We start from the raw sequence: 48,111 nt of genomic DNA, 5'->3' as shown, positions 1-48,111 counted from the left end.
CCGATGCCTATAAGAGCTACATTTCCTATGAGCCTAAAGGTATTGTACTGGCTATTATGCCCTGGAACTTTCCTTACTGGCATGTTTCAGCAAGCCCGTATTCCCGGCGAGAACGTTGGGAATGGCAAAGCGAAACACCTGCCAGTAAGGAAAGTTCCAGGGCATAATAGCCAGTACAATACCTTTAGGCTCATAGGAAATGTAGCTCTTATAGGCATCGGAATCTATTGGTTTAGGTTGCAGCATCTCTTCAATGTGCGTGGCATAGTATTCTGCTGTGGTGGCACATTTCAGTACTTCGGCCTTCGCTTCTTTCAGCGTCTTGCCCATTTCCTGTGTGATCAGGCTGGCATGTTCGTCTGCATTGTCTTCCAGCTGCCGGGCTACCTGCATCATCCAATCCCGGCGCTGTTCCAATGTTGTCTGCAGCAACTGCCGGTATGCCCATTCGCCAGCGAGTAACTTCGTTTCTATTTCTTCCTTCGTATGCGGTGCATATGTTGCAATGACCTTCTGCGTGAACGGATTAATACTTGTAAACATGGATTTTCAGCTTTTAATGTCAGTATCACAAATTTACCTATTTCCACATTAAAGCACCTTTCCTGTGGCTGCGGGTGAATCGCTATCTTTGCACCGCAAAAACAGCAGGATTTATGGCTTTAAGCAGATGGAACATTCTAATTATGGCATTGTGCACCGGCCTGATCGTTGCGAACATCTACTACAGCCAGCCTTTGCTGGTATTGATGAGCAACGAGTTTGGCGTATCGGAGAGCAATGCGGGGCAGGTAACTTTTTTTACACAGGTTGGATATGCACTCGGACTGCTTTTCTGTGTACCGTTGGGCGACAAACTGGAGCGTAAAGGACAAATTGTGGCAATGACACTCACTGCAGTGTGCGCGCTGACAGCAGCAGGATTTTCTCAGAATATCACCATGCTGAAGATCACAGGGTTGCTGATCGGGTTCACTTCCGTGGTGCCGCAGCTGATATTGCCGCTGGCAGCGCATCTTACAGATGCCGCCAACCGCGGGAAAGTGATAGGCACTATTATGAGCGGTCTGCTGATAGGTATTCTCCTTTCACGTACACTCAGCGGAATCATTGGCCATCACTTTGGATGGCGTGCTATGTTCTGGATTGCGGCAGTAATTAGTGCATTGCTGGCCGTGATCATGATCGTATCATTCCCACAGAGCAGGCCCACTTTCAACGGTACCTACGGCGACCTGATGAAGTCGTTGCTGACACTCACAAAGGAGCAGCCATTGCTGCGCGAGGCATCCGCTATCAATGCATGTTGCTTCGGGATGTTTGGCATGTTCTGGACCACCGTGGTGTTTCTGTTGTCAGATGCGCCTTTTCATTATACCAGTGAGCAGATTGGCTTCATGGGATTGGCTGCAGCTGCAGGTGCATTGGGAGCGCCGCTGGTAGGGCGTATTGCTGATAAGAAGAATCCCCGTATAGCCATTGGGTATGGCATCCTCTTCTTACTGGTGGGGTACCTGTTATTCTATCTTTTCCAGACGAGCATCATCGGTATTATCATTGGCATTGTGGCTATAGATCTAGGTTTACAGGGTATCCACGTTTCTAACCAGACTCGTATCTATGCCTTGCTGCCGGAAGCGCGCAACCGCCTCAATACTGTATTTATGACCACCAGTTTTATCGGCACTTCTCTTGGCTCCGGAATCGGGCTCTGGGTGTGGTCTGTCGGGAAATGGAATGCCGTGTGTATAGCCGGTACTGCGCTGATCCTCATTGCGCTGGTCATCTACCTGGCTACCTACAAACGTAAATAGAAATTGGCAGTGCCATAAAGGGAAGCCCCCGTTCAACATGGTGTCGAACGGGGGCTTCCCTTTTATTTTCGTATAGCCGCGCTATTCTACGCGGGTAATCTTCAGCGTGTTGGTAGGCAGGTGAAGGTTTACAGGCGTGCTGCCGGTATTTACGGCTACATCACCCACTTTCACAAAACCTCTTTCTTTCAGGATGTTGATCTGATCGAATACGATATCATCGAGGCTTTCCTCTTCTTCGTAGTAGAAGGCGCGTACACCCCAGCTGAGGCTCAACTGGTTTACCAGTGTTCTTTCTTTGGTAAATACATACAGCGGAGAACGAGGACGGTAGCTGCTCAGCATAAAGCCGGTGTAACCGCTCTGTGTCATACCGATCAGTGCATCTGCATCCAGGTCTTCAGCGATCTTACAGGCATTGTAACACAGTGCATCGCTGAGGAAGGTAGGAGAGTGGCGCTGAGGGATCAGGTTACGGTTGTAGATGATCGCTTCTTTTTCCACTTCCTGGATAATCTTGTTCATCGTCTGGATTACCAGCTCAGGGAACTGACCTGTAGCGGTTTCGCCACTGAGCATCACTGCATCAGCGCCTTCCAGTACCGCGTTGGCCACGTCAGTGATCTCACTGCGGTTAGGACGGGTACGGTCCATCATGCTTTCCATCATCTGCGTAGCTACAATAACGGGCTTAGCACGGTGGATACATTTGCGGATAATATCTTTTTGAATCATCGGGATCTGCTCTACCGGCAGTTCCACGCCGAGGTCGCCACGTGCGATCATTACGCCGTCGCTTTCCCAGATGATTTCTTTCAGGTTCTGAATAGCTTCCGGCTTCTCGATCTTAGAGATCACCTTCATCTTGGATTGACGTGCTTCCAGACGTTTACGCAGATCGATCAGATCTTTTACGCTTCTTACAAATGAAAGTGCCACCCAGTCACACTCGTGGTCAATGATAAACTCCAGGTCAACAATATCTTTTTCAGTCAGCGCAGGTAATGATACTTTGGTATCAGGCAGGTTGAAGCCTTTTTTGGAAGACAATATGCCGGGTAAGGTTACTTCGGCTTTAATTTCTTCGTTGGCAGTGATCTCTTTTACAACGGTTTCTATCTTACCATCATCCAGCAGAATCTTCTGGCCGGGTTTCAGGTCTTTATACAGATCGGGATAGGAAACATAGATTTTTTCCATGTTGCCCACTACTTTCTGGTTCACGAAAGTCAGGATGTCGCCTGCCTTTAGGGGAAGTGCATTATTCTCGATTTCGCCTACGCGCAATTTAGGACCTTGCAGATCGGCCAGAATGGCCACATTGTAAGGTTCTGTTTTGTTAATCTGACGGATATATTCAATGATCCGCAGTTTATCCTCGTGCGAGCCATGTGAAAAATTCAGTCGGAACACGTTAACGCCGGCTTTTACCAATGCCAGTAATTTCTCATAGGTATCACAGGCGGGGCCTACGGTAGCAACAATTTTCGTTTTATGCGAAGAGTGTTCTCTGCCCGCAGCATTATCCATTTGCTTGTGATAGTATTTCGAAAGGTCCTTTGTACTCATAAGTCTTATTTTTTAACTCGCAAGAATTTTAACAATCTTTAACCATTCGGGGTTAATCTCCTGTTTTGCTTTTACTGCTTTATCCAGAGGTGTGTAGTGGATCTGGTCGTTCACGATGCCGATCATAACATTGTGTGTACCATTGAGGAGGGCGTCTACAGCGGCATAGCCCATACGGCTGGCCAGGATGCGATCCATACAGGTGGGAGAACCACCTCTTTGAATATGTCCGAGAATACAAACGCGTGTATCCAGTTGCGGGCAACTTTCTTTCACCATGCGTGCCACTTCATCGGCGCCACCGGTATTGTCACCTTCGGCTACTACGATGAGGTTCACCAGTTTCCTGCGGCGTTCGTTGGCTTGCAGGTCTTCAATAATATCGATTATTTCTGTTTTATGTTCGGGGAGCATAATATGCTCTGCTCCTGTGGCAATACCGCTGTGTAAGGCGATGTAGCCCGCATCGCGGCCCATCACTTCAATCACAAACAGACGGTCATGTGCATCGGCAGTATCTCTGATTTTATCTATCGCTTCCACAGCTGTATTCACCGCTGTATCAAAACCAATAGTATAATCGGTACCTGCAATGTCCTTGTCGATAGTACCAGGCAAGCCTATACAAGGAATATCAAATTCCTGGCTGAACTTCTGCGCTCCATTGAATGAACCGTCTCCGCCTATCACGATCAGGCCATCAATGTTATGCTTCTTCAGATTCTCATAAGCCTTTTTTCGCCCTTCATATTCATAGAACTCCTTGCACCGGGCTGTCTTCAAGATAGTACCTCCCCTTTGAATGATGTTGGCCACTGATTTGGACTCCATCGGAAAGATCTCATTTTTCAACATTCCCCTATAGCCGTACATTACGCCGAACACATTCAGCTGATGATAAATGCCCGTTCTTACTACTGCACGAACGGCTGCGTTCATGCCCGGAGCGTCTCCTCCGGATGTAAGGACTGCAATGTTGTTCAATTTTTTCATATAAATTGCTAAAAAAATATCTTAAAGGCGCACGAAAATAACATTTTGCAATTGTTTTCTAACAGTTATCTTAAGAAATAACCTAAATTTTTAATTTTAATCAAACAAAGTAGTATAATTTTTTAAAAAATATAGGCATGTTGAAAAAGACTAATAAGAATTGGTTGATTCTAAGCATGAGTATTATGACGACACAGGCCATGGGACAAGCTCCTTCCATCATTTATCCGGACACAAAAAAAGTTGATACTGTAGATGATTATCACGGTACAAAAATAGCAGATCCCTACCGCTGGCTCGAAAATGATCATAGCGAAGAAACAAGTCAATGGGTAAAAGCAGAAAATAAAATTACAGAAGCCTATCTTTCTTCTATTCCTTTCCGGCAGGATATTAAAAAGAGATTGGAAGAATTATGGAACTATCCTAAAAATTCTGCTCCTGTAAAACGTGGTAAATATTATTACTTCACACGTAACGATGGGTTACAGAACCAGGCCGTATTATACCGCTCAGAAAAACCAGGCGGCCCCGCGGAGGTGTTTATTGATCCCAATAAGCTGTCTGCTGCCGGCACCACGGCGTTGGGTAATATCTCCTTCTCAAAGGATGGAAAGCATGCCGCTTACTCCATCAACAAAGCTGGCTCCGACTGGCAGGAAATCTTTGTAATGGATGTAACCAGCAAACAGTTGCTGGCCGACAAACTGGAGTGGGTTAAATTCAGCGGCATGGCCTGGAAGGGAAATGGTTTCTACTACAGTCGCTATGATAAGCCCGCAGAGGAAAGGAAGTTGTCGGGGAAAAATGAATTCCAGAAAGTATATTATCATAAACTGGGAGATCCGCAGGAAAAAGATGAACTGATCTATGTAGATAAAGTATATCCTTTACGCAGCGCCGGCGCAGAAGTAACAGAAGATGAAAGATTCCTTATCATCGCCGTTTCTGAAGGAACCTCCGGCAGAGAATTGCTGTACCGCGATCTGCAGAACCCCGCACAAAAAGAACTGGCAGTACTCGTAAAAGGTTTCGATTACGAACCTGATCTGGTAGACAGTTACAACGGTAAACTGCTGGTACGCACCAATCACAGTGCGCCCAATTATAAGGTAGTGCTCATAGACCCCGCACATCCTGAAGAAGCCGCCTGGAAAACCATTGTACCTGAAAAGCAGGAAGTGCTGGAAGGTGTTGGTACCGGCGGTGGTCAGCTGTTCCTGTCCTATCTTAAAGATGCATCTACCCGCATTTATCAGTATGATTATAACGGTAAGCTGCAACATGAAGTGAAACTGCCGGGAATAGGCACAGCTGCCGGTTTCGGGTCGAAGAAAGAAGATAAGGAATTCTTCTACAGCTACACTTCTTTCGTAACTCCGCCTACTATTTATAAATATGATATTACCACTGGTAAGTCTTCCCTCGTCAACAAAGCAGAGGTGAAATTCAACCCGGATGAATATGAAACCAAACAGGTGTTCTTTAACAGTAAGGATGGTACTAAAGTGCCCATCTTCCTGTCTGCACGCAAGGGAATCAAGCTGGATGGCAGCAACCCCGTATTATTATATGGTTATGGCGGCTTCAATATTCCAATGACACCAGGCTTCACTGTTTCCAATCTGTACTTTATGGAACAAGGCGGTATCTATGCAGTAGTGGGACTTCGCGGTGGTAGTGAATATGGAGAAGCGTGGCACAAAGGCGGCATGAAAGAGCATAAGCAGAATGTGTTTGATGACTTCATCGGCGCTGCGGAATACCTTATCAAAGCCAATTATACCAATCCGTCTAAACTGGCTATCCGCGGTGGTTCTAACGGAGGCCTGCTGATAGGCGCCTGTATGGCGCAACGCCCCGAATTGTTCAAAGTAGCGTTGCCGGCAGTAGGCGTGATGGACATGCTCCGCTTCCAGAAATTCACCATCGGTTGGGCCTGGGCGGTTGAATATGGCAGCAGCGATAACGCAGACCAGTTCAAATACCTCGTGAAATATTCACCACTGCACAACCTGAAACCCGGTACTTCCTACCCGGCCACACTGATCACTACCGCTGATCATGACGACCGCGTAGTACCCGCACATTCATTCAAGTTCGCAGCTACACTGCAGGCATGTAATGCCGGACCCAATCCAACCCTGATCAGGATTGAAACACAGGCAGGACACGGCGCTGGCAAACCAACGTCCAAGATGATTGATGAAGCAACAGATATCTGGGCCTTCACGATGTATAATCTGGGAATGAGGAAATAATTTATGCTTTAAGGATTTAGCTTTCCGTGCAACACAAAAAATGTTTTATCAAGCACGAAAAGCTAAATCCTGAAGGCTAAAAGCTGTTTATTTTCCTTACCTTTAAAGACAGCGTACTAATATGGCAATATGAAGGTACTTATAACAGGCAGTAACGGACTTTTGGGACAACATCTGATCCCGGTTTTCGCCCGGCAGGGAAATTATGAAGTGATAGCTACCGGCCGGGGGGCCAATCGTTATCCGCATCCCGATAATTACATTTATGAGGCGGCTAACCTGCGCACCGCTGCAAGCGTTCAGCAGCTCATCGATAAACATCAGCCCGACATTATCGTACACAGCGGTGCCATGTCGCAGGTGGATGAATGCGAAAAGAACAAGGATGCCTGCTGGGATACCAACGTAGGCGCTACGCGGTACCTCGTTCAGGCTGCAGAAAAGTGTAATGCCTTCTTTATGTTCCTGTCCACAGACTTCGTGTTTGACGGACTTAGCGGGCCATACGCAGAAGATGCGCCAGTGAACCCTATCTGCTATTACGGTACCAGCAAAGTCGCAGCAGAAAGACTTGTACACAACAGCAAGCTGCAATGGGCCATCATCCGCACAGTACTCGTATATGGTATATCCTCTGACCCGCATCGCAGCAATATGATCACATGGGTAAGGAACAACTTGCAGCAGGGTAAAAAAATAAAAGTGGTAGATGACCAATGGCGCACACCTACCCTGTGTCAGGACCTCGCAGAAGGATGCAGATTGATAGCAGATAAAAAAGCCACCGGCTACTTCAATATCAGCGGTAATGAGATCCTCACTCCATATGATATGGCTATCAAAACCGCAGAATATTTCAACCTCGATACCGCACTTGTAGAAAAGATCAGCGCTAAAAGTCTTGCACAGCCTGCTCCACGTCCCGCCAAAACAGGACTCATTATCACCAAAGCGGAAACTGAGCTGGGATACCGCCCACATAGTTTTGCAGAAGGATTGGAGATTGTGGCCGCCGAACTCTGACCGTTGATTAGCGAGTAACTGTCTGAACTGTGATTTATGTGATTTGATTGATGATTCTGATTAAGAATTATAAAAAAAGGACCCGTTAAGATATTATTCTTAACGGGTCCTTTTTTACAGAAAAATTATCAACTTAATCTTCGCTCATCAGAATCATCAATCAAATCACATAAATCACAGTTCAGACAATCACTGTTCAAGGTAAGCCTTGTTCGTCTTAAATTCTTTCCGCTTCTCCTCCAATACCCTTGCCGTATCAGCAGGCAGTGATTTCACGGGTATAGCTACTTTGTACTGATCATTACGTTTATACATTACTACGTTCTGCTTCCAGCCATTTCTGCGGGCAGTCTGTTTTACGGCCCTGAGGCTATCTTCATAGGTATCTATAACAACATAGTAAGACAGGCTGTCATTAACAGGAGCAGGCGGTGGAGCAACGGTTGCAGTTGCGCCCTGTGCGCTATCCGGTGATGCCTGATGGTGATGATGTATTGTATCCGCAGTGATCTCTGTAGATTCGGCCGGAGACGAACCGGATGATGTTGATCTGTTGCTGATATACCACCATGTACCCAGGCCACCGATGATGATAACGGCGCCTGCAACGGCCCACCACCATTTAAAGATGCTTTCCTCTGTAACTGCTTCCAGCGTTGCTTCTTCCTCCCTGGTCATAATGGGCTCTGTGCTCGTGTGCAGAGAAGGAGCAGTGGACGGCGTATCATCAGCTGGCGGGGACTCCTGTCTGAGGGGCGTCTCCCGATGTATCGGAGTAATAGTCAGTGCATCCTGGTTTACCGGCAGTGTTTCCGGCAGGAAATTAATGTTGCCGGCGAAGTCACCCTGTAACTGACCAATACCAGGCAGCTCTATGGGGTTGCCGGAACGCAGGGCAGCTTTCAGCTCTTCGGTGTATCTCTCCAGTTTGCGTTGTGCTACAGCAGGTACAAGATTCTCTTTCAGGGCAATCCATTCCAGGCAGGAGCCATCATCCTGCCACGACTGGCTAAAGATAACCTGGTCGCGCGGAGGAGTAAGCGTTTGGGCATCACTGTTATATTGTGCAGGAAAATGCTGAACCGTAAAGGTTCCCAACTGAGGTACAACGCATACCCTTTGCCTGAACAGTACTTCCTGGATGTATTGCTGTAGTATCACAGTACTAATTTAAAACTTTATCATTACACCACCCACAATATTAAATCCGTAAGTCGGATACAGGTACCAACGCTGGTAATGTGTATTGAATACGTTGTTGGCATTGAGCCATACGTTGAAGTTGCGGCCTATGTCGTAAGATGCGCCTGCATTGAGATCCCAGGCGGCACTGGTTTTCCCGAAGTCCTTGTTGGGGAGCTGGTAGTAGCTACCGCTAAGTGCATACAGGTTGGCGTTCAGGTGCAGTTTCTTTGCAAAAGTGTACTGCATGAACAAATCGCCCTGGAAAGGAGGCAGATGCCAGGGTTTCACCTCTGTTTGCTGCTTGTTATAGTTATACCAGTCGAAAGATACTCTTGCCTGGAATTTTTCTTCCTCTATATAACCCACTTCCGCATGAAGCTGGAAAGCACGTAGTTGCTCCTCATTACGGGTTCTGAATACCTTGGTGTCGGCGCTGTCATTCACAAACAGCGGCATGTTGTACCAGGTGATAGATGCAAACTTGGTGTTATAGTTGAAATGGCTGCCCAGTGTACCTTTAATACCCGTATATTTCTCTTCCACGCGGGTGTTGAGTATCCCCGGTACCAGACCAGCAAGGAACGGATTTTTATTGGCGAGGTTACGGTAAGAGTTCTTTTCAAAATAAGAGATCCAGCCGCTGCTCAGGATGAGTTTTTTGCGTACGAGATGTGATTCGTTCACGATGTCGGGTAGCAGGTAAAACTTACTGTTGGTCCATGTGGGATTTACGCCGGCATGCAGCACAAAACCCGGTTTGATGATGTCTACAGCAGGATGGATAGCCACTACGTTGTTATTGATGGAGCGGTTGTTATCTTCCTTGTAGGTAGAGAGGTCAAATACGCCCTCTGCTTTGATATAAATGTCTTCAAACACCTGTCTGCGTACCGGAATTTTGGCGACGAAAGTGTTTTCTGTGCGTTTGTAGGAATCATTGAACAGGATGAACTTCACTTGTGGCTGGAACTGAAATGCCCAGTCGTTCTGTGGTCTGTTCTGCATGCCTACCTGCGCGGTAAACTGGTTGAAGGTCTGTGCAATATCTTTCTTATCGTATTTCAGCACATCATGATTGTAGCCGTAATAGTGTACGGTATTACGATCATATGCGAGGCTGGCATTGAATTGCATATTCTGCAACAGGTAAGCGCCGGAGGCCAGCACATTCAGGTTGCTGTAGTCCTGGTCAGGAATGTCTTTTCCTTTTGATCCGGTGTAGTTTACAAACAGGCCGTAGTTGTAGTTTTCATGCCTGCCGCTGCCAAATCCGGCTTGTACATAAGGTGTTTTATAGTTGCCGTAACCAAGTTTGATGAAATTGTTCTGCAACACTTCCAGCGAGTCGCGGCCCAGTGCCAGCGGTTTCAGCGGCGCGGCCTGATACATGAAGTTCAGGTTGAGCGCCGGTACTTCGTATTTAAGTACAGGCCTGCTGGAATCTGCTCCCGGCAACGAGGCCGTGAGGTTGAGCTTATAGGCATCGCGCAGTTTAGGCTGATTAGTGGAAATGATGTCGATGGTTTCCTCTTTCAGCTTTTCCTGTGCTGTAGCCGGTTGCAGCCATAAAAGACCGGTGATGCCTATGGCTGCCGTTGCAAAAGCGCGTTTGCTGTTTATTGTGTGAATGTTCATGCGAGCGTAATCTTAATTTTCTGAATCCTCCTCCAGGTCCGAATCCACGGTATATAAATTATTTTTTGTTCTTCTTACCGGCAGCTTTCTCAGCAGCTTCAGCTTTCGCCAGTTTGTCCTTCGCTTCCTGTTTCAGTTCTGCGATGGAGCAATTGGCGGCGATGCTCTGGAAAGTGGCTTTGGCGTTGAAATAATCCTGCTGGCGTGCATATACATCGCCGAGAAGGATATACGCTTTGGCTACCCAGTATTCGTAAGAAGGCGTGTTCTTGATCACGTCGAAGCCGGCTTTCTCTGCGGCAGCCAGATCGTCTTGCTGTAGGTAGCTGTCGGCTATATCATAACGGGCTTCTGCGCCTGTTTCGGATTTGTTGAGGGAGGCCACTGTTTTGAACTCGGCAATGGCATTGGCATATTGTTTTGCCTGCTTCTGTGCTTTACCCAGGTAGAAGTGACCAATGATCTGGTCATCTGTACTGATATTGGCGGTAGCCAGTAACATTTCGGCGTAGTTGCCCACTTCATCCCAGTGCTTCAGCTGGAAATTGCTGCGCAACAGCCCCCTGGTGGCTGTCAGGCTGTTTTCCTTGCTGGTGGCAAGGTCCTGCAATTGGAGGTAGTAGGTGCGCGACTTCTCGTAATTCTTTACCTGATAGTAATTGATATTCGCGGCCTGGAGGGCAGATCTCTCTGCATACAGGCTGTTGTTGCGCGATAATACAAACTCATATGCAGGTAAAGCATTCGTATAGTCTTTGCTGTTATAAGAGCACTCTGCTTTGTAGAAGTACGCCGGCAGGATGAATTGTCCGTTCGGGTATTTCTGGATGTAGCTGTTGAAGCCGGTGATGGCGCCAGCACAGTCATTGGCTGTGAACCTGGATTCAGCTGCTGCGTAAGACAGGGAATCTTCTGCGGAGGCAGTCACCGTGCGGCCGCTGGCTTTGAGGAAGGCGAGATAGTCATCGGTCTTACCCTGATTCACATAAATAGATCTTACACTTTGCAGTGCTTCCGTGCTTTCTGGCGAACCGGGGAACTTCTCCACCACCTGGCGGTAGTAGGAAAGCGCTTTGCTGTCGTTGTCCTTGTTGAACCAGCAGAGGCCCAGCTTGAGCAGTGCCCTTGGGGCGTTAGGGCCATTCGGTTGTTTTTTCAGCACGTTTTCCAGGTAAGGAATGGCTTCAGTATATTTTTCACTCGCCAGATAGGTGTTGGCTATCTCCATATCAGTTTCATTACCGAATCCGGATGCCGGGAATTTGTTGCCCAGCTGCTGCAGCAACGCGAGCTTCTCGCTTTGCTTGCCCTGGAGGCCAAGTATGATGGCTTTCTGGTAAGTGGCGTAGTCAGAGCCTGCTGCGTTACTGTTGATGATACGGTCGTACAGTGCCACCGCTTTGGGGAACTGGCGCACCATGTAGTAGCAGTCGGCGCTGCGGAGTGTTGCATCGGTAGCGAGGCGTTCTGCATTCGGGCCGCTCGTTTTCTGAGCCGCTTCGAAGTATGGCAGCGCTTCTGCGTATTTATCCTGTTTGAGCAGGCTGTAACCAAGGTTGTAGCTGGCTGTCTGCGCATTAGCTTCTCCTGAAACCGGTGGCGTATCTTTCAGATAGGCGTTCAGGTTGGTGATGGATTTATCTGTTTTGTTCTGGCGCAGGGCTATCTCTGCTTTCCAGAAGTGAGCCAGTTGTTTGATCTTAGGATCGTATGGATGATTAATGGCGATGTCCAGTAAGCGGTCCGCTTCTGCGAGCTGCTGGTCGTTGATCAACTCAGTGGCACGGCCATAGGCTACTTTCTGGTATGCTTTCAGAACGGTCGGGTTCTTGTCGGGAATCAGCTCAATAGTGGCAAGTCCGTCTCTGTAGTTGTTGGTGTTCATGAACAGGTTTACCAGTATCTCACGTGCCTCTTTATTGTAAGCAGATTGTGGGTATGTTTTCACAAACTGAGTAAGCTCGGAGAGTGCGGCATCCTGATAACCCAGTTCATAGGAGAGCTTGCCGTAGTTAAAGCGGGAGATCTCCTGCTGTTCGGCGTTGGAGCTGTTACGGGCACAGAAGGCGAAAGCATTGCGGGCATTGGCTTTCTGGCCGGTGCGCAGGTAGCAGTCGCCGAGCAGATACATGGAGTTCTGTCCCAGTGAATCCTGTGCGCTGCTCAGCTGTTTGAAACCGCTGATAGCTTTGTTGTAATTGCCGGTTTGATAGTAAGAGTAGGAGAGCTGATAAATATCTTCATTTCTTACTTCATCGGCATTGTCCTGAAACTCTTGCAGATAGGGCAATGCCTTTTTGTAATCTTTCCTTTCGAAATAAGCCTTCCCCAGCAACTGTTTCAGCTCAGCTTCATAATACTGGCCTCCCTGGCGGATCAGCGGTTCACTATAGGAAATGAGCTGGTCGGTTTTGCCCTGGAAGTAGTAGATCTCAGCAATGTAATAAGGCACTACGTTGCTGTATTTAGGCTCGTTGATTACGCGCTGGAAACTGGTGAGCGCATCGTTGTACTGATGATTGTAGTACGCGATAAAGCCATAGTAATAGTTGGCCGGAACATAGTATTTACCAGGTATCTCGCGGATAGAAGCGAAGAGCGGCAATGCTTTTTTAAAGTCTTTGACGTTGAAATAGCAGTAAGCCAGTTCAAACTTTGCTTCGGCAATCTCTGTGTTGGAAAGGTTGTCAATATTGGCTTTCTCATACAGCGGAATCGCTTCCTTGAACTTGTTCCGGTGGAAATAATATTTTGCAAGCTGATAGCTGACGAGTTGTTCGCGTGCGTTATTGTTGAATATTTTCAGATATTCCAGCGCGGTTTTTTCTGCATTGTCCTGTTGCAGTTTGAGAGCACAAATGGTATAGTAATAATAGGCATCTGCCTTTACAAGATCGCGGTTCGTTTCGTGGAAATAATCGATATTATCAATTGTTTGCCTGAAAAGCTGCATGGATACACTGTATTTCTCCTGCTGGAAATATTGCTGGGCATCTTTGAATGCTTTTTCCGGCTCTGTGTAAATGCGAGTCTGCTGCGCCTGTGCGGCAGGCAGGGCTGCCATGCCTGCGCCGGCAAAGGTCAGCGCGGATACGTACAGATGGCCCGGAATGACAAATTTTCTTATTAACTGCATGCTTTAGCTGTTATATCTTTATTTATGCGTTTAAAACGAATCCACAACTGAAATATTTTCCAGTCTGTATGCACGGTTAGCCTATCAGGCAAATATAAAAGTTATATCTTTTCTTTCCTGATCGGGTTTCCAACAATGTGGATAACTCCGGAAACATGACAAAAGCTATTACAGTATATTCGCCAAATCTTTTTAAAAAGAGCGTTAAAACCTTTTCCTACTATGAGAAAACTGTTCACAGTCGGCTACACCAATGGTGCTGTCTCCTTCTCAATGCTGGTGCTCCGCCTGGTGTTTGGTGGCCTTATTCTGCTGCATGGCTGGCCCAAGTTGATCAATTTTGCTGCCAAAATGAATTCTTTCCCTGATCCGCTAGGTGTCGGACATAAGATTTCACTGGGAATGACAGTATTTGCAGAAGTATTTTGCGCCATCTTCATCATGATAGGGTTAATGACAAGACTAGCCACTGTACCGCTGATCATCTGTATGTGCGTGATCCTGTTCATGGTACATGCAAAGGATACGGCAGCGCTCAATTTCGATAAAATAGAACTGCCGGTAATGTATCTCACAGGATTCATTGTATTGCTCTTCACAGGCCCCGGAAAGGTGTCGATCGATGGCGTGCTGGGCAAATAATTTTATTTAGGAATTTATTTATGTGATTATTTGTTTGTTTGGCTGCCGGAGCCATATTTTTCAAAAAGAAAAATAAGCATATAACCACATAAAAAATATAAGGGAAACATGTTTATCAGCACAACAACAATCAGGGTACGCTATGGAGAAACAGACCAGATGGGCTATCTCTATTACGGCAACTATGCTCTTTATTACGAAGTAGGGAGAGCGGAAGCTATCAGGGAACTCGGATTCACCTATAAAGAACTGGAAGAACAGGGTGTAATGATGCCGGTAGCCGAACTCAATGTAAAGTACTACCGCCCGGCTTATTACGATAACCTGATAACGGTAAAGACTATACTGAAAGAAATGCCTAAATCTTCCAGAATTCAATTCCATTCAGAACTTTATAACGAAAAAGGAGAACTGCTCAACGTAGGTGTTACCACGCTGGTGTTTATTGGCGTAGACACCCGTCAAAAGGCAGGTCTGCCGGATGCGCTGAAGGAGAGACTTGAACCGTTTTTTGTTTAGGAATTAATTTATGTAGTTATTTGTAAAAAGAGACCTTTTTCGGAAGAAAATGAACAAATAACCATATAAGAAAATAAAAATTATCTACCGTGGCTAAGGTAACAACCAGTATTATCACCATCGGTGATGAACTGCTGATAGGACAGACAATAGATACAAATTCAGCCTGGATGGCCCAGCAGCTGAATGCTATGGGCATATGGGTACATCGTCGTGTAGCCATTGGAGATAGAAAGGAAGATATCCTGGAAACAATGGCCAAAGAAGCCGCCGTTTCTGACATCGTGCTGATAACCGGAGGTCTTGGGCCGACGGCTGATGATATCACCAAACCCACCCTGTGCGAATATTTCCAGACAAAACTGGTGCAGCATGAACCTACCCTGCAATGGGTGCTGCATATTTTTGAAAGTCGCGGCCTGCCGCTGCTCCAGCGTAATATAGACCAGGCAATGGTGCCGGAAGCATGCACCGTTATCAGAAATGAACGCGGCACCGCACCAGGTATGTGGTTTGAAAAAGATGGAAAGATATACGTTTCCATGCCAGGTGTACCGCATGAAATGAAAGGTATCATGGAAAGTTATGTGCTGCCGCAACTGGCCGCACATTTTAATACGCCGGCGGTATTGCACCACACCCTGATCACCTCCGGAATGGGAGAGTCTTTCGTCGCAGAAAGGCTCACTGCTTTTGAAGCCGGGCTGCCACCGCATATCAGGCTGGCATACCTGCCCAGCTATAGCCTGCTCAAGCTGCGCCTCACAGCATTCGGCGCCGATAAGGTAACTACCGCCGCAGAGCTGACCATCTACTTCAACGAGATGAAGCTGCTGCTGGAAGATATCACAGTCGCCGACCAGGATATCGCCATTGGTGAAGTACTCGGACGTATTTTACTGGAGAAAGGCAAAACAGTAGGTACCGCTGAAAGCTGTACCGGTGGCCAGATTGCAGCCTGGATCACCGCCGTTCCCGGCAGCTCCGCCTATTATAAAGGCAGCACCATTACCTACTCTAATGAGATGAAAATGAAGCTGCTGGGGGTAAAGCAGGAAACACTGCAAACATACGGCGCTGTAAGCGAGGAAACCGTGAAGGAAATGCTCGCAGGCGCTCTGAATACACTCGAAGTGGATTACGCCATCGCAGTATCCGGTATCATGGGGCCTGACGGTGGTACCAATGAGAAACCGGTAGGCACCGTATGGATGGCCGTAGGCAGCCGTGATGCAATGGTGACAGTAAAACATCACCTGCGTTACGACCGTGAAAGAAATATCCAGATGACAGCCGTTTACGCCATGAATGAACTGCGCAAACTGATACTGCAATAAAGGAATGGGGCGATGTTCAATTGATACAATTCCCTTATTTTTGCGAGGCACTAAAGCTAAATCAATCTTATGGCCATTGTAGAACTGGTAATGCCCAAAATGGGGGAAAGTATTATGGAAGCCACCATTTTGCGCTGGCACAAAAAGGCGGGTGATCACGTAAAAGTGGATGAAACCGTCCTGGAAATTGCTACTGACAAAGTGGACAGTGAAGTACCATCTATTGCAGAAGGAGAGATAACCGAGATCCTTTTCGCTGAAAATGATGTAGTGCCTGTAGGTACTATAATTGCCCGTATCAATACCAGCGCTGAAGCAGCAGCAGCTGCACCTTCACCTGCAACAGCCCCCGTTGCAGCAGAACCTAAATTCACAGCAGCAGCACCGGTTACCGCTACCGCACAACCAGCAGCAGCGCCTGCGGCATCAGGTGGCGCCAGGTTCTACTCCCCACTGGTTCTCACCATCGCACAACAGGAAGGCGTGAGCTTTGCCGAGCTGGAAAAGATCCCAGGCTCCGGCAGCGAAGGCCGCGTTTCCAAAAAAGATATCCTGCAATACATAGCAGACCGCAAAGAAGGCAAAGTGATCGCTGACGTTACGCCAGCGCCGGTCGCTGCACCAGCCGCTTCCGCTGCCCGTCCGCAGCAGGTTACCACCACAGTTGCGTCTCCCGCATACAACGGCAACGTGGAAATTATAGAAATGGACCGCATGCGCAAACTGATTGCCAACCACATGGTGATGAGTAAGCAGACCAGCCCGCATGTTACCAGCTTCGCAGAAGCCGATGTAACCAATATGGTGAAATGGCGCGACCGCGTGAAAGGTGAATTTGAAAAGAGAGAAGGAGAGAAGCTTACCTTCACCCCCCTCTTTATTGAGGCGGTAGTAAGATGTATCAAGCGCTTTCCATTGGTGAACTGCTCTCTTGACGGAGACAAAATCATCATCAAGAAAGATATTAATATTGGTATGGCCACTGCACTGCCAAGCGGAAACCTCATCGTACCGGTGATCAGGAATGCAGATGTGCTCAACCTCGTTGGCCTCAGCAAGCAGGTAAACTCACTTGCTAATGCAGCCCGCCAGAATAAACTGAAACCAGAAGATACCCAGAGCGGTACTTTCACCTTAACGAATGTAGGAACATTCGGAAGCCTGATGGGCACACCTATCATTAATCAGCCGCAGGTAGCCATCCTGGCAGTAGGCGCTATCAAAAAACGCCCGGTAGTCATAGAAACAGAAGATGGCGATGCTATCGCTATCAGGCACATGATGTACCTGTCCCTGTCTTACGATCACCGCATTGTAGACGGTTCCCTGGGTGCCACCTTCCTCAGCGCCGTTGCACAGGAACTGGAAAACTTCGATCCTAAAAGAACATATTAATATATAGGAATTTAATGATTTAGAGATTTTGAAATTTATTAAATGCTGCGAATGTCAACATTGATCATAACATGGCTTTCGCGGCATTTAATAAATCCCGGAAATCGCTGAATTCCAAAATCACTAAATAAAAAGGCGCTCATATGAGCGCCTTTTTAAATTCCTTTGGTCCCGAATAAAGGGATTAACAAGGGATTAATAACGACGGTCGCGGGAACCATATCCTCCACCGCCACGGTTATTACCACCTCCTTTAAAATTATTATTCGGTTGTTTAGGTCTTGCTTCGTTTACCATCAATTGTTTGCCTTCGACTTCGCTGCCGTTCAAACTATCCATAGCCTTTGATCCTTCTTCCTGATTAGGCATTTCCACGAAACCAAAACCGCGTGAACGTCCTGTTTCATGGTCTTTGATAACCTTAGCGGAGGTAACCTCTCCAAATTCGCTGAAAATCTGATGCAGATCCTCATCGGTCAACCTATAATGCAGGTTGGCTACGTAAATGTTCATGATAACTGAAATTAAAAAAATGAAAAATAATGTACTGAAGTTATGAAAATAACGTCAATAAAAAAGAAACCACTTAAAAATATTTATTTCAATCTGCATCAGAACTGTCAAACGCATTGCGAAACCCTTTACTGTAAAGGATTGTGGTATTCCGGTGCATTATTTGGTTAGTTGTTGTAACGATGAAAAACGAGCTATTTTTGCACTTTTTTTCGTAAATTAAAGATGTAATCCATTAAATTTAATTATCATGGGAGCGTTAAGTGAAACATGGTTTGCAGATGGTTATATCGACTTCGAGCTGAAAAAATATACTTTGTTGTCCTATCTGCAGGAAATACACCGCCACTTTAATCAGAACAAACTTTATCCCCAGCTTGCGGATATTATCTTCCACTACAACAACCTGGTGGCATTCCGCGAAAACAAACAGTTCCTTCAGCAACACTTTCCCAAACGCCTGACAGCAGTAAACATGGAAAAACTACAGTTGCTCTATGAACAGCTGGTAGCCGACGATGAACTGATGGAAGAACTGGAATCCATTATTGCTTATGCACTGCAACAAATGAACAGTACCATCAAAGACGGCACCGAGATCTATGAGTTTGTGGAAGACAAACTGAACATCTCTCCTGTTGGACTAGTCCCGCTGGATACCGCAGAAGGGTATTTTTTGTTGTGTGACGGCCGATACAGTGATACACTCGTATACACCTACCGGCTTACTATTTTCGAGCGGCACGATGAAAAATTCAGAGGCATTCACACCGAATACCTGGAGGCCTACACCAAAAGCCTGGCAAATACTTGTGAAGGTATCAAAACCCAGCTGATACGCAAACATACCGGTCTCTTCAATCCAGCCGTGTATCGTGTGGAAACATCATTGGTACTGCCGGTAGATGAAACACTACTGCCGATCGCCAAGAGGAGCCTGGTGAAATACATCGCGCTGAATGCGGCCTGATCAGTTGAGTTGCGGAGCATTACCGCCGCCGTCAAAGCTCACCTCCAGCGTATGATCTTTCAGGAATGGTACATAATACTGCGCCAGGATCTTCCTTATTTTTTCTTTACACTGCTCCGTATAGACCGTATTGCCTTCAAGCTGTCCGCGTGATGTCTGGTAGAGTTTTTTCTGTACTTCCGTATAGGTTTCATCATCCTGGAAAAGGAACAGGCCTTTGCGGTTGGCTGTTTCCATTTTGTCCATCTTCAGTTCATAGCTCAGCAGGTGCGGAGCAGGAAGGCGCACTATGATCTTTTTATCGGTTACCGTTACTTTAAAGTGAGCACTGTCTATATCCACGCCATATTTTGCCTGGTACGGCACATTCACCCACACCGTATTTTCGAAGAACGTTTTTTTCAGATTATCTGTCCATCCGCCGCTATCTTCAATGTTACTGCGTTTGATACTGGCAGTGCCCTGTACATCAAGGCTCGACAACTCAGCTATTTCCCTCACAATAATACTGTTGGAAATGACCTGCTGGCTTACATTGGTACTGCCGAAACGTTTGCCCAGCCAGAAAAGGAGCAGACCGATCAAAACCAGGACAACCGTATAAATTATTTTCTTCATTACGAATAAAGTATTTAGGAAACGGAATCGCGGCGTAAGATAGCAAAAAGGCAACAGGTATGAAACGTATATACGTTGACGTTATTATCTGGACATCGATTCAATCAGCGTTGCGTGCTGTGGATAAGCCGCCTGCAGGGACGCTCTTTCCGCCAGCTCAAAGTCAGCGAAGTCGAAGCCGGGCGCTACTGTGCAGCCTACCAGGGCAAAAGTGCCAGGTGCTTCCACACGGGATGCAAACCAGTTACCAGCCGTGATGATTACCTGAAGGGTTTCTCCATTTTCAATATCACGCCCCAGCTTGTGCGTCTGTAAATCGCCTCCCGGCGCAATCTCATAAATGGTGAGCGTCTGGCCATCATAGAAGTGCCAGATTTCATCCGCTGCAATCCGGTGGAATGCAGAGAACTCACCTTCTTCCAGCAGAAAGTATATACAGGTAGAGGCATTGCGGCTGCCTATCATGCCCGCAGGCAATGTGCTCATATCCAACACCCACTCTGAGCGATAGGTCTCCCTGAAGGCCCCCCCTTCTACATGGGATTGCAATTGTAGTTTTTCGCGCCACCAGGCGGCAGATTGTTGCATCATATTGACCGGTTATAAGGTGAGGTATTAATGTGGCAGATGCTCACAAATAGATTTCAGGGTTGTGTCGCTGCATAAATTTCTCCGGATTGGGAATATCTGTAAATCCAAACTGGCGATATAGCTCATGGGCATCCGAGGTCACCAGCAGCCACCTTCTCAGGCTTTGCAGCTCAGGGTAGGCAGTGATAGTCCGCATCAGAAATTTCGACAACCCCTTGCCACGATATTCATTTACTACAAATACATCAGCGAGATAAGCAAAGGAGGCATAGTCCGTGATCAGTCTTGCAAATCCTATCATTTTATCGTCGTGGTAGAGTCCAAAGCACAAAGAGCCTGCAATGGTCTTCTCCACGATGCTGCGCGGAATCTTCTGGGCCCAGTACGATTCATTCGCTAAAAAATTGTGGATCACCGCTATGTCCAGTCTTGTTTTGTCTGTTGAAACAACATAGTCTCCTTCTTTTGATTCAAATGGTTTCATAGCAACATTTATTATCTCTAAATATAAAAAGGAATTAGCTTCCGGCAGTTGTTTCCTTAAAAAAATCATCGGAAACATTACCAGAAGCTAATTCCTTCGTTAATAGCTAAATTTCTTTCTACCCCACTCAACTTGCTACAGCCGCTACAGGCATATAAGCAATGGTAGCAGCAGCAGACGGCGCCACCCCGTTGAATGTCAGGTAATCATCTATAAACATGGCCTGGTTATAATAGGCCGTTGTATGAATATTCGCTTGCCATTGCGGCAGGTTCAGCTGCTGCATGGAATGCATGGCTGTTTTAAATCTCATCATGCGCGCATACAGTTGTGGAGGCAATCCTACAATAGCGGTAAACAAGCGCTCAAGCGTGGGCTTGGAAAGATTAAATACAGAAGATAATTCGTCTACACTTACATTCCCCTGGTTGCTCACAAGATAATCTGCCATCACGTCCACCTGTTTCAGCGGAGGGTTGTTGATGGCAAGCGCCTGTGTACAGGCGTTATTCAGCAATGCTGTAATGGCGGCAGGTTCACCGGCAGCACCAAGTTGTGCTGCAAGCTGCATCCATACCGGATTTTCATGAGTGGCCAGGCTACGGTAGTAGTTAGTGAAGGAGGCCATATCCAGTTTCAACAGCCTGTAACCGCCGTAGGCATTCAATTGTACGATCACGGCTTTCACCGGTCCTTTTACCTTCAGCTCACAGGCACAGGTAAAATGTCCCAGTACAGCGTTCTGCGGCAACGTGAAGCCTGCGTGATGCATCGGCTTTACACTGGCTTCGCCTTCCAGAATAAATACCATATACTGATCACCCAGGGCAAACAGGTTATGTGGCAGCTGAATAGCGCCATTGGTATTATCTTCCCAGAAATAGTACTGTTTCACATAAGGACGTAAGCCATCCGCGGGTTGGTAGATGTGGAGTTTCATAGGCATAAAATGTTGTGCTTTAAGGGATATCGCTATCACTGCAAAATCACACCATACGCTGAAGTGGCGATGTTGATGTAAATATATGTAATTAAATTTATATAAAAAAGACGATAATTATTTTGAGGTAGGCATCAAGTCCACCTTTCCTTCGTCTCTCCCTCACTTGTCCTTCGATACTCATAAGGGGTAAAGCCTACCAAAGCCCAGGCATCTCCCAGGCATCCCCCACCCAAAGCCCGGTTAAAAGCGCACTTTTGCCTTTTTACCCATGGGCTCGTCTGCAAGGATCCGTTTAAATCGTCCCCTATTCTTCCCTTTAGCAATCACAAAGAAAAAGGACTGACCCAAAAGGTCAGCCCCGCTTTTATACATCTTTTCAGTTTTCACTGATTACAAAAATCAAACAAATCATATGAATCAAAGTCCCCAGTTGATACCCTTCTCCGTTGCAGGTACGCCGTTATCCAACCATTGTGGAGCAGGAGCGCCTTTCAGAAAATGATCAAAGAACTGTTGTTCCCTGCGTTGAATATCCTTACGGTTCTGACGCTGCACCAGGTTATGCGCTTCGTTGTTGTAGTTCAGCAACCAAACGGGCTTACCTAAACGGCGTAAGCCAGTGAACATTTCAATACCCTGATACCAGGGCACTGCACCATCTGCATCGTTAGCCATAATGGCAACAGGCGTATTCACACGTGGAAGATGGAAGAGAGGAGAGTTCTCAATGTACAGCTCCGGTTTATCCCACAACGTAGCGCCAATGCGGCTCTGCGAATGCTCATACTGGAACTGCCTGTTCATTCCGCTTTCCCAGCGTATACCACCGTAGGCGCTGGTCATGTTGGCAACAGGAGCGCCAGCCCATGCTGCGCTGAACAGGTTGGTCTGTGTGATCAGATAAGCCACCTGGTAGCCGCCCCAGCTCTGTCCCTGAATACCCATATGTTTGCCATCACCCCATGGTTTTTTGGCAATGTCTTCTGCAGCACTCACAATATAATCGTATGCGCTCTTACCGGGATGACCGTTCTCATAAGTAATGTCCGGCGCAAACACGAGGTAGCCGCGACTTACAAAGAATGAGATGTTCAGCCTGGAAGGGGTAGGCGCCGGTGGCTGATAGCTGTATAATCCATCGGTCAGTTTCTCATAGAAGTAGAAGATCACCGGATATTTACGGGTACTATCGAAATCTTCAGGCTTGTACAGGATACCTTCTGCTGATTTGCCACTGAAAGTAGTCCACTTATACAGAGAGGCGGTACCCCAGTTATAATCTTTCTGCTGCGGGTTGGTGTTGCTGATCTTTGTTGCCTCGCTGATCTGCGCGCCGGTATACACATCCGGCGACAATACATAACTTGCTTTGGTGTATGTATAAGCCACTGCGTCTTTGGCTTTCAGCAAATCCTGGAATGACCACGGACCAAGTATCAGCTGGCGGGGAAGTACGCCTTTTGCTTTTTTACCTGCAAGCGTAAGAGCGTAAAAGCCATTGTATTTAGTGCTGTCCTGGAAGGCAGAGAGCACCACGTTCTGGCCGGGACGCAGGAATCTTTCTTCGGCATCCAGTCTCACATAACGGAAACGGATTTTATCTTTTCTGCCCTGTCCGCCTGTAATACAGGCCGGTGCTGTTTTCCCGGTGGGATCCAACTGCCAGATGTCGTAACGGTCATAGATATACGTAAACTTGTCGTCTTCCAGCCATCCTGCAAAACCATATGGCTCCGGCTGATCCGGATGATCGTCTTCTTCGTCGTATACCGGCGGAATTCCTTTGGTAAGACCTACTGTTGCGCCGGTGGCATTGTCATAAGCATACCATTGTTTCTCTTCCATATCATACCAGCTGATATATTTGCCGGCAGGAGAGATATAGAATTCGCCATCGAGCTTTTCCCTGATCTTTTTACGGGTACCATCGCTAAGATTCACGAGGTATGCGGTTTTCAGCGTACGTCCTGTCCATTGCAAAGCAATGCGCTCGTCTTTGTCGGTAACACCCAGCGCATATGCGCTATTGCCTTCTGCAGGTACTACAATGGTTTCAAGATCCTTGTCGCCCAGTTGTAATACTCTTTTTGATGCGGGATAATACACCGCCGTATAGCTTCTCTTCAGTTCCTTGTCCGCATTTTTCAGCTGCATGGGCTGCAGGTAGTCATCCTTATAATTCCAGATATCCACTTTCGCCACTTCAAAGTCCACGATGTTGGTATCCTTTACTGGAAGTATAGGAGAGGTACCAAAGAACAGACGCTGACCATCTTTGCTGAAGTAGATCTGGCTGTTGGAATTAATACTCCATTTGGAAGGAATACCACTGTTGTTTTTATCTACTACCTGGAATGCACTGTCCTGGCCTGGTTTGAAGTAAAACAACTGGTAAAACTGCTGTAATGCTTTAGCGCTATCGCGTGTACCGAAATAAGCGGCCTGTTCTCCTTTTTCATCAAAGGCAAACTGTTTGTAGTTGCCATAGCCACGGCTCAGCGTATCGGCTTTGCGTGCGGCTGTATGCCACAGCAGCATACCGGTACGGGATAAGGAGTCCTTCTTGTCTGATCCGATCTCTGCCAACAGCTTGTTTCCTGGTTTGCTGAATGCGTATTCACTTACATTTTTAATGGTATCCTGTATGCCGTTGGTCAATTGTCTGATCACCAGTATGCCACTTTCAGATTCGGAAGATGCATTTTTATCGTCGTCTTCCCGGTCTGTATCAGCAGCTTTGGCCGCTTTTTTATTTTTCACTTTCGCACTATCTGTAGTTGGCTTATCTATCAGATAAGCCAGCAAGCCGCTGCCCTTTGCTGGTGTCTTAAACGATTTTACAGCAGGAAACTTCAATACATGCTGCTGCCCCAATGTTACGATACCCATAGAGTCCTTGGGCATTTCAGCGGGCTTCTTCTTTTTGATCTTCGCTTCCCGTGTGTCTTTGAAAAATGGCTTGATGCTGAACACAACATAACGGGAATCCTGAGTGATTACCGGCGCATAGCCGCGCGGTACGGTAACATACTGTGATGTCTTACGGTCGTAGATCACGAGGCTGGCATCGCCTTCCTGTGGTGTGACAGTATACACCACCCATTGACCATCGTTGCTGATCAGCTTTGTGCCGATACTCTGCCAGTTGTCGTACACACTGTGATCCAGCGGCTTTTTAGCTGGCTGTTGTGCATAGGCAAAAGAGGCAGCCCCCATCAGCGTGAGGGCCAGTAGTTGCTTTCTCATACTATGATTTAACGATTTCATTGTTAACCCTGATCTGCGAAGATAGAAGGGATGATCGATATTATCCAGAAAAGGCGTGCCATCCCAATTTTTTTTTTGATGAATGGTAAAGCTCCTGAAAGCCGGTATAGAAAAGAAAAACCGTTTAAGGAGAGCCTTAAACGGTTACTTTAAGATGGAATAGTGTTGCGGGATTGGATCAGTTAAAAAGTGTTACCAGCCGGGATTCTGCGACAGGTTTCCGTTTGGATATAGTGATATCTGGCCGCTTGGTATAGGCTGCAGATAGTTTTTCGGATCTATAAAAGTACGGTCAGTACCAGCGGGATAGGGTGTGATATAACCGTTGGCATCCCTTGTTACCGCGCCGTTGGCAGGTACTTTGGCGCCTTTGGTAATATCCGGGTTGATGCTGATGGTCATATAGCTGCCTTTACCCCAGCGCATCAGGTCCTGGAAGCGGAAGCCATCCATCATCAGCTCTATCCTTCTTTCCCTTCTGATCTCCCATATGAGGGAAGGCACTGTGGGATCTTTTTTAGGATCGGTATAGGAAACACCTTTGGCCGCCACCTGCTCGCCGCTCAGGTATTGCAGATCAGGCATACCAGCGCGTTTGCGCAGCTTGTTGACAGAGATGTCGAGATCCGTTTGTGAGAAGGAGTACTGGCCAAGGTTATTCAGCTCAGCGGCCGCTTCTGCGTAGTTCAGCAATACTTCCGCCAGCCAGAACAACGGTGCATCAGTATCATTGTAGGGCGCCAGTACATTGGCCACAGCTGGTTGCAGGAACTTGGCCGGACGATAGCCTGTACTGCTGCTCCTTCCACTTACAAGGTGGCCATTGTAGCAAAGCAGGGAGTCGATGGTTTTACTCATACGCGGATCCCTGTTGGCCAGTGTGTTTTTAATATCATCGTCACCTTTATACAGTGAGGAAAGACTGATGGGCAAGCCATCCTGACAGAGATAGGCGTCTATCGCTGATTTGTTGGGACCAGCCATCTGGGTACTGCTGGTGAGATAACCGATGAGGGAATGTGTCAGATAACCAGGCAGATATTTCTTATAAAGCAGTACTTCCTTGCTGCCACCAAGATCGAGCGAATTGTAGGTGGTCACATAATCGCTGTTGAGTGCATACGGACCTTCCATCATCTTGCTGGCTGCATCTTTTGCGGCTGCAAGGAATTTCGCTGCATCGGGTAATGGCTGTGGTTTGTCGTGGTATTTGCGCCAGGTACCTTCGTACAGGCATACGCGTGATTTCAGCGCCAGGGCGATGTAGCGGTTAATAGTATTTTCCTGATCCTTGAGGCGGATGTTTTCGCAGGCATAGTCCAGATCAGCCAGTACGCTGTCCATCACCTGGGTACGGGGATCACGTGATTTGTAGATATAGGCACTGTCGCTGATATCCATGGATCTCCCCAGCCAGGGAACATCTCCGTAATCTTTCACACGTGCAAAGTAAGTGAGTGCGCGGAAGAAGCGGGCAACGCCCTTCCAGTGATTCTTTGCTTCGTCAGGCATTGGTACCTGGTTAATCCTTTCCAGCATGATATTGGCTTTGCGCACATAGGAAAAGTCCCAGGTGCTGGCGCTGGCCGGCACGTTCTGCGTGAATCTTCCGAATGTCGGGCTGGCCTGATCGTCAGAGAAAGAAGTGAAGTAGAAATCACCGAAGCTGTTACCGTTGCCATATCCCGGGAAAAGCTCATAGAACCCCCAGGTATACAGGCGCACATTATCTTCCGAGCGCCAGAAGGTTTCATCTTCAAACTGATCGAGCAGTCGTTTATCAACATATTTTTTACAACCTGCGGCTGCAAGCAGTACAATTAATATAACGGGTAAGTATATACGCTTTTTCATGTGTCTGTAAGTTTAGAGGGTGGCCTGTATACCAAATGACCATGTTTTCTGAAAGGGCCAGGTTCTTCCGAAAATGTTTGCTTCGCCGGTGGTAATCTCCGGATCAAGAGGTACGCCCACATTGGAAATAGTGGCAATGTTCTGTGCACTTCCGTACACACGTAGCCGTTGGAGGTGGGCACGTTTTACCAGGTTGGCTGGTAAAGTATAACCCAGCGTGATGTTTTTCAGTCGGAGATAAGCCAGGTTCAGCAGGTATTTCGACTGTGGATAGAAGTTGTTGCCACCGGAGAGCAGGCCCGCGATCTTGCCATTGGCATTACCTGCATAAGGGCGCGGATAGTAAGCATTGGTATTGCTTTCTGTCCAGTAGTCCAACTGATGATCATAGAGGATGTCGCCACCACGGTAGAGGGGCAGTGTCACATCACCGAGCCCCCAGTAGTTTACTTTGCCTACACCCTGGAAGAGTACATCGATGTCGAAGTTCTTATAGGTGCTGCCAAGTCTTACGCTGTACTGATAGCGGGGCAGCGAGTTACCAAGCAGTTTGAGATCGCCGTGGTTATCACGTGTGAGCTTGCCGGCATCGATTACGCCGTTGCCGTCAATGTCTTTATATTTCACATCGCCAGGACCGAATTTGAAGTTGCCATCAGCCAGCTTGCTCTGGTCGGGCATTTTGGTCATATCGTCGTCCTTGGTGAAGAAGCGTTCTGTTTCAAAGCCCCAGATCTCGCCCAGTACCTTGCCTTTATAGTTCTGCGACAACAGCATGGAAGGGTTGTCCCATTTAGTGAACACGGTTTTGTTATCCCAGAAAGCAACAGTACCGTATAGTGTCCAGTCTTTGTTGAGGTTGTAATTGGCGTCGATACCTATTTCATAACCGCGGGTACGGAAAGCACCGTCATTGATACGGGGAGCCTCTGTTCCGAAAGTGGCCGGTACGGCTTTATTAGTGAGCATTTTGTCAGTCGTGCGCTCATACCAGTCTACGGTAACATTGATATGATTGTTGAACAGACTGATATCGGTACCGATGTCGAGGGTACGCACTCTTTCCCAGGTGAGTGACTGTGCCACAGCGCGGGGCGCGCTTACGGCGGTAGCATAGTTGTTGCCAACCATCCAGTTGAGAATGTTGCTGGTTGAGTTGGTGGTGTTCATGGCAGGGATGTACCATTTACCCCCCATATCCTGGTTGCCGAGTGTACCGTAGGACGCGCGGATCTTCATATCTGACAGCACTTTCTTCAGCGGGTCCATGAATTTCTCTTCTGTGATGCGATAACCTACTGATGCAGACGGAAAGAATGACCAACGGTCTGCGGCAGGGAAAGAAGAGGCACCATCATATCTGCCGTTTACTTCCAGCAGCCATTTGTTCTGGTAGCTATAGTTGATTCTTCCGAAGAAGCCTGCATAAGCATTGGTGAGGTGGTTACCACTTACGGACTGGTCGCCGCTGGCCAGTGCCAGCTCGGGCTTGGATGGATCCAGCGGAGTACGGCGGTATGCACCGTAGTTGAGGGTATCCACATCTTCCGCATTCACACCGGCGATTACTTTCAGCTGATGATCACGATTGAGTGTTTTGTTATAGGTCGCATACAGGTTGAAGGTATTCACCTTGTAGTTACCTGCCTGGTAGTTTACCACATCCTGCGAGGCGCTGGCGATGTTGGCAAAAGGCATACCTGACGCCCAGAAGTCCCAGGCCATTACTTTACCACCTATTTCATGACGGGTGAAGTTGTCGCGGCCTATGGTGTATTCTCCGCGAATATTCAGGTCCTTGGTGAGTTTCAGTGTAGCGCCGAGGTTTACGCGGCTATAGTTATCAATAATAGAGTTGGTGTTGGCATTGGCGAGGTAACCGGGAGTATGATGGAAATATTTGCCTTGGTAAGTGCCGTAAGGGAAGTATGCACCCCAGCGCCACATGTACTGGAAATAGTTCTGATAGGAGTAAGGGTAATCATACTCGAAGTTGCGGTACATCATACGGAGGTCCATGTCCAGCCAGCTGGTTACAGCGGCGTTGATACTACCGGTGATGTTATATTTTTTGATGTTATCCGGGTTCATTTTCATGACACCGCCGCTATTAGTGTAACCGCCGGACATATAGTAAGAGATCTTTTCACTGCCTCCCTGTATGCTGATATTGTGGATTTGTTGTGGTGTCCATTTCTTCAACATGATGTCCTTTACATCCCATACACGATAGAAGTAAGAGGGACCACCATTAGGGTCTATCTCGAAATCTTCGCCGGGTACCATCTCACTGCTCTTGCGGTTATTGGCGTATTTCTCTTTCCAGTTTTTAATACCATCCCGGAGTTTCAGGAGCTGCATACCGAACAGTTCAGGAGAGGCGTTGCCGGTACGTTTTACGCCTTCATAAAGACCCGTAAGCTCTTTTTCGGGATCGGCAAAGTCGGGTAGGGCAGTGGGGGTGCTCCAGGCGAAGTTGTTGGAGTATCTCACTCTTGTAGGCGTGTTGCGGGCGCCATTTTTGGTTTTGATCAATACCACGCCAAAGGCTGCACGGGCGCCGTAGATGGAAGTAGAGGCAGCATCTTTCAGTACAGAGATACTTTCAATATCATCTGGGTTGATAAGGGTGAGGTCTGGTGTTTCGACGTTGTCTACCAGTATCAGCGGGCGTCCGGAGCCGTTTATGGAGCCGGCGCCACGGATGTTAATGGATGGGGATTGTGTGAGACCACCATTGGAGAAGGTGATATTAAGACCTGGTACGATACCCTGCAATGCTTTAGAGGGATCTGTGATAGGCCGGCTCTGCATGGTTTTGGCCACATCTACGGTCGTTACAGCGCCGGTGAGGTTGGCTTTCTTCTGTGTGCCGTAACCAACTACCACCAGCTGTTCGAGAGATCTTTCATCAGACTCAAGGAGTATGCGCAGCTCTTTTCCAGTTACGGGAACATCCTGTTGTTTATAACCGATAAAGCTGATATGGAGCGCACTGGCATTTGCAGGAACCTGCATGGAAAACCGGCCTTGTGCATCGGTAACTGTTCCCTTCTTGTTGAAGGTGACTGTTGCACCGATGATTGGCTGTTGCGTGCTTTTATCCAGCACGGTACCAGCGACATTATTCTGGGCCCAAGAGCTGGCATAAAACAGCAATAAAATGAAAGTAAAGAGTAGTTTTTCTTTCATGTCGGAAAGTTTAGAAAAATGGTTGTAAAGGAATGTTTAGTTTTAATGTGTTGACTTACAGTAGATTTGGTTGATGAGCATCCGAACTTGTCCGCTTTTCTACAGGTATATTTTGGCAGCTGGCATATTTCTAGTTTATGCGTTTATGTGCGTTTTTTTGCATGAATTTATACTATAATTTCCGTATATTCAATTTATGTGCTGGAAAACGCGTTTAATAAACAACCAAAATCTGCTAAAACACGCATAATCAGTTTGAATTACTTTTTTTTAAATTTGTAGACTACGTTATAAAACTCCCTGAATGCTGAAAGAAGAACGCCAGTCATTTATCATGCGGCAGATCAATTTGCACAATAAGGTTTTGTCAAGTGATATCAGTGCCATGCTGAGCATATCGGAAGACACGGTACGCCGCGACCTGAAAGAAATGGCTGAAGACGGAAGAATATTAAAAGTGCATGGAGGCGCCATCGGAAGGTCTTTCCATTATCCGTTCAATACAGACAATACAGTATATGCGCAGGAAGCGAAACAACAGATCGCTGAAAAAGCCATCCGTCTCCTGAAGAATGATATGGTGATACTCACTGGTGGCGGCACCACGATGATAGAACTGGCCAAACGGATTCCTGAAAGCCTGCGTGCTACCTTCTTCACCATCAGTCCGCTGGTGGCTTTGCAGCTGGTGGAACATACCAATCTGACCGTTATCAGCATAGGTGGGCAGCTCTCAAAAAGCGCGCATGTTCATATAGGCGCCAGTGTAATTAATCAGCTGGCAGATATTAAAGTGGATCTCTGTCTGATGGGGGCTAACGGCTTTTCCGTACAGGACGGCATGACAGATTCTGATTGGGAAGTGGTGCAGGTGAAGAGGGCGATGATCCGTGCCTCCAAGAAGCTGGCCATCCTCAGCATCGCTGAAAAGCTTAATTCTTCCCAACGAATGAAAGTATGTGATCTTAACCTGATCAATTATCTCATTACAGAACTACAACCAGATAATCATTTCCTCGCTGCCTATCAGCATATCGATCTGGAGCTGTTTTAACCGGCAGTTTTTCCTTTTGCTACGCGCAGCATCTGCAGTATTACTGACAATACAATGCAGGCCAGTCCGGCATAGAAGGCATTGTTGAGATATTTGTTTTCGTGAAAGAGCACGAAAGCCAGCACAATACTGTAAACCGGCTCCAGGTTGAAACAGAGATTCACTGTAAAAGGAGATATCTTCCTCAGGGCTGCCATACTCAGCAGATACATGCATACCGTGCAGGCCCAGGCGAGTATCAGCAGATAAATGGTATCCGGTACTGAGGGTAAAAGTGTGGCTGAAGGGAAAAGATGCAGGTAAACCGGCATGACGAGCGTAAGCACCACGAAACCGGTGGACAGCTCATAGAAGGTAATGGTATGGGTATCGAAGCGCCGTATGAGCCGTTTGTTGAAAACAGTAAACAGCGCTGCGAACATAGCAGATATAATGCCCAGGATGATGCCTGTGCGATATTGTGTATCGAAATGGAAGATGAGCAGGATACCGAAAAGCGTGAGCAGGCTTAATAACAATTCAGCCACATCAAAGCGCCTGCGGTTAATCAGTGGATCGAAGATGGCGGTGAACAGACTTGTCAGTGAAAAGCACACCACGCCAATAGATACATTCGAATATTTGATGCTGCCGTAAAAGAAGAGCCAGTGCAGCGCCACCACTACGCCGGTAGAGCCAATAGGTAGTATGTCTTTCCAGTGAAGTTTTTTAAAAGTGCCCTGCCAGCGGAAAAATATAAAAAGGGTAATAGTAGTGAGCAGTAGTCTATACCATACCAGCAGCCCTTCATTCAGCGTAATAAGTTTGCCAAGGATACCGGTAAATCCAGCAAGAAATACAGAAAGATGTAATTGAAGAAACGCTTTTTTCATGAGCTGACGGCCCGGAGGTATGTTTGTATTTTTTTAAGTGGTTATGTAGTTATTTTTAAATGCAGCGGAGATCTGATTTTTTAGCCTAAAATAATCTCCGCTGCATTTAAAAATAACTACATAACCACATAAAAAAATCCCCAAATTTTAATTCTGTACCCTTCTTTTATAATTGCGAAAGAGGCTTTGCCACTGTATTTTCAGCACACCTAGTATACCCTCCTTTACTATGCCTTTGCTCATCTTGGAGTAGCCTTCACGGCGATCTTTGAAAGTAATGGGAACTTCGGCAATTTTAAAGCCGAGTTTCCAGGCGGTGAATTTCATTTCTATCTGGAAGGCGTAACCTACAAACTGAATCTGGTCGAGGTTAATGGCTTCCAGTACGGTGTTACGGTAACATACAAACCCGGCTGTGGGGTCTTTTACCGGCATCCAGGTGATCAGGTTTACATAAATGGAGGCGCCGTATGATAATACTGCGCGGTCCCAGGGCCAGTTCTCGGTTTTGCCGCCTTTCACGTACCGCGACCCCACTGCCACGTCTGCACCATTTTGGGAGCAGGCGTCGTACAGGCGGGTGAGGTCTTTCGGATTATGAGAGAAGTCGGCATCCATCTCAAAGATATACTGATAACCATTGGCCAGCGCCCACTTGAAGCCATGGATGTAAGCTGTACCCAGGCCTTGTTTACCGGATCTCTCTTCCAGGAACAATTCGCCGGGGTGTACTTCCATCAATGATTTCACGATGGCGCCGGTTCCGTCGGGTGAACCGTCATCCACAATCAGGATATGGAAATTCTGCTGTAAGGAAAATACAGCGTCAATGATGTTCCGGATATTATCCTTCTCATTGTACGTAGGAATGATGACAAGCTTTTCCAATTCAGCAGATGATATTTTTGGATTGCGAAAATAATTCAATTCCGCCGCAAGATAGGATGTTATTAAGAAAGATTACATTTTTTTTAACATCATATTATGATAAATTTCTGTTAGTTTTTGTTTCGTATTCAGCGGAAAATCTGCCTTCATCATCCAGTCATAATACTGCGGTTCTATCTTCAGTACTTCCCGCACAGGACGGCCTTTATATTTCCCGAAATTGAATACTTCTTGTCCGCCTTGCATTACAATGCGGCGTGCGAAGTCGATATAGTCATCTTCTTTGGTGAAATGGGCAAGACCATCAATATCTGCCTGCAGTTCGGCATAGCGTCCCAGCTGGGCTTCGAGGATCTCGTATGTGGCGAGTGCATCGGCTTCAGCACTGTGCGCATTTTCCAGCTGTTTGTCGCAATAGAATTTATAGGCAGCGCCCAGCGTGCGTTTTTCCATCAGGTGGAAGATACGCTGTACGTCTACAAATTTGCGTTTACTGACATCAAAGTCCATCTCTACGCGCAGGAACTCTTCCACCAGCAGGGGAATATCAAAGCGGTTGGAGTTGTAGCCGGCGAGATCGCAGTTATCCAGGAACTGTCTCAGCTCATTGGCTACCTGTTTGAAGGTGGGCTCATCTTTCACATCCTCGTCCTTAATGCCGTGAATGGCTGTAGAACCGGCGGGGATAGGCATTCCGGGGTTAATACGTTTTACTTTTGACTGAGTGGATTTATCGGGGAATACCTTTATGATAGCTATTTCGATGATGCGGTCTGTAGCTACGTTGGTACCGGTAGTTTCGAGATCTATCACGGCCAGGGGCCTTTTAAGGAGCAAAGACATTGAGATTTTTTTATTTAGTGATTTCTTAATTTTCTTATTTACCGATCAAATGTTGCAGTGCCGGAAAGTCCATACCATCAAAGGTTCCGGAGCTCATGAGCAGCAGGTTGGCATCATTGTATTGTTGTTGCGCGAGGAATGCTTCCAGTGTGGCCCTGTCATGGAACACATGAAGATCATTCCGGTCGAAGCTCCGGGCTACGAGCTCAGGATCGAGGTCAGGCATCCGTTTTATTTCCAGTGCATGTTTGCTGTAGAATACTGCGGCTATATCAGCACGGCTCATGGCTCCCTGGTACTCGGATAGGAAGGCGGCGTTGAGGCTGCTATATGTATGCAGCTCCAGTACGGCTATGAGCCTGCGTTCGGGAAACTGCTGTTGCGTAGCGTCTATAGTGGCTTTCACTTTGGAAGGTGCGTGAGCAAAGTCGCGATAAATAACGCTGTGATCATTTTTAGCTACCAGCTCTAACCTTTTGGCGGCACCTTTAAAGGAGGAGATGGCAGAGAGGAATGCTTCATCAGTGATCCCCAGTTCATTGCATACCAGCTTGGCGGCGTGCATATTCATGAGGTTGTGGTTACCAAACACTTCCAGATCGGCACACCCTTCATCGAAGAACACCCTGGTAATGCCATCCCGGATCATATGAATTGGAACGGTATAGGGCACCAGTTTCAGATGACGGCCTTCCTCGGCAACCAGGCCCCCCAGTTCTTGATCGCTGCTATTGTAAATCAGCACGTTACCGGGTTTCATCTGCCTGATAAAGATGGCAAACTGTTCTTTATAAATATCGTATGTCGGGAAAACGTTGATATGATCCCATGCGATTCCTGTCAACACGGCGACCTGCGGGTGCAGGAAATGGAATTTGGGTCTTTTTTCAATCACCGATGCAGGGTATTCATCCGCTTCACAGACGATCAGCGGGGCATCGGTAATGTTCACGGACTGGGCAAATCCTTCCAGGCGGGCGCCTACGAGGTAGTCAAACGCCTTCTTGCTTTTCTGCAGCACATGCATGATCATGGCAGTGGTAGTGGTTTTACCATGACTACCGCCAATGGCTATACGCAGTTTGTCTTTACTTTCCTGGTAGATATATTCAGGGAAGGAGTAGATCTTCAACTGCAGTTCTTTTGCGCGGATCAGTTCCGGATTGTCTTCCCTAGCGTGCATGCCCAGTATTACGGCATCGAGGCCGGCATGGATACGGGAGGCGTCCCAGCCGGTATGATCGGGCAGGATTCCCGCCTGGCGCAAGTTAGACAGGGCGGGTTCAAATATTTCATCATCACTGCCGGTTACCTCGTAACCTTTATTTCTGAGTGCGATAGCCAGTTGGTGCATGACACTCCCGCCTATAGCAATAAAATGTACCTTTGTCATAAGACTGAAGCAATTTTCGGCTTGCTGAATTTCCGTATTCCGGGTTTTAACTTCTCTATAGCCTCTGATCTCTATAGTATGGATTAAGATAACTGTATTCTGGCATTCCCCATCCAAAAAATCAAAAAATCCGTAAATACAAAAAACACGAATCCTTAAATTACATAGTTGTTTTTTTTAATGCATTAATTATATTTGCAAATATAACGTCACAAAACACGATTAAAAAAGTAGTGGTATCAGATTTTCCTATGATTTTTCGTTTACATAATTAAACTCCTGTATGAAATCAATTGTAAGAATTTTGGGCTACGCCGGTATGGTTTGTATCTTTGCTGCTTTACTAACTTCCTGCGCAAGCCATCAGAAACTGGGATGCCCGATGAGAGGGATGGGAAAAGCGCCTGTGAAGGATCACAGCAAATTTTGTTAATTACATGATCTGGAAAACGTTAACCAGCGAGGAACAACTTCAGGAAATCAACGAGGCTTCTGCCCATCAGCCGGTAGTGATATTTAAGCACAGTACACGCTGTTCTATCAGTTCAATGGCTAAATCCCGGTTGGAACGTGCAGTGGCTCCTGACGGGTTAACGTTTTACTACCTGGACCTGATCTCTTACAGAGAGCTGTCTGGAAGAGTAGCGCATAATTACCGGATAGAACACGAATCTCCCCAGATACTGCTGATCAGGAATGGCGAATGCGTTTATAATGAAAGCCATAACGGTATCAGCATGGATGAGATTACAGCGCATGTTTAACGGATAATAGGCTAGCTTTGTGCTATATTTATAGCATAGCACCATGAAACATCGTATAGTAGTAGCAGTTACCGGAGCCAGTGGCTCTATCTACGCCAGACAGTTGCTGCAAAAACTCAGCGCGGCAGCAGACCAGCTGGATGAAGTAGCTGTTGTGATGACAGAGAACGCCAAGACCGTCTGGAAAACAGAGCTCAGGAACGACGATTACCAACACTTACCTTTCCGTTTTTATACCCAGCAGGACTTTAACGCTCCCTTTGCTTCCGGTTCCGGAAGATTCAATACCATGATCATATGCCCCTGCTCTATGGGCACACTGGGACGTATTGCCACCGGCATTTCCAATGATCTTATTACCCGTGCTGCAGACGTAGTGCTGAAGGAGAGAAGGAAACTGATATGCGTGGTTCGTGAAACGCCGTATAATCTCGTGCACATCCGCAATATGGAAGCAGTAACGCTTGCCGGTGGTATTATTTGTCCGGCTACGCCATCCTTCTACAGCCTGCCACTTACGATCGAAGATGTTGCTGCCACCGTGGTAGACCGTATCATCGACCTCGCTGGAATAGAGCAGCAGACTTATCGCTGGGGCAGCGATAAAAAATAACAAAGGGATTAATTACCTTCGCCACATTCATCAAACTTATATTCCAATTCCAACATATGCAGATAGCCATTATCAACGGCCCCAACCTGAACCTGCTGGGAAAGAGAGAACCTGGTATCTACGGCAGCGAATCTTTTGAAGATTATTTCGCAAAACTTCAGCAACAATATCCTGAAATAAAATTCAGTTACTTTCAAAGTAATGTGGAAGGCGAAATCATCAACTACCTGCATGAAACGGGCTTCTCCTATGATGGTATTCTGCTTAACGCCGGTGGCTATACACATACTTCCGTTGCTATCCGCGACGCCATTGCCGGCATTAAAACACCTGTGATAGAAGTGCATATCAGTAATGTATATGCCCGTGAAGAGTTCCGTCACACTTCTCTCATCGCGCCGAAATGCGTAGGTACTATATGTGGGCTGGGTATGAAAGGTTACCGTCTTGGCGTCGAATACTTCCTGTGATTATTGTGATTGTTTAAACAGGTCTGATAAGTGGTTTGATCAGCTATTGGGAGTTATAATTCTACAAACTGCCAATAGTTAAAAAAATGTAACTTACACTTACTCAACATTAACCACTAATTATTAACCACTTATCAGAAAACCATCACTATGAAGAACTCCTGGTACAATGGCAGGCTGCTCGCCTGCGTTTTCCTTTTTTCCTTTACTGTTGCCACCAGCAGCTGTTCAAGAAATGATGATCCGCCGCCGCCCCCGGTATACAACATGGATCAGCTCTACGCCCAATCTGTTACGGACGCTATGGTGGCTGACAGCAGCGAGATCTCAGATGCCCTGTGGCCTATCATCCCGGATAACCAGGATCTGCAATGGAAAACCATCAACGGACAATCCTATGTACTGATGGCAACATTCATGCGCTTCCCGGGCAGCTATCCTGAAGGGGATTCCATTACCAATACGTGGGGCGAATCCTGGCTCTTCATCCCAAAACAGATGAAAGGCAGGGTAGGACCAGATTTCAAACCCGGATCAGACACTATCATGCGCATATGCCAGGTGCTCGGTCTGCCGCCCGTTAATGCCAAAAGCAATACACATATTGCTGAAGTATGGGTACGTGCAGAACGGTTATACCGCCCGGCAGGTAATCCTGCCATCAATACCCGGAGCAGCGGTGCTGTGCTGATACCAGGCGTTTCGCAGGACTATGCCACCTGGTTCAATAACTATATCATCTTTGCTTATTATCGTCCGCTGACATCTGCAACAGACTATCATTATCCGTGGACACGTATGGGTTATACCTACGACTGGGCGCCGCAGGCGAAGAAAGTAGGATTAAGCGAGTATGTGGTGAAAGCAGCTTCTGGTATGTGGGTGGAGAAAGTGCGCAAGGCTGCGGATTACTTCCGGAATTAGGTTTTTAGCCTTTAGCTTTCAGCATTCTGTTTGAGATTTCTTACGGAGTGCTAAAAGCTAAAGGCTAAATTCTGAAAGCTGTTACAGATACTGGAAATTAGTCTTAGGCGTAATCTGCAGTAATGTCTGATAGATCAGCTGAATGGTATTTTCAACATCATCCTTCTTCACCATTTCAACGGTTGTATGCATATAGCGCAGCGGTAAGCTGATCAATGCGGAAGGCGTACCATCGTTGGAGTAAGCAAATGCATCGGTATCGGTGCCGGTGCTGCGGCTTACAGCATGCAGCTGGTGTGGGATATCGTTTTTCTTCGCTGTTTTAATAATCAGGTCGCGCAGTATATTGTGTACAGCAGGGCCGTAAGTGATGCTGGGACCACTGCCGCATTTAATTTCGCCTTCGAGGTTTTTGTTGATCATCGGCGTAGTGGTGTCATGTGTTACATCCGTGATGATAGCCACATTGGGCTTGATGCGCTTCGCGATCATTTCCGCGCCACGAAGTCCCACTTCTTCCTGCACAGCATTTACTATGTAGAGGGCGAAAGGAAGTTCCTGTTTCTTTTCTTTCAGCATGCGCGCAACTTCCGCGATCATAAAGCCACCGATGCGGTTGTCAATAGCGCGGCAGATGAAATAGTCATAGTTCAGTTCATCAAACTCAGCTTCAAAAGTAGCGACGCAACCTACGTGTATGCCCAGGTCTTCCACTTCTTTACGGCTGCGGGCGCCGCAGTCCAGGAAGATGTTTTCTACTTTGGGCTGTGGTTCCTTACCATCGCTGCTACGCAGGCGGGTATGGATTGCAGGCCAGCCAAATACTGCTTTTACAATGCCTTTTTCAGTATGTATGTTTACTCTCATGGAGGGGGCAATCGCCTGGTCTGAGCCTCCATTGCGGATTACATAGATCAGTCCTTCAGGAGAAATATAATTTACAAACCAGGAGATCTCATCAGCATGCGCTTCTATCACCACCTTAAACGGTGCTTTAGGATTAATGATACCAACAGCAGATCCATAAGGGTCCACAAAATGCTCGTCGATATATGGCGTTAGATATTTGAGCCATAATTTCTGGCCTTCTTTCTCAAAACCGGTAGGAGATGGATTGTTTAGGTAGTCTTTCAGAAAAGCCAGTGATTCCTTATTCAGTATGGATTTGTTTTTTTTGGACATAAGCTGTTTTATTTTGAGATGCGACAAAAATAGGGAAATAGCAGTTAGTATTCAGTATTTGGCTTTGGGTCCGAAACTAAAAGCAAAAGCGGAAGATAATATGTAGCACGGCTGACAGTGCCATAAAGCCATCCAGCACAAAATAGAACAGGTAGTCTGATTGTGTATGGTGGGCTTTCCTGGTGAGCAGGGCAGTAGCGGCTACGGGTATCAGAAGGGTGATGATTACCGGCGTGGTGGCCTGTGGTGTCAGCATCAGGGCGCTCAGTGCAGCCAGCAGCAGAGAGGCGTAATATACTTTATTAAGATCTTTCAGATCAAGGTAGGTGATGAGGCTGCGGATACCTTCTTTCTTATCTGATTCGATATCGCGGTAATCGAAGAGGATGCAGATGGCGTAGATCAGGCTGAAGCGATGCAGCGCAAACCAGATGGCGCCCCATGAAAAGGGTTCATTGGCGATGAATACCGGTAGTATGGTGGTGACGTAAGTCCATACGAAAGTAAGGAACAGTGTTTTGCCGATGGCTATACGGCGTAGCCATGTGAAGGGCCGGTAAGGCAGCTTGGGGGCCGAGTACAGGAAGGTGAGCATTGCGCCGCCACTGAGAGCAAACCAATGTGCGCGTAGCTGCCAGAAGTAAAACAAGGTGCCAGCCAGCCCTACACCGCAAAGAAAAAGCATAAGCGGGCGATGGGTATTACCCCAGCGTATCCTGTCTGACGACGAATAGGTGCCGGGTGTCAGGTACCAGTGAAAATTATAGCTACAGATGGTGGAAAAGAAAACGAAGAGATGGAAGGTGTGTTGGTCATAATGAAGGTCCAGCAGTTGATTGGTTTGCCAGATCATCAGCAACGCGCACAGCGATATAAAGATCGATGTGAACAGGAACAGGTTGTACAGTGATTTGATAGCAGCTCTGGCCATTATAGCTCCGGATTTTATGCCTCCTTCCGGAGCCTTTTGCAGCGGCCGTTTCCAGGCTACAGTAAAAGATCGCGGAAGGAGTACAATATGCGAAATTACAAATCGCAGCTATTACAAAGGAATATTGCCATGTTTTTTCCGGGGCATATTTACCACTTTGTTTTCGAGCATTTTAAATCCTTTGATCAGCTTGATGCGTGCCTGTTCGGGTACGATCACTTCATCGATATAACCTTTTTCTGCTGCCAGATAAGGATTGGCGAAGCGTTCTGTATAATCGGCAACAAGTTCGTTCATTCTGGCTTCAGGGTCCGGAGCGGAATCGATTTCTTTTTTGAAGATGATCTCTACCGCGCCTTTGGCGCCCATTACGGCAATCTCGGCCTGCGGGAAAGCGAAGTTAAGATCAGCGCCGATGTGTTTGGAGTTCATTACGCAGTAAGCGCCGCCATAGGCTTTGCGGGTAGTGACGGTAATTTTTGGAACAGTGGCTTCACAGAGGGCGTACAGGAGTTTGGCGCCGTTGGTGATGATGCCGTTCCATTCCTGGTCGGTGCCGGGGAGGAAACCAGGTACGTCTACGAGTACCAGCAACGGGACGTTGAACGCATCGCAGAAGCGGGTGAAGCGGGCACCTTTTACGGAAGCATGAATGTCCAGTACGCCTGCCAGTACAGAGGGCTGATTGGCAACGATGCCAATGCTTCTGCCGGCGATACGTGCAAAGCCAACGATGAGGTTCTCTGCAAAATCTTTATGTACTTCAAAGAAGCTGTCGGTATCGGTAAGCTGGGCGATTACTTCTTTCATATCATACGGTTGGTTGGGACTGGCCGGTATCAGCGTATTCAGGACAGGGCGCGCCTCGTTGCCTGTTTCGTAAGGATATACCGGTGCCGTTTCTTCACAGTTCTGCGGTACGTAACTGAGCAACTGACGGATGTTATGGATACATTCCACTTCGTTGGCGCAGCTGAAATGGGTAACGCCGCTTTTGGTGGCGTGGGTATGGGCGCCGCCGAGTTCTTCAGATGTCACTTCTTCATGGGTAACGGTCTTCACTACGTTGGGACCAGTTACAAACATGTAGGAGGTTTGTTCCACCATCATGATGAAGTCGGTGATAGCAGGAGAATAAACAGCGCCGCCTGCGCAGGGGCCCATGATGGCAGAGATCTGGGGGATGACGCCGGAAGCGCGGGTATTACGATAGAAGATGTCTGCATAACCGCCGAGGCTTACTACGCCTTCCTGGATGCGCGCACCACCACTGTCATTGAGGCCTACCAACGGTGCGCCGTTCTGCATGGCCAGGTCCATGATCTTGCAGATCTTGCGGGCATGCGGTTCAGAGAGACTACCGCCATAAACGGTGAAGTCCTGTGAGAATACGTATACCGTACGGCCGTTGATGCTACCGTAACCGGTAACCACGCCATCGCCGAGGAATTGTTCCTGTTCAATGGTGAGGCCTTTGTTGCGGTTGGTGACCAGCATATCCAGTTCTTCAAAAGATCCTTCGTCCAGCAGCAGCTGTATCCTTTCACGGGCGGTGAGCTTCCCTTTTTTATGCTGGGAGGCGATACGTACTTCACCGCCGCCTAACATGGCTTCGGCTATCTTCGACTGTAATTCTTCTATTTTATTCATATGCTGAAAATGATCTTTAAGCTAAAACTAAAAAGGATTCCTTTAATCAAAGGAATCCTTGTAATGCTGTAAATGTAATCTTTTTATGAATAACAATTATTCTACGCGATAGGCGATTTTGGGTGTTGGAATGGTATCGCTGGAATTACCGGCGTTATCAAGTATAAACACCACAAAATGCATGCTGTCTTTGGGTAAAGGAGGGTAATTTCCGAATGCTATTTCTTCCTTGCCAAACGGGATCAGTACATCTGCTTTCACTTTATTGCCCTTGTTGGCGCCGATGCTGGCCATCTGCTTCATTGTCCAGACAGTGTCCTGTCTGCCACCTGTAGTATGACTATCAATGATGGTGCCTACGCCTACTTTATTTTCAATGTCGCCATCACCATCTTCCACATGCACGCCAAGTGTGAGGGATTCAGTTGTGGGAACTATACTGTCAAGTGAATAGCTTTTGAAACTTAAAATAGGTTTGGTGCCGATACCATCTTTCTTGCAAGCATAGAATAGTCCGGTGATCACCAGGGACAAAAAGAGAAATTTCTTCATAAAACAAACCTACATTAATTTAGGAAATATACAAATAATCGATCATCCCTACAGTCTTACACAAAACGTTTTTTTACAGCAATTGTTACTTACTGTGGCTAAATTTATTCTTCTCCCTAACTTTGTGCGGTTTTTAAAGCTAGATTAACATGAGTGCCGTTTCTCCCGAAAGGATATTTTCATTACAGGCAGGCGGGCTGGAAGCAGCTGCCCTGGAGCTGTTCCGCTTCCAGTATGACAACAACGACATATACAGGGCCTATACGGATGCATTACATATACAGCCTGGGGCGGTAAAAAGTATTCTTGAGATCCCCTATCTGCCTATACAATTCTTTAAAACGCATAAAGTGGTATGCGGCGCCTTTGAGCCGGAACTGATATTTGAGAGCAGCGGCACTACGCAGACCATCAACAGCCGTCACCTGGTAAAGGAATCTGCCATCTACGCGCGCAGCTTTATGACTGCCTTTGAGCAGCTCTACGGGCCTGTGAGCGATTATGTGATTGTGGGATTGCTGCCTTCCTATCTGGAACGCCAGCATTCATCTCTTGTGCGTATGGTGCAGGAAATGATTGAGCGCAGCGGCCGACAGGAGAGTGGTTTTTATCTGTACGAACACGATAAGCTGTATCATGAGTTGCAAGCGCTGGAAGCCCAAGGCCAGAAAACGCTGTTGATAGGCGTTACATTCGGGCTGCTGGATTTTGCGGAGAAATATACCCTGCAGCTGGAACATACCATTGTTATGGAAACCGGCGGTATGAAAGGACGGCGGGAAGAATGGACCCGCGAGGAAGTGCATGCATTTCTGAAGAAACAACTGGGCGTTCAGGTGGTGCATGCAGAGTATGGTATGACGGAACTGCTTTCGCAGGCTTATTCAAGGGGGAATGGCCTTTTCCAGACTCCTCCCTGGATGACGGTATTGCTGCGTGATGAAAATGACCCCTTCCAGCTCACTACCGGCAAAGCGGCCGGGGTGCTGAATGTAATAGACCTCGCCAATATCTATTCCTGTGCATTCATTGCCACGGAGGATATTGGTAAAATACATGCTGACGGCAGCTTTGAAGTGCTGGGCAGATTGGATAATTCAGCGCTGAGAGGGTGCAGTCTGATGGTGAGCTGAGTATGGGCGGCTCAGGATTCAAGGGCCACCATCTGCAATAGTGCCGGCAATTTGGCCGGTTGATGCATAATAGCCATCACGGACGACATGTACGGGAATGAGTAATGATCCATGCCGAACTTATTGAGGAGATATACATCCAGTTGTTCCGGTGAGGTATGCCCCTGAATAAAATCCCCGATGTAGAACAGAAAGCGCTGTTTCTCTTTTTCAAAGAGCAGTGCGAGCGCCACTTTATCTTTCAGGATGTCGTTGATACCGGCGTTGAATATCTTCAGCGCCTGGCTGTAATGCGCCATCGTAAATGGCTGTGGCGGATTGGGCAGCAGCTGTGTGCAGAAGTAATCTACGGCCAGGTCGTCGAAATAACCGATTTCGTCTTCGTCTCCTGGTTCATTGTGCCAGGTAGCCCACCGGATGAGATCCTGTTCAGTAATCTTACCTTCCAGCAGCGCTTCCAGGTTATGGATCACGCCTTCACGGGTGGGAATGGTACTGCTGGCATGTGAGAGGGCAGACACCACTTCCTGGTAGTAAGCTTCATTAACTTCCCGGGCGGCTAGCAGCAATATCTGGGTAACATCCTGATGGTCATAGTCTGCGGGAATTGAGCCGCCATCCTGAGTGAGACGCTGTAAGATCTCCTCCCTTGTTTGGGTGCCACGCAAATACGCCTTCACCATTGTTGTGAAGTAGACAGATGTTACAGGAGGGATCTTATTTTTCATCGGGTCGCGATTATTAATAGTACCAATTGTAGGTTTCGTCAAAATTAGCGTAAAATGGGTAATAACATTTTTGTTTTGACTTTGAAAACCTCCAATAGTTTAAATTATCACAAAATTACTACAGTTCGTATAATACTACAGTTAGAAGAATGCTAAAGTAGGGATTTTTTATACTGTCCGCTGAAATGATTTCCCTCAAAGTATTGTCTGGGCTTCCTTATAACTGTCCTATATCTACGAATTACCAATATAATGCGGATTGAAATAAGGGTGATATTTTTCACTACAGGTGTTGAAATCGTATAGCCCTTCACGTAGGATACCCTATGTAGCCTCTGTTTTACTCCTTAGTAAGGGAATATTTTATATATGTAAGTTGAATACTCTTATTTCCTCCTGCCAAGCCACAGCAGGCTGTTAATGATCAGCCTGTTCTGTGTTTCGCTGGCGAAGGTGGAGGATAATGTGGCGTTGGTATGATGTTCGTAGTCCATATCGTTGTGCCCCATGTTTATGTATACCATTCTGTATTTCTTGTTGGTCCAGGCTACGGGATAGTAGCCGTTGTGCCAGATCTCATGCGGCTTTGGACCGGTGCCCAGCGGAAAACTGGAAGGGTCTATTGACACCAGGATGATAATATCCGGGTTCTTCCGCAGGTCGTTTGTCCATTTGTACCATTCATTAGGTGCGGAGACAAAGGTATCCGGCAGGGTTTTTACAACAGGATGCTGCCGGTGCTCTGTGCGCAATACGGCTGACACCGGCCGCCAAGTGTTGCCATCATAGGAGCCGGCGCCCAGGAATTGCTGATGGTACCAGTTCCAGTTCTGTGGGAATGCAGAGGGTGTAAGCGCGAATGCTGCGAAATGAAATCCCATCCATGCGCCGCCGTTTTCCATATAATGCTGAAAGGCCAGTCGCTGCGGAAGGCTGTCAGGCCGGCTGTCCAGGAAGATGACCACCTGGTAGTGGGAGAGGGTGTCTGTATTCAGTTTATTCCAGTCGTTAGTTGCATCATAGCTAAAATGGTGTGCTGCTGCCTGTGCAGCGAACCATTTGTTGGACTCGTGTACAAAGCTGATATGCGCTGCATCTTCCCTGGCTGTATAAAAAGCGATCACATGAAAACGGGTGGTGTCATGCTGTGCGTATGTTCCGGAAAAGCCGTTGTAGCAAAGCAAGAGGAGGAGCAGGTATTTCATCAGGCGGTTACTTTTGATTCAAGGAATGTGGTGTCCACGTAATAGTTCTTGCCGGGTTTGTCGGGATTTATGTATACATCCAGCTTCTGCTGATGTTGGAGCTGGGGTTCCGGATTATGCCAGATGTAGCCGCTTTTGAACTGGTATGTCTGGCCGGTCAGCGTATCTTTCCACTGGCAGCGGATATAATAGGGATGCCTGCCATTGACATGAATGGAGGGTTCCTCTATGTAATCTGCTGTGATGCTGATATAATCATACAGGCTGCCTCCCGGGGAGAGGATACCTACTCCCGGTAGTATATTGAAAACAAGAATGAGGGTTCTGTTCATGCGGTTAGCAGGTGGTATGTGATCAATATACAAATAAAAAGGAGAGTCCCGGCAGGGAGCATCTGTGATGCACCCATACCGGGACCCTTTCATGGTGAGGAGTTATTTTAATCAGTCGTCGTGATCGTGTCCGTGTTTGTGACCGCGTCCGCGCCAGTGGCCATCATCATCATCGTCATCGTCGTGGTGTTTTTTCCATTTCCCTTTTTTGTAGTACCTGTCGTCGTCATAGTAGTACCTGTCTCTGTGGTCGCGGATAATAACCTGACGGCCGTACCAGCCTCTATACCTGCCATAACGCGATCTGTAGATGTCTGCATGCAGCCAGGGTCTTGGCTCATTGACAACTACTTTGTAGCCGCGGTAAAGATCGTAGTGATAATGAGGGGGTAAGGCCGGTGCAAAGATCCATCGGTCGTCATCATAATAAATAAACTTTCGTTCGGGAATATAATAGTACGCATCGATGTCCGGCATGTAATAATATTCCGCATATTCATATCCTGCGGGGCCCCATACCGGCTGGCTTCCCACATTCAGATTTACATTCACACGAACCTGTGCTGTTGCTTCATGTTTATATAGCAGGCTGATAACAAGGAGGCAGGTTACTAAAGTCAGCTTTTTCATAAAAAAATGGTTTCTTAAAATAAATATGCCAAATAAGGTGCCAAAGTAGCGTCCGCTAAACAGGTTATATGTAAGTTTACAAGCGGACAGTAAACAATAAGATGAAAAAGCAATCACTGGAAACAGACCAGGCGGTCCGGCAACTTTTCTTTGAATATGTATCAGCAGGGAATCAGCTGTCAGCGTCTTGCGCTGCTGCATTGTGGGAGATCGTTTGTATCCGCGACTATCCGAAGAATCATACGCTGGTGCGTGGCGGCGAATATTCCGATAAGCTATTTTTCGTGATCAAAGGCGCTATGAGAGCCTATTTCCTTCAGAACGACAAAGACGTGACCGATTGGTTTGCCCTGGAGAATAGCTTCATTGCTGCTGTGGTGAGCTTCCTTGGAAATGTGGCAAGTCCGCACTATCTTGAAACGATTGAGCCGTCGCAGGTGTTGTATGTGCACCGTGGAGACCTGGAAATACTGTGCGGCCGATATCATGAACTGGAAAGGCTTTACAGGCTGCATATTGCAGATACATTGCTGAAGCTTCAACAGAATATTATTGCACAGCGATTCAAGACAGCACAGGAGCGGTACGCAGACCTGATGATATTGCAACCTGATCTTGTGAACCGTGTACCCCTGAAACATATTGCTACCTACCTGGGCATCTCGCAGGAGAGTCTGAGCCGTATCCGTGCACGCATCTGATTTTTTATCCCAGGGTCAAATTCTAAGCGGGCCGGGGCGCATAGCTTTGCGCCAGCAATTGAATATCTATGAGTACGAAGAAAATCCATTATGTGTCCGGCACTATTATGGCCGTGTTTATTTCCCTTCATCTCTTTAATCATCTTGCGAGTATCAGTAGCGCCGGTGATCACATCAGGATCATGGATATGTTGCGTGTTGTGTATCGCAGCAGGGTTGGGGAGACCATATTACTGGCGGCGTGCGGTGTGCAGATTGTTTCAGGGATCAGGCTGCTGGTGAATAAGAGAAAGCAGCTCACAGACGCGTTCGACAGGCTGCAGCTCTGGACTGGTTTCTACCTGGCCTTCTTCCTGATTGTGCATCTGAGCGCTGTGATGGCGGGCCGGTACTTGTGGCATGTAGATACCAACCTTTATTTCGGGGCTTCCGGGTTGAACAGTTATCCTGCGAAGCTTTTCTTTATACCTTATTATGGATCGGCTGTGCTGGCTGTATTTGGGCATATTGCCGCTGTGCATTTCCGGAAAATGAAGCGAACTGTGCTGGGTGTCAGCGTGAGGCGACAGGCAGTTTTGATACTATTAGCGGGCGTGGTTACTACGGTAGTTATCTTTTATGGGCTTACCAATGGTTTCACCAGGCTGGAGGCACCGACTACTCATATACCTGCCGGTAAGCAGGCAAGTACGCTTTTAATAGGGCGATGACAGGGAGATGACCGGGAGATAACCCTAAGGAAATCCTATTTATAAACCGGGATGGGCGTCTGGAAGGATCCGTGCGTTATTCTGCTTCCAGTACGGACATAATATTGCCCGCAGGGTCTGTGAACCAGGCTATTACAGGGCCGCCATTGTTACGTGAGATCCCTTTTGCATCTGTTTTTATGTCTCCGCCGTACTGCTGGAATTTAACGCCGGCTGCTGTAAGTGTATCTACGGTCTCTTCTACATTTGGTACCGGAAAGTTCAGCACGGTGAATGTGGCGGGTTCATGATTGGGCTTTGCATAAATCACCACGGTGCCGCCACCGGGAATAATCAGCGAGAGTACGCCCATGTTGCTGTTTTCTTTCACTTCTAACCCGAGCGTTTCCTGATAGAATTTTTTTGCTATCTGAAGATCATTCACAGAGAAGCTGCTGAATGCTTTGGTTTTTTTGAACATAAGACATGATTTTGATGACTACTTCAAATTTACGGCTATTATATGTGGACGTAAGGGGCCTCATGTGGCAATTTAAGGGGGACATTGCGACAGACTTAAAATTATATACAATTCGATATAAATAGTATAACGCCC

Annotated in this window: 43 protein-coding genes; 16 read left to right on the top strand and 27 right to left on the bottom strand. The window is 47.1% G+C overall.

Annotated features, from left to right (window positions below; translation table 11 throughout):
• Nucleotides 1-54: 54 nt before the first annotated feature.
• On the bottom strand, nt 55-543 hold the full coding sequence (locus VM802_RS30000; protein WP_325537805.1) for an aldehyde dehydrogenase family protein: 489 nt from the start codon (nt 541-543) through the stop codon (nt 55-57).
• A gap of 113 nt (nt 544-656) precedes the next feature.
• On the opposite strand from VM802_RS30000, the gene VM802_RS29995 reads away from it, so the two are divergent.
• Nucleotides 657-1,814, top strand: a complete 1,158-nt coding sequence (locus VM802_RS29995) for an MFS transporter (RefSeq protein ID WP_325537802.1) — start codon at nt 657-659, stop codon at nt 1,812-1,814.
• 81 nt (nt 1,815-1,895) lie between these two features.
• Here VM802_RS29995 and pyk read toward each other — a convergent pair whose 3' ends face one another.
• Complete coding sequence (gene pyk / locus VM802_RS29990; RefSeq protein ID WP_325537800.1) at nt 1,896-3,383, bottom strand: pyruvate kinase; 1,488 nt, start codon at nt 3,381-3,383, stop codon at nt 1,896-1,898.
• 12 nt (nt 3,384-3,395) lie between these two features.
• Nucleotides 3,396-4,376 carry a 6-phosphofructokinase gene (gene pfkA, locus VM802_RS29985; protein WP_325537798.1) on the bottom strand — a complete coding sequence of 327 codons (981 nt, stop codon included), beginning with the start codon at nt 4,374-4,376 and terminating at the stop codon, nt 3,396-3,398.
• A 137-nt stretch (nt 4,377-4,513) separates the two neighbouring features.
• Here pfkA and VM802_RS29980 point away from each other — a divergent pair, with 137 nt between their 5' ends.
• Together VM802_RS29980 and VM802_RS29975 are read left to right on the top strand one after the other, a co-directional pair.
• Nucleotides 4,514-6,637: a prolyl oligopeptidase family serine peptidase gene (locus VM802_RS29980; RefSeq protein ID WP_325537796.1), complete on the top strand. Its 2,124-nt coding sequence runs from the start codon at nt 4,514-4,516 to the stop codon at nt 6,635-6,637.
• Nucleotides 6,638-6,766: 129 nt separating this feature from the next.
• The gene (locus tag VM802_RS29975; protein WP_325537794.1) at nt 6,767-7,660 is read left to right on the top strand and encodes an SDR family oxidoreductase; all 894 of its coding nucleotides are present in this window, start codon (nt 6,767-6,769) and stop codon (nt 7,658-7,660) included.
• A 189-nt stretch (nt 7,661-7,849) separates the two neighbouring features.
• On the opposite strand, the gene VM802_RS29970 is transcribed toward VM802_RS29975, so the two are convergent.
• The 3 genes from VM802_RS29970 to VM802_RS29960 are packed head-to-tail and all read right to left on the bottom strand — an operon-like array spanning nt 7,850 to nt 13,616.
• Nucleotides 7,850-8,821: an HU domain-containing protein gene (locus VM802_RS29970; RefSeq protein WP_325537792.1), complete on the bottom strand. Its 972-nt coding sequence runs from the start codon at nt 8,819-8,821 to the stop codon at nt 7,850-7,852.
• A gap of 9 nt (nt 8,822-8,830) precedes the next feature.
• Nucleotides 8,831-10,480: a hypothetical protein gene (locus tag VM802_RS29965; protein ID WP_325537790.1), complete on the bottom strand. Its 1,650-nt coding sequence runs from the start codon at nt 10,478-10,480 to the stop codon at nt 8,831-8,833.
• Nucleotides 10,481-10,538: 58 nt separating this feature from the next.
• Entirely contained in the window at nt 10,539-13,616 is a 3,078-nt protein-coding gene (locus VM802_RS29960) for a tetratricopeptide repeat protein (RefSeq protein WP_325537788.1), read from the bottom strand.
• Nucleotides 13,617-13,838: 222 nt separating this feature from the next.
• Here VM802_RS29960 and VM802_RS29955 point away from each other — a divergent pair, with 222 nt between their 5' ends.
• From VM802_RS29955 to VM802_RS29940, 4 genes are all read left to right on the top strand, one after another.
• Nucleotides 13,839-14,258: a DoxX family protein gene (locus VM802_RS29955; protein WP_325537786.1), complete on the top strand. Its 420-nt coding sequence runs from the start codon at nt 13,839-13,841 to the stop codon at nt 14,256-14,258.
• Between the two features lie 108 nt (nt 14,259-14,366).
• Complete coding sequence (locus tag VM802_RS29950; RefSeq protein ID WP_325537784.1) at nt 14,367-14,777, top strand: acyl-CoA thioesterase; 411 nt, start codon at nt 14,367-14,369, stop codon at nt 14,775-14,777.
• 89 nt (nt 14,778-14,866) lie between these two features.
• Nucleotides 14,867-16,114 (top strand): CinA family nicotinamide mononucleotide deamidase-related protein, encoded by a 1,248-nt coding sequence (locus VM802_RS29945; RefSeq protein ID WP_325537782.1) that lies wholly within the window; start codon nt 14,867-14,869, stop codon nt 16,112-16,114.
• A 69-nt stretch (nt 16,115-16,183) separates the two neighbouring features.
• Nucleotides 16,184-17,509, top strand: a complete 1,326-nt coding sequence (locus tag VM802_RS29940) for a dihydrolipoamide acetyltransferase family protein (RefSeq protein WP_325537780.1) — start codon at nt 16,184-16,186, stop codon at nt 17,507-17,509.
• Between the two features lie 195 nt (nt 17,510-17,704).
• Here VM802_RS29940 and rbp read toward each other — a convergent pair whose 3' ends face one another.
• Nucleotides 17,705-18,022: an RNA-binding regulator gene (gene rbp / locus VM802_RS29935; RefSeq protein ID WP_325537778.1), complete on the bottom strand. Its 318-nt coding sequence runs from the start codon at nt 18,020-18,022 to the stop codon at nt 17,705-17,707.
• Nucleotides 18,023-18,272: 250 nt separating this feature from the next.
• On the opposite strand from rbp, the gene VM802_RS29930 reads away from it, so the two are divergent.
• Nucleotides 18,273-18,992 carry a hypothetical protein gene (locus VM802_RS29930; RefSeq protein ID WP_325537776.1) on the top strand — a complete coding sequence of 240 codons (720 nt, stop codon included), beginning with the start codon at nt 18,273-18,275 and terminating at the stop codon, nt 18,990-18,992.
• On the opposite strand, the gene VM802_RS29925 is transcribed toward VM802_RS29930, so the two are convergent.
• The 7 genes from VM802_RS29925 to VM802_RS29895 form a co-directional block, all read right to left on the bottom strand.
• The gene (locus VM802_RS29925) at nt 18,993-19,610 is read right to left on the bottom strand and encodes a DUF4230 domain-containing protein (RefSeq protein ID WP_325537774.1); all 618 of its coding nucleotides are present in this window, start codon (nt 19,608-19,610) and stop codon (nt 18,993-18,995) included. It abuts the gene before it with no gap.
• An 84-nt stretch (nt 19,611-19,694) separates the two neighbouring features.
• Nucleotides 19,695-20,201, bottom strand: coding sequence for a cupin domain-containing protein (locus VM802_RS29920; protein ID WP_325537772.1), 507 nt, complete (start codon nt 20,199-20,201; stop codon nt 19,695-19,697).
• Between the two features lie 40 nt (nt 20,202-20,241).
• Nucleotides 20,242-20,685 (bottom strand): GNAT family N-acetyltransferase, encoded by a 444-nt coding sequence (locus tag VM802_RS29915; RefSeq protein WP_325537770.1) that lies wholly within the window; start codon nt 20,683-20,685, stop codon nt 20,242-20,244.
• Nucleotides 20,686-20,812: 127 nt separating this feature from the next.
• The gene (locus tag VM802_RS29910; RefSeq protein WP_325537768.1) at nt 20,813-21,625 is read right to left on the bottom strand and encodes a DUF6597 domain-containing transcriptional factor; all 813 of its coding nucleotides are present in this window, start codon (nt 21,623-21,625) and stop codon (nt 20,813-20,815) included.
• A 420-nt stretch (nt 21,626-22,045) separates the two neighbouring features.
• Nucleotides 22,046-24,874: a S9 family peptidase gene (locus tag VM802_RS29905; RefSeq protein ID WP_325537766.1), complete on the bottom strand. Its 2,829-nt coding sequence runs from the start codon at nt 24,872-24,874 to the stop codon at nt 22,046-22,048.
• Between the two features lie 213 nt (nt 24,875-25,087).
• Nucleotides 25,088-26,749: a RagB/SusD family nutrient uptake outer membrane protein gene (locus VM802_RS29900; protein WP_325537764.1), complete on the bottom strand. Its 1,662-nt coding sequence runs from the start codon at nt 26,747-26,749 to the stop codon at nt 25,088-25,090.
• Between the two features lie 12 nt (nt 26,750-26,761).
• Nucleotides 26,762-29,941, bottom strand: coding sequence for a SusC/RagA family TonB-linked outer membrane protein (locus VM802_RS29895; RefSeq protein WP_325537762.1), 3,180 nt, complete (start codon nt 29,939-29,941; stop codon nt 26,762-26,764).
• Between the two features lie 304 nt (nt 29,942-30,245).
• Here VM802_RS29895 and VM802_RS29890 point away from each other — a divergent pair, with 304 nt between their 5' ends.
• On the top strand, nt 30,246-30,995 hold the full coding sequence (locus VM802_RS29890) for a DeoR/GlpR family DNA-binding transcription regulator (protein ID WP_325537760.1): 750 nt from the start codon (nt 30,246-30,248) through the stop codon (nt 30,993-30,995).
• On the opposite strand, the gene VM802_RS29885 is transcribed toward VM802_RS29890, so the two are convergent.
• The 4 genes from VM802_RS29885 to VM802_RS29870 form a co-directional block, all read right to left on the bottom strand.
• Nucleotides 30,992-31,867 carry a DMT family transporter gene (locus tag VM802_RS29885; protein ID WP_325537758.1) on the bottom strand — a complete coding sequence of 292 codons (876 nt, stop codon included), beginning with the start codon at nt 31,865-31,867 and terminating at the stop codon, nt 30,992-30,994. The genes VM802_RS29890 and VM802_RS29885 overlap by 4 nt on opposite strands.
• 147 nt (nt 31,868-32,014) lie before the next feature.
• A complete protein-coding gene (locus tag VM802_RS29880) occupies nt 32,015-32,755 on the bottom strand; it encodes a polyprenol monophosphomannose synthase (RefSeq protein WP_325537756.1) in 741 nt (246 codons plus the stop codon).
• A 72-nt stretch (nt 32,756-32,827) separates the two neighbouring features.
• On the bottom strand, nt 32,828-33,598 hold the full coding sequence (locus VM802_RS29875) for an exonuclease domain-containing protein (protein WP_325537754.1): 771 nt from the start codon (nt 33,596-33,598) through the stop codon (nt 32,828-32,830).
• 34 nt (nt 33,599-33,632) lie between these two features.
• On the bottom strand, nt 33,633-34,991 hold the full coding sequence (locus VM802_RS29870) for a UDP-N-acetylmuramate--L-alanine ligase (RefSeq protein WP_325537752.1): 1,359 nt from the start codon (nt 34,989-34,991) through the stop codon (nt 33,633-33,635).
• 437 nt (nt 34,992-35,428) lie between these two features.
• Between VM802_RS29870 and ytxJ the strand changes: the two genes are divergently transcribed.
• The 4 genes from ytxJ (at nt 35,429) to VM802_RS29850 (ending at nt 37,762) form a co-directional block, all read left to right on the top strand.
• Nucleotides 35,429-35,755 (top strand): bacillithiol system redox-active protein YtxJ, encoded by a 327-nt coding sequence (ytxJ, locus tag VM802_RS29865; RefSeq protein WP_325537750.1) that lies wholly within the window; start codon nt 35,429-35,431, stop codon nt 35,753-35,755.
• A 43-nt stretch (nt 35,756-35,798) separates the two neighbouring features.
• Entirely contained in the window at nt 35,799-36,368 is a 570-nt protein-coding gene (locus tag VM802_RS29860) for a UbiX family flavin prenyltransferase (protein ID WP_325537746.1), read from the top strand.
• A 56-nt stretch (nt 36,369-36,424) separates the two neighbouring features.
• Nucleotides 36,425-36,838: a type II 3-dehydroquinate dehydratase gene (gene aroQ / locus VM802_RS29855; RefSeq protein WP_325537744.1), complete on the top strand. Its 414-nt coding sequence runs from the start codon at nt 36,425-36,427 to the stop codon at nt 36,836-36,838.
• Between the two features lie 150 nt (nt 36,839-36,988).
• Nucleotides 36,989-37,762: a hypothetical protein gene (locus VM802_RS29850; protein WP_325537742.1), complete on the top strand. Its 774-nt coding sequence runs from the start codon at nt 36,989-36,991 to the stop codon at nt 37,760-37,762.
• Nucleotides 37,763-37,843: 81 nt separating this feature from the next.
• Here VM802_RS29850 and VM802_RS29845 read toward each other — a convergent pair whose 3' ends face one another.
• The 4 genes from VM802_RS29845 to VM802_RS29830 form a co-directional block, all read right to left on the bottom strand.
• A complete protein-coding gene (locus VM802_RS29845; protein ID WP_325537740.1) occupies nt 37,844-38,944 on the bottom strand; it encodes a M42 family metallopeptidase in 1,101 nt (366 codons plus the stop codon).
• A gap of 76 nt (nt 38,945-39,020) precedes the next feature.
• Nucleotides 39,021-39,875: a UbiA family prenyltransferase gene (locus tag VM802_RS29840; RefSeq protein ID WP_325537738.1), complete on the bottom strand. Its 855-nt coding sequence runs from the start codon at nt 39,873-39,875 to the stop codon at nt 39,021-39,023.
• 111 nt (nt 39,876-39,986) lie between these two features.
• On the bottom strand, nt 39,987-41,525 hold the full coding sequence (locus VM802_RS29835; RefSeq protein WP_325537736.1) for an acyl-CoA carboxylase subunit beta: 1,539 nt from the start codon (nt 41,523-41,525) through the stop codon (nt 39,987-39,989).
• Between the two features lie 96 nt (nt 41,526-41,621).
• Nucleotides 41,622-42,077 (bottom strand): hypothetical protein, encoded by a 456-nt coding sequence (locus VM802_RS29830; protein WP_325537734.1) that lies wholly within the window; start codon nt 42,075-42,077, stop codon nt 41,622-41,624.
• Nucleotides 42,078-42,226: 149 nt separating this feature from the next.
• Between VM802_RS29830 and VM802_RS29825 the strand changes: the two genes are divergently transcribed.
• Complete coding sequence (locus tag VM802_RS29825; RefSeq protein ID WP_325537732.1) at nt 42,227-43,210, top strand: LuxE/PaaK family acyltransferase; 984 nt, start codon at nt 42,227-42,229, stop codon at nt 43,208-43,210.
• A gap of 11 nt (nt 43,211-43,221) precedes the next feature.
• Here VM802_RS29825 and VM802_RS29820 read toward each other — a convergent pair whose 3' ends face one another.
• The 4 genes from VM802_RS29820 to VM802_RS29805 form a co-directional block, all read right to left on the bottom strand.
• Nucleotides 43,222-43,938 carry a hypothetical protein gene (locus tag VM802_RS29820; RefSeq protein WP_325537730.1) on the bottom strand — a complete coding sequence of 239 codons (717 nt, stop codon included), beginning with the start codon at nt 43,936-43,938 and terminating at the stop codon, nt 43,222-43,224.
• Nucleotides 43,939-44,324: 386 nt separating this feature from the next.
• Complete coding sequence (locus tag VM802_RS29815; RefSeq protein ID WP_325537728.1) at nt 44,325-45,143, bottom strand: ThuA domain-containing protein; 819 nt, start codon at nt 45,141-45,143, stop codon at nt 44,325-44,327.
• Complete coding sequence (locus VM802_RS29810; RefSeq protein WP_325537726.1) at nt 45,143-45,568, bottom strand: hypothetical protein; 426 nt, start codon at nt 45,566-45,568, stop codon at nt 45,143-45,145. The genes VM802_RS29815 and VM802_RS29810 overlap by 1 nt, the downstream gene beginning before the upstream one ends.
• Before the next feature lie 18 nt (nt 45,569-45,586).
• On the bottom strand, nt 45,587-46,105 hold the full coding sequence (locus VM802_RS29805; RefSeq protein WP_325537724.1) for a hypothetical protein: 519 nt from the start codon (nt 46,103-46,105) through the stop codon (nt 45,587-45,589).
• Nucleotides 46,106-46,206: 101 nt separating this feature from the next.
• Here VM802_RS29805 and VM802_RS29800 point away from each other — a divergent pair, with 101 nt between their 5' ends.
• The gene (locus tag VM802_RS29800) at nt 46,207-46,806 is read left to right on the top strand and encodes a Crp/Fnr family transcriptional regulator (RefSeq protein ID WP_325537722.1); all 600 of its coding nucleotides are present in this window, start codon (nt 46,207-46,209) and stop codon (nt 46,804-46,806) included.
• A 68-nt stretch (nt 46,807-46,874) separates the two neighbouring features.
• Nucleotides 46,875-47,516 (top strand): hypothetical protein, encoded by a 642-nt coding sequence (locus tag VM802_RS29795; RefSeq protein WP_325537720.1) that lies wholly within the window; start codon nt 46,875-46,877, stop codon nt 47,514-47,516.
• 76 nt (nt 47,517-47,592) lie between these two features.
• Here VM802_RS29795 and VM802_RS29790 read toward each other — a convergent pair whose 3' ends face one another.
• Nucleotides 47,593-47,976 carry a VOC family protein gene (locus VM802_RS29790; RefSeq protein WP_325537718.1) on the bottom strand — a complete coding sequence of 128 codons (384 nt, stop codon included), beginning with the start codon at nt 47,974-47,976 and terminating at the stop codon, nt 47,593-47,595.
• Nucleotides 47,977-48,111: the final 135 nt, after the last annotated feature.

It is taken from the genome of Chitinophaga sp. (genome assembly GCF_035538455.1).
Taxonomy (GTDB): domain Bacteria; phylum Bacteroidota; class Bacteroidia; order Chitinophagales; family Chitinophagaceae; genus Chitinophaga.
Note: the sequence above shows the minus strand (reverse complement) of the source record. Positions and strands in the feature narration are given on the sequence as shown.

What these genes read in the sequence shown, in the direction of transcription:
- VM802_RS30000 (WP_325537805.1), bottom strand. Translation starts at nt 543, where the DNA reads ATGTTTACAAGTATTAATCCGTTCACGCAGAAGGTCATTGCAACATAT.
- VM802_RS29995 (WP_325537802.1), top strand. Translation starts at nt 657, where the DNA reads ATGGCTTTAAGCAGATGGAACATTCTAATTATGGCATTGTGCACCGGC.
- pyk (WP_325537800.1), bottom strand. Translation starts at nt 3,383, where the DNA reads ATGAGTACAAAGGACCTTTCGAAATACTATCACAAGCAAATGGATAAT.
- pfkA (WP_325537798.1), bottom strand. Translation starts at nt 4,376, where the DNA reads ATGAAAAAATTGAACAACATTGCAGTCCTTACATCCGGAGGAGACGCT.
- VM802_RS29980 (WP_325537796.1), top strand. Translation starts at nt 4,514, where the DNA reads ATGTTGAAAAAGACTAATAAGAATTGGTTGATTCTAAGCATGAGTATT.
- VM802_RS29975 (WP_325537794.1), top strand. Translation starts at nt 6,767, where the DNA reads ATGAAGGTACTTATAACAGGCAGTAACGGACTTTTGGGACAACATCTG.
- VM802_RS29965 (WP_325537790.1), bottom strand. Translation starts at nt 10,480, where the DNA reads ATGAACATTCACACAATAAACAGCAAACGCGCTTTTGCAACGGCAGCC.
- VM802_RS29960 (WP_325537788.1), bottom strand. Translation starts at nt 13,616, where the DNA reads ATGCAGTTAATAAGAAAATTTGTCATTCCGGGCCATCTGTACGTATCC.
- VM802_RS29955 (WP_325537786.1), top strand. Translation starts at nt 13,839, where the DNA reads ATGAGAAAACTGTTCACAGTCGGCTACACCAATGGTGCTGTCTCCTTC.
- VM802_RS29950 (WP_325537784.1), top strand. Translation starts at nt 14,367, where the DNA reads ATGTTTATCAGCACAACAACAATCAGGGTACGCTATGGAGAAACAGAC.
- VM802_RS29940 (WP_325537780.1), top strand. Translation starts at nt 16,184, where the DNA reads ATGGCCATTGTAGAACTGGTAATGCCCAAAATGGGGGAAAGTATTATG.
- rbp (WP_325537778.1), bottom strand. Translation starts at nt 18,022, where the DNA reads ATGAACATTTACGTAGCCAACCTGCATTATAGGTTGACCGATGAGGAT.
- VM802_RS29930 (WP_325537776.1), top strand. Translation starts at nt 18,273, where the DNA reads ATGGGAGCGTTAAGTGAAACATGGTTTGCAGATGGTTATATCGACTTC.
- VM802_RS29925 (WP_325537774.1), bottom strand. Translation starts at nt 19,610, where the DNA reads ATGAAGAAAATAATTTATACGGTTGTCCTGGTTTTGATCGGTCTGCTC.
- VM802_RS29920 (WP_325537772.1), bottom strand. Translation starts at nt 20,201, where the DNA reads ATGATGCAACAATCTGCCGCCTGGTGGCGCGAAAAACTACAATTGCAA.
- VM802_RS29915 (WP_325537770.1), bottom strand. Translation starts at nt 20,685, where the DNA reads ATGAAACCATTTGAATCAAAAGAAGGAGACTATGTTGTTTCAACAGAC.
- VM802_RS29910 (WP_325537768.1), bottom strand. Translation starts at nt 21,625, where the DNA reads ATGAAACTCCACATCTACCAACCCGCGGATGGCTTACGTCCTTATGTG.
- VM802_RS29905 (WP_325537766.1), bottom strand. Translation starts at nt 24,874, where the DNA reads ATGAGAAAGCAACTACTGGCCCTCACGCTGATGGGGGCTGCCTCTTTT.
- VM802_RS29900 (WP_325537764.1), bottom strand. Translation starts at nt 26,749, where the DNA reads ATGAAAAAGCGTATATACTTACCCGTTATATTAATTGTACTGCTTGCA.
- VM802_RS29895 (WP_325537762.1), bottom strand. Translation starts at nt 29,941, where the DNA reads ATGAAAGAAAAACTACTCTTTACTTTCATTTTATTGCTGTTTTATGCC.
- VM802_RS29890 (WP_325537760.1), top strand. Translation starts at nt 30,246, where the DNA reads ATGCTGAAAGAAGAACGCCAGTCATTTATCATGCGGCAGATCAATTTG.
- VM802_RS29885 (WP_325537758.1), bottom strand. Translation starts at nt 31,867, where the DNA reads ATGAAAAAAGCGTTTCTTCAATTACATCTTTCTGTATTTCTTGCTGGA.
- VM802_RS29875 (WP_325537754.1), bottom strand. Translation starts at nt 33,598, where the DNA reads ATGTCTTTGCTCCTTAAAAGGCCCCTGGCCGTGATAGATCTCGAAACT.
- VM802_RS29870 (WP_325537752.1), bottom strand. Translation starts at nt 34,991, where the DNA reads ATGACAAAGGTACATTTTATTGCTATAGGCGGGAGTGTCATGCACCAA.
- ytxJ (WP_325537750.1), top strand. Translation starts at nt 35,429, where the DNA reads ATGATCTGGAAAACGTTAACCAGCGAGGAACAACTTCAGGAAATCAAC.
- VM802_RS29860 (WP_325537746.1), top strand. Translation starts at nt 35,799, where the DNA reads ATGAAACATCGTATAGTAGTAGCAGTTACCGGAGCCAGTGGCTCTATC.
- aroQ (WP_325537744.1), top strand. Translation starts at nt 36,425, where the DNA reads ATGCAGATAGCCATTATCAACGGCCCCAACCTGAACCTGCTGGGAAAG.
- VM802_RS29850 (WP_325537742.1), top strand. Translation starts at nt 36,989, where the DNA reads ATGAAGAACTCCTGGTACAATGGCAGGCTGCTCGCCTGCGTTTTCCTT.
- VM802_RS29845 (WP_325537740.1), bottom strand. Translation starts at nt 38,944, where the DNA reads ATGTCCAAAAAAAACAAATCCATACTGAATAAGGAATCACTGGCTTTT.
- VM802_RS29840 (WP_325537738.1), bottom strand. Translation starts at nt 39,875, where the DNA reads ATGGCCAGAGCTGCTATCAAATCACTGTACAACCTGTTCCTGTTCACA.
- VM802_RS29835 (WP_325537736.1), bottom strand. Translation starts at nt 41,525, where the DNA reads ATGAATAAAATAGAAGAATTACAGTCGAAGATAGCCGAAGCCATGTTA.
- VM802_RS29830 (WP_325537734.1), bottom strand. Translation starts at nt 42,077, where the DNA reads ATGAAGAAATTTCTCTTTTTGTCCCTGGTGATCACCGGACTATTCTAT.
- VM802_RS29825 (WP_325537732.1), top strand. Translation starts at nt 42,227, where the DNA reads ATGAGTGCCGTTTCTCCCGAAAGGATATTTTCATTACAGGCAGGCGGG.
- VM802_RS29820 (WP_325537730.1), bottom strand. Translation starts at nt 43,938, where the DNA reads ATGAAAAATAAGATCCCTCCTGTAACATCTGTCTACTTCACAACAATG.
- VM802_RS29815 (WP_325537728.1), bottom strand. Translation starts at nt 45,143, where the DNA reads ATGAAATACCTGCTCCTCCTCTTGCTTTGCTACAACGGCTTTTCCGGA.
- VM802_RS29810 (WP_325537726.1), bottom strand. Translation starts at nt 45,568, where the DNA reads ATGAAAGGGTCCCGGTATGGGTGCATCACAGATGCTCCCTGCCGGGAC.
- VM802_RS29805 (WP_325537724.1), bottom strand. Translation starts at nt 46,105, where the DNA reads ATGAAAAAGCTGACTTTAGTAACCTGCCTCCTTGTTATCAGCCTGCTA.
- VM802_RS29800 (WP_325537722.1), top strand. Translation starts at nt 46,207, where the DNA reads ATGAAAAAGCAATCACTGGAAACAGACCAGGCGGTCCGGCAACTTTTC.
- VM802_RS29795 (WP_325537720.1), top strand. Translation starts at nt 46,875, where the DNA reads ATGAGTACGAAGAAAATCCATTATGTGTCCGGCACTATTATGGCCGTG.
- VM802_RS29790 (WP_325537718.1), bottom strand. Translation starts at nt 47,976, where the DNA reads ATGTTCAAAAAAACCAAAGCATTCAGCAGCTTCTCTGTGAATGATCTT.